Genomic DNA, 57,671 nt, shown 5'->3' with positions numbered 1-57,671 from the left:
GCCTGCTCGGCCTTGGCCGCCGAACTGACGGTCGCGATCACCTTGGCGCCACCCCATTTGGCGAGTTGCACGGCGTAGTGACCGACCGCGCCCGCGCCGCCGGTGACGAGCACCGTCTGTCCCACGATCGGCCCGTCGCAATAGAGGCAGGTCCACGCCGTCATGGCGGGGATGCCGAGGGTCGCGCCTTCCGCAAACGACAGATTATCCGGCAGCGGCGTCACCAGATGTTCGGCGAGCGCAATGTATTCAGCCGCCGTGCCGAAGGCGCGGCCGTTGCGCTGGCCGTTGAACAGCCAGACGCGCTGACCGGCCCTGAGGCGCGTGACGCCGTCGCCGACCTGGTCGATAATGCCAGCACCGTCGCTGTTGGGAATGACGCGCGGATATTCCATCGGCCGGTAGCCGCCACCACGGCGGCCGACATCGGCGGGATTGACGCCGGATGCCTCCAGCCGCACGCGCACCTCGCCTGGGCCGGCCACCGGCGTCGGCATCTCGCCATAGGTCAGCACCTCGGGCGCGGGGCCCGTTCGCTCGTACCAGACCGCCTTCATAGCGTGCCCGGAAACGCGCCGCCGTCGAGCAGGAGGTTCTGCCCGGTGATGAAGCCGGCCTTGGCACCGCACAGGAACGCGCAGGCATAGCCGAATTCTTCGGGGTCGCCGAACCGTCCCGCCGGATTGAGCTTGGCGCGCTCGGCGAGCAACTGATCCACGGTAATGCCGCGCTTCTCGGCGTCGACCTTCGCCACCGGTCCGCGCAGGCGGTCGGTATCGAACGGGCCCGGCAGCAACGCATTGATGGTGACGTTGTTGATGACGGTCTTGCGCGCAATCCCGGCGACGAATCCGGTGAGGCCGGCGCGCGCGCCGTTGGACAGGCCCAGCACCTCGATCGGCGCCTTTACCGCGGCCGAGGTGATGTTGACGATACGGCCGAATTTCCGGGCCATCATCCCGTCCACCGTCGCCTTGATCAGCTCGATCGGCGTCAGCATGTTGGCGTCGATCGCCTTGATCCAGTCGTCGCGGGTCCAGTTCCGGAAATCGCCGGGGGGCGGGCCGCCGGCATTGTTGACGAGAATATCCGGTTCGGGGCAGGCTTTCAGCGCGGCCTCGCGCCCGGCCGGCGTGGTGATGTCACCGGCGACTTCCGTGACGGTGACGCCGGGATTGGCTTTGCGGATTTCATCGGCGGTTTTTTTCAACGCTTCCGCGCCGCGTGCGGTCAGCGTGACATGTACGCCTTCATTGGCCAGCGCCATGGCGCAGGCGCGGCCCAGGCCCTTGCTCGATGCGCAGACGATAGCGCGGCGGCCTTTGATCCCAAGATCCACTGTTTCTCTCCCGTTGTGTCAGGTGATGTTCTTGTAGTCCGATGCGGCCACTCTAGCCAAGTCGAGCGGTCCTGATAAGCCGCCGAGGCCCGCCGATAATGCATATTGCGATCCCGGAAACCGGCTGTGTCAAGCCGTGGGGATGCGTGCTCCGCTCCCTCCACGTCATTGCGAGCCAACGGGTCGCGCGAATGCGCGCCCGATGACAGGCTCCGCGAAGCAATCCATCTCACGGCATAACGGATGGATTGCTTCGTCGCTGCGCACCTCGCAATGACGGCGCAACTGTCGCCGGCTCAACCCGCCCGCATCTCCGCCTTGATCATGTCGGCGGCCTTCTCGCCGATCATGATGGTCGGCGCATTGGTGTTGCCGCCGATCAGCGTCGGCATGATCGAGGCATCGACCACCCGCAATCCTTCGACGCCGTACACTTTCAGCTTCGGATCGACCACGGCCATGGGATCGTTGATGCCCATCTTGGCGGTGCCGACCGGGTGATAGACGGTGTCGACGCGGGCACGCAAGAGGTTGCGGATGTCATCATCGCTATGCACGCCTTCCGTGAACATCTCCTTCTTCTGCAACGCGCGCAACGCCGGCGTCTCCATCAGCCGCCGCGTGGTCTTGAAGCCCGCAACCATGGTTTCCAGATCGTCAGGATCGCCGAAGAAGTTCGGGTCGATCACCGGTGCGGCGAAGGGATCGGCGCTGCCGATCGTGACCTCGCCGCGGCTCTTCGGCCGCAGCAGGCAGACGTGGCAGGTAAAGCCGGTGCCGCGATGGCGCTTGCGGCCGTGATCGTCGGCCAGCGCCATGCCGAAATGGAGCTGGATATCGGGGATGTCGAGATCGGGCCTTGTTTTCAGGAAGCCGCCGCATTCGGCGAAATTGGACGTCATCGGCCCGGTGCGGTCGCGGCGATACTGGCGAATCGCCCGCAACAGCCGCGGCAGCGCCTTGAGCGAAATGCCGTTGAAATTGGGATTGTCGGACATGTAGCCGAACACGAAGTCCGGATGATCCTGCAGGTTCTGTCCGACGCCGGGCAAATGATGCACGGTGGCGATGCCGTGCTTGCCAAGCACGGCGCTGTCGCCGATGCCCGACAGCATCAGCAGCTGCGGGGTCTGGAACGCGCCGGAGGACACGATCACCTCGCGCCGGGCGCGGATCTGCTTTACTTCCTTGCCCTGGCGGTATTCGACGCCGACCGCGCGTTTGCCTTCGAACAGGATGCGGGTGGCATGGGCATGGGTCTCGACGCGCAGATTGGCGCGGCTTCCCATATGCGGGTGGATGTAGGCGCGCGCGGCGCTGCAGCGCTCACCGTTCTTCTGCGTCAGTTGATAGATGCCGAGGCCTTCGTGCTCGTCGGCATTAAAATCCTCGCGCAGGCGGAACTGCGCTTCCTGTGCGGCCTGCAGGAAGATCTGCTGTACCGGATTGCCGGTACGCGACTTGTTGACGGCGAGCGGGCCGCCCTTGCCGTGATATTCGCCGTCGAAATCGGAATTGTCTTCGGCGCGCTTGAAGTAGGGCAGCACGTCGGCGAACGACCAGCCGGCATTGCCGAGCGAGGCCCATTGATCGTAGTCGGCGCGGTGGCCGCGGATATAGACCATCGCGTTAATCGCCGATGAGCCGCCGAGCCCCTTGCCGCGCGGCTGATAGCCGATGCGGCCGTTGAGGCCTTTCTGCGGCACGGTGTTGAAGGCCCAGTTGTTGACGTTGCCGGCGACCATCAGCACGAGTGCGAACGGTGTCGTGACCACCCAATTGTCGTTCCTGCCGCCGGCGTCCAGCACCGCCACCGAAATGTTCGGATCCTCCGACAGCCGCCCCGCCACCGTGCAGCCGCCCGAGCCGCCGCCCACCACCACGAAGTCGAATATGTCTGTCACGTATGTTTCCCCTCATCTTGTTTGTTATTTCGTCATTGCCTGCGACAAACGCGAAGCGTTTGTGCAAGGGAGCGAAGCGACGAAGCAATCCATCGTTCCGCCGTGGCGCTATGGATTGCTTCCGCCTTCGCTCTTCGAGCTACGGCGGACAAGCCGCTTCGCTCGCAATGACGGCCCTACGACAGAAATCGCATCAATTTCTCCAGCCGCGCGATCTTGCTGCCATAGGGCGGATAGAGATCGGCGAGCCGGTTGAACGGCGAGCGATAGAACACCGGCTTCAGCTTGGTCATCGTCCGAAACCCCCATTCGCCGTGGTAGGCGCCGGAGCCGGACGCGCCGACGCCGCCCATCGGCTGATTGATCTGCGCGAAATGAAACAGGCAATCGTTGACCGTGACTCCGCCTGACACGGTACGCGAAAGCACCTCGTCGCGCGCGGCATTGTCGGTGCCAAACCAGTACAGCGCCAGTGGCCGGTCATGTGCGTTGATGTAGCGATCGACTCGGCGGCATTCCGGTAGCCCATGACCGGCAACAGCGGCCCGAAAATTTCCTCCTGCATGACCGCCATGTCGGAGGTCGCGCCGACGATGATCGTCGGCGGGAATTTGCGTTTTTGTTTCCACAGGGGATCACCTGATGCCGCCGCCTGCATGATCCGCGCGCCTTTTGCGCGGGCATCCGCTAGCAGCCCCTCCAGCCGCGCATAATGCCGGTCCGAGACGATCGAAGTGTAGTCGGTATTGTCGGGGTCGGTACCGAACATGCGCTGCATGTGTCCCTGCAGGCGTTCGGCGAAATCCTTCAGCGAGGCTTCCGGCACCAATGCATAATCCGGCGCGATGCAGGTCTGGCCGGCGTTGAGCAGCTTTCCGTAGGCGATGCGCTGGGCGGCCTGGTCGATGTCGGCGGAGTGGTCGACGATGGCGGGCGACTTGCCGCCGAGCTCCAGTGTGACCGGCGTCAGGTTGCGGCCGGCGGCTTCCGCGACCAGCCGGCCGACGCGGGTCGATCCCGTGAACACGAGGTGATCGAACGGCAGCGCGGCAAAAGCCTTGGCGATTTCCTCCTCGATGCCGGTCACGATCAACTCGGTCGCGGCGAACTTGCCGGCGATGACCTCCTGCAGCAGCGCGGAGAAGCGCGGCACCAGTTCGCTCGGCTTGATCATGACGCGGTTGCCCGCGGCGAGCGCGGCTACCGCCGGCGCCAGCGTCAGCTGCAGCGGGTAATTCCACGGCGCAATGATGCCGACAACACCGAGCGGCTGCGGGATAAGGCGATTCCTGGCCGGCGCAAATTGCAGCGTGGTCGAAATGCGCTGCGGCGCCATCCATTTCTTCAGATGCCGGGCAGCGTGCCTGATTTCGCCGAGCACCAGCATGGTTTCGGCGATCACGGTCTCGGTGGTGCTGCGATGGCCGAAATCCGCCGAGATCGCCGCCTCGAACCTGGTCTCGTTTTCGGTTATCGCCGCCCGCAACCGCTTCAGCCGGTCGAGACGCAGCTCAAGCGCAGGCGCTGGCTCAGCGCGCGACAGCTCGAACAGGCGGTGAAAGGCGTCCTCCAAGGCTTGCTGCCTCGGGCTCTTCAGGGACTGGTCCATGGCGTTTCCGGTCGGTCTTTGCCTCAAAACTCCGCTTTTGCGGCGTTTATGGCAAGAGCGGTTCCGAAAAGGGTTTTTCGCGGCTCAAACCCTCGTTTTTGCTGTCATAAAATCCTCAAAAGCAGCGCCTTGCCCCTTTCCAAAGCAGGGCGACGTTGATACATACCCCTCGCACCCGATGGCTTTGCCCGGGTTGCCTTCTCAGGAAGCCTCCGGACGGGATCGATCGGCGCCGAATACGCGTTGGCCGGTTTACTTCCGGTCCGGTTTTCGAAGGCAGTGCAACGGTTTAACGCGGGGTGGAGCAGCCCGGTAGCTCGTCAGGCTCATAACCTGAAGGTCATAGGTTCAAATCCTATCCCCGCAACCAAATCGGGCCTCTGATATCAGAGGCGCTCGAAAGCCGCCCTCGGAAGGGCGGCTTTCTTTTTTTGAGCAGATGTCAGGCTTCGTCGTGCCGTAGCAGGTCTGTCGTTTCAGGCGGACGCCGCCCCGGCCTTGGGTGCCCCAGGTCCCGGGTGGGTGTGCACCTGCTTGGCTTCGAGAGGTTCGCCGCACTCCGAACAGATCATCACCGGATCGAACAGCTTCCCGCAATTCTTGTGTTCGTGCAGCAGCGGGCGGCCGCGCTCGTCCACCATGTGCATATCGCCCCAGTGCACGATCGACATTACCACCGGATACAGATCAAGGCCGCGCTGCGTCAGGATGTATTCGTAGCGCGCCGGGCTTTCCTGGTAACGGGCGCGCCGCAGCACGCCGTAGCGGACGAATTTCTTCAGCCGGTCCGCCAGCAAGTGCCGGGTAATGCCGAGCTTCGATTGAAATTCCTCGAAGCGGCGTACCCGAAGAAAGCACTCGCGGAGAATCAAGAGGCTCCACCGGTCGCCGATGACCGCAACCGTCCGCGCCAGCGAGCATGGCTCCTCTTCAAGCGTGTCCCAGCGCATCCCGTTCTCCGGCATTGATCAATCGATTCAGGAACATAACACGTAAATTCCAAATCAGAATGCATAAAATAGGCGGTTTTCTCCGCTTTTGAAAGGATGAACAAATCGCAATCGGCTTGACAGTTCCTTTTTAGAACTGTAACGATCCGGGCCAGATCGAAACCCGGCCAGGCGACCGGGGCCGGCAAGAAATAGGGTGAATGGGAGGATCGAATGGGCGATGAAGGCGCGCTGAAGATTCAGTTCCTGTTCGATTTCGGCAGCCCGAACGCCTATCTGGCGGCGCGCGTGGTTCCGGACATCGAGCGACGGACCGGGACCAGGTTCGATTATGTGCCGGTGCTGCTCGGCGGCATCTACAAGCTCACCGGCAACAGCTCACCCGCCGATTACCTCAGGGGCATCAGGAACAAGCCCGAATACATGGCGCTGGAGACCGAGCGCTTCATCAGGCGCCACGGCATCGCCGCCTTCCGCCGCAACCCGTTCTTCCCGGTGAACACGCTGCAATTGATGCGCGGCGCCGTCGCGGCCGAGGCTGAAGGTGTTTTCTGGCCGTATTTCCAGGCGGTCTATCACCATATGTGGGAAGAGCCCAAGAAGATGGACGATCTCGAGGTGATGCTCGATGCGCTGACTTCGTCGGGAATCGATGCCAACAAAATCGTCGCCCGATCGCAGGATCCTGCCGTCAAGAACCGGTTGATGGCGTTGACGCAGGACGCGGTCGATCGCGGCGCCTTCGGCTCACCGACATTTTTCGTCAACGACGAGATGTTCTTCGGCAAGGATCAGCTTCGCGACGTCGAGGAGGAGATCGTTGCGCAGCAGCGCGCGGTGGCGGCCTCCGACCCGCCAAGGAACTGCCGCGCGTCCTGAAACGCCTAAATCAGGTGGCTACAGCGGGGCCAGAAAAAGGCCCGTCATCGAAGGAGGGTGCGGTGGAGATGGTTATCGAGAAGATCACCGTGCAGGACCTGATCGAAGGTCTCCCTTCGCGCGTGCACGAAGTCTACGCGACGTTCGCTCGCGAAACGCCTGAACATCCGGCGTTCATTGAAGCCGGACGTTCGTGGAGTTACAGGCAATTCTCCGACGCGGTCGAGGCGGCGGCCCGCGATCTGCGCGAGCTGCAGGTCAGGCCCGGCGACCGGGTGATGGTTGCCAGCGAGAACAGCGTTGCCCTTGGGGCGATCCTGTTCGCCATCGGCAAGCTCGATGCTTGGGCCATTGCGGTAAATCCGCGCCTGAGCGCGCGCGAACTCGAACAGATCCGATCCCATAGCGGCGCCCGCCGGGTGTTGTTCAACTCGGCGCTTTCCAAGGAGGCGGCCGATCACGCCTTGCGCGCCGGCGCGGCCACACGCTCGATCGGGCCGTTCGGTGGTATCGGCGTTGGGCCGTTGAACGAAGAGACACGGGCCGAGCCCGTCGCGGTAGACGCCGCGCGCCAGGTCGCGGCGCTGATGTATACTTCGGGCACGACAGGCGCGCCGAAGGGCGTGATGCTCAGCCACCGTAACCTGCTGGTCGCAGCGAAAACGTCCGGTATCCTGCGCAACAGCGGTCCCGCCGACCGGATCTACGGCGTGCTGCCGATGTCGCACATTGTCGGCTATTCGATCCTGCTGATCGCGACCCTGATGCATGGCGCGACGCTGCACGTTGTCGCAAAGGCCGATCCTGCCGCCCTGGCCGAAGCGATCGCGAAGGAAGGGATCACCACGCTTTACGGGGTGCCCGCTACCTATCAGCGTCTGCTCGAATACAAGGCGGTGAAGGGGATATCGCGCCTCGCGCGTGGCCGCTTGCGGATGATGTGCGTGGCGGGCGCGCCGCTCGATCTGACGTTGAAGCGCCGCATGGAGGATGAGTTCGGCATTCCGCTGCTCAACGGCTACGGGATCACCGAGTGTTCGCCGGGCCTTTCCGGCGTGCGGGAGAGCCGGCCCGCCAGGGACGAAACCGTGGGGCCGTTCCTCCCGGGCGTCGAACATCGGATCGTCGACCGCGATGGAAAGGAAATCGCCGACGGCGCCGTCGGCGAGCTGCATGTCCGCGGTCCCAACGTGATGCTGGGCTATTATCGGGCACCGGACCAGACCGCCGCCGCGATCGACCGTGACGGCTGGTTCAACACCGGCGATCTGGCGCGGATGAACCACGAGGGCGATCTCTATATCGAGGGCCGTACCAAGGAGCTCATCATCCGCTCCGGCTTCAACGTCTATCCGGCCGAGGTTGAGGCCGTGCTCAACGCGCACGAATTCGTGGTGCAATCGGCCGTCGTCGGACGGAACGTCAAGGGTAACGAGGAGGTGGTCGCATTCGTCCAGCTTCTGCCCGGCGCTAGAATCGGAGCGGACGAACTCAAGTCGTATTCGGCAGGGCTCCTGACCTCCTACAAGCGGCCGAGCGAAATCGTCTTTCTCGACGCGCTGCCCGCAGCGTCGACCGGAAAGATCCTGAAACACAAGCTGCGGGAAATGGCGAACGAGAGCAGAATTGGCCCGGCGACGGCCGCCGGCTGACATCGTCAGCCGCCGCAAAAGTCCGGCAGCAGCGAACAGGAGAGAATCAATGCCTGAGAGAAACGCGACCGCGGCGATCATCGGTGCCGGAGACTTTATCGGCGCCGAGATTGCCAAGAAATTCGCCGCCGAGGGTTTTACGATCTTCGCCGGGCGCCGCAACGGCGACAAGCTCGCTCCGCTGGTGAACGAAATTCAAGCCAGCGGCGGCAAGATTTTTGCGCGTTCGCTCGATGCCCGCAAGGAAGAGGAAGTCACGGCGTTCCTCAAAGATGCCGACAAGGAAGCGCCGTTGGAGGTCTGCATCTTTAATGTCGGCGCCAACGTCAATTTCCCGATCCTCGATACTACCGAGCGGGTGTTCCGCAAGGTCTGGGAGATGGCCTGCTATTCGGGCTTCCTGGCCGGCCGTGAAGCCGCGCGCCTGATGCTGCCGCGCGGTCAGGGAAACATCTTCTTCACCGGCGCCACCGCCAGCCTGCGGGGCGGACGCGGCTATGCGGCCTTTGCCAGCGCCAAGTTCGGGCTGCGTGCGGTGGCGCAGGCCATGGCGCGCGAACTTGGGCCGCAGAACATCCATGTCGCCCACCTGGTCATCGATTCCGGCGTCGACACCGAATGGGTTCGCCAAAGGCGGATCGAGGCGCTTGGCCCGGACGCGTTGAAAGATCCCGACGCGCTCATGCCGCCGGCATCGGTGGCGGACGCCTATTGGCGGCTCTACGAGCAGCCGCGCAGCGCATGGACGTTCGAAATGGAGATCCGGCCTTTCAAGGAGACGTGGTGATCCGCGGCCGCTTCAGGCCGCGCATGTGAGGGAACAAAGGGGGGAAGCCATCATGAAGAAAGTCGCTATTGCGGTTGCGTTGACGCTTGCGTTCGCGGGCGCACCGCTGCGAGCCGAAACCGTCGGCGTCACCGGGACCGAGATCAAGATCGGCGGAACGTTTCCGTTCAGCGGTCCGGCGTCATCGCTCAGCAATACCGCCAAGGGGCTGATCGCCTACATCACCTCGATCAACGAGCGCGGCGGCATCAACGGCCGCAAGATCAATTACATCAGCTACGACGACGCCTACAGCTCGCCGAAGACGGTCGAGCAAACCAGAAAGCTGGTCGAGAGTGACGAAGTCGCGTTCCTGCTCGGTCCGCTGGGCACGCCCGGCATCAGCGCGACGATCAAATACGTCAACGCCAAGAAAGTCCCGCATCTCTTTGTCGTCAGCGGCGTCACGAAGTTCGCGAACTTCGTCGAATATCCGATGACCACCACCGGCCTGCCCAGCTACCGGACGGAGGGCTCCATCTACGTGCGATACATCTCGCGGACCGCGCCCAACGCGAAGATCGCCATCCTCTATCAGAACGATGATCTGGGTAAGGATTTCGTCGCCGCCTTCAAGGAGCATCTGAAGGGTGACTTCGATAAGAAGGTGGTCGCCTCATCATATGAGGTGACCGAACCCACCATCGATTCCCACGTCGTCACGCTCAAATCGTCCGGGGCGGAAGCATTCCTGCTCGCGGGCACGCCGAAGTTTGCCGCGCAGGCCATCAAGAAGGCCGATGAAATCGGCTGGAAGCCTCTCTTCCTCATCAATCTTGTTTCCACGTCGGTATCGTCCACCATCGTGCCGGCCGGCCCGGAAAAGGCCATTGGCATCGTCGCCGCCACCATGCTGAAGGATGCGAACGACAAGAGGTGGGCAAATGATCCCGGCATGAAATGGTATCGCGCCCATTTCGAAAAGTACCTGCCGGGGGCTGACATCGGCGACGCCAACTATCTGTTCGGAACGCAGCAGGGCCAGATCCTCGAACAGGTACTGAAGCAGTGCGGCGACGATCTTTCGCGCGAGAACATTTTGAAGCAGGCGCGCAGCATTCGCGGATTGTCGCTTCCGACGCTGATTCCGGGAATTGCCGTCAACACCGGGCCCGAGAACAGCATGGCCTACACGCAACTGCAGCTTCAGCGCTGGACTGGAACTTCATGGGAGCAGTTTGGCGACGTCCTGAGCGCAGATTGAGCGGCGAAGTTCCTGCGCCGGAACCCGTGAGGCAATTTTTCAGCGCGTGAATGCGCGCAGAAAAAAATCGTCGGCCACCACGTACAAACCGAAGCGATCTTAAGCTGAACGTTAATCCCTCGCGCTATCCGTCGCACAAAGACGGAGCGCGGTGGTGGCAGATATCTTCGACATTCAGGGTTTTGGCGTGTTGTCCGAATGGAACGGGCAGTTCTCAAGCGCCTCGGCCAAGCAGGCATTTCAAAAGATGGCGTCGCTCGGATCGAACTCGATCGAGCTCACGGCCCGGATCTGGACGCAAACCGGAACCGCCAATTCCGTCTTCGCCGACCCGGCCAAGACCGAAAGCGACGCCAGCCTGCTGACGGGCTTCCAGGCCGCGCATGACGCCGGCCTGTCGGTACTTTTCAAGGCCGCGCTTTCGACGTTGAATGGAACCAGGGTGTCCAGCCTCGCGCCGGCGGACGTCGCTGATTTCTTCGCTTCCTACAAGGCCGAGATCGTCCACCTCGCCACCGTCGCGCAGGCCGGCGGCGTCGAGACGTTCGCCATCGGCAACGAGATGAGCAGCCTGTCCGGCGCGCCATATCGCGGCTATTGGACCGATCTCATTGCGGCGGTCCGCGAGGTCTATCATGGCGAACTGACCTATGCGGCGGCGACCGACGAGGCCGCCCATGTCAGCTTTTGGGACCAGCTCGACACGATCGGCGTCAATACCTATCCGCCATTGACGGCCAGCCACGCGCCGACCGTGCAGGAGCTGGTCGACGCCTGGACCTCCGTTCCGGTCAATCCCTATTTCGCAGCCGCCTTCGACTACAAATCGCCGGTCGACTTTCTCCATTCGCTTGCGACGAAATACGACAAGCCGCTGCTGATGACGGAGGTCGGCTATCGCAGCATCGATGGCACCGCCATTGCGCCGGGATCGTGGACCAGCAATGGCACGCCTGACGTGATGGAGCAGGCGGACGCCTATAACGCCTTCTTCCAGGTCTGGACGTCGCATAGCGGCAGCTGGTTCAAGGGCGCCGAACTCTGGCAATGGGATCTCAACAACCAGTATTCGAGCACGGGCTATTCCGTCATGGGAAAGCCGGCCGAGACAATCGTCTCGCAGTACTTTCACGGCAACGGTTTCGTGCCCGGCCTCACGGCGTCGGGATCGCCGGTCGCCGACATCATCGATCTTGGCCGCGGTAACGACGTCATCAGCGCCGGCTTGGGCGATGACCTCATTCGCGGCAGCGCCGGAGATGACATCATTATCGGCGGGCCCGGCGGCGCCGGTAGATTGGCTGTCACGACCGTTACCTTGGTGGGCTACGGTTCGGTGGTCGAGGGTGTCGGTGCCCAGGCCCAGATCTTGCTCAACGGCAAGCCGGTATCCGGACTGCTGGAATTCAAGCCGGCGGTGGATCCTGCGGGTTACCAGACCTTCACGGTCAGCTTCGAGAACCCCGAGGCGATCGCCAGCATCGACATCTCGCTGGCGAACGCCACGCCGGGACGCGCGCTGCACATCAAGGATTTTCTGATCAACGGCGTTGCCGTCACGCCTGCCAACGCCACCAACGCCAGTTCGCCCGGCACGTTCGACCTTTACGTCCGCAACATCCATGTCGACGCGTCCAGTCACCAGGACTGGTTCCTTGGCGCATCGACCGACAACGACGTGATCGATGGCGGGGCAGGCGACGATCTCATCGCAGGCGGCGCCGGCAACGACGACATCGACGGCGGAGATGGAAGCGATACGGCGGTATTCGCCGGCAGTGCCCGTGACTACGACATCACTATCGTCGGCGGACAGCTCGTGGTGCGCGACCGGAGCGCGGACCGCGACGGCCAAGACCATCTCGTGAACGTCGAATTTCTGCAATTCGCCGACGGCATCGTCGATGCCGGCCATCTGCTGGCGAGACTGTCGGGTCTTTCCGGCGATGCGCTTCAGGTGCTGGCGACCGACGGCGCCGGAAACATCACCAGCCAGACGGTTCGCCATGCCGACGGTTCGCGCGACGTCTATCTATCCGAAATCACCGGCAAGGATTATGCATCCGAGCATGACGTCATCAGCGCGACCGGCCGTACGGTTCTTGCCGAGCGCTTCTTTTCCGACGGCGATCTTGCCTTTCGGCAAACGGTCAACGGCGATGGCTCGGTCGACAGCGCCTCCTATGATGCAGAGGGTCATCTTCTCAATTTCCTGAAGCGTTTTGCCGACGGCTCCTTCGGTCAGTTCACCTACGATGCGTCGGGATCGCAGACCGGCGAAACGATCCGGCATGCCGACGGCTCGCGCGACGTCTATAGCTATGGCATCACCGGCATGGAGTACGCTTCACAGCACGTGATCAGCGATTCTTCCGGCCACAGCGTGCTGATCGAGCAGTTCCATGCCGACGGCACGCTGGCCCTGAAGCAGACGGTCGACGCCAACGGCGTCCGCACACTCGTTCAATATGATCAATCCGGGCCCATCGCCCAGCAGACGGTCACGCAGACGGATGGCTCCTACGTCCAGTCCAGTTACGCGGCGGACGGCGTCTTGAACGGCGAAACAGCGCGGCACGCCGACGGGTCCCGCGACATCTACAGCTACGGCATTGTTGGCAAGGACTATTCTTCGCAACATCTGGTCAACGACCCCGCCGGACATAGCGTGCTGATCGAACGTTTTCATTCCGACGGAACGTTGGCGCTGAAGCAGACCGTCGACGCCACCGGGGCCAGGACGCTCGACAAATATGACCAGGCCGGTCACCTCGTGCAGGAGACGGTGACACAAGGGAACGGGTCCTATCTTCAATCCAACTACGCGCCGGATGGCGCCCTGATCTCCCAAACGACCCGGCATGCCGACGGTGGCCGGGACGTCGATACCTATGGCATCGCGGGCCTGGCCTATTCGGCGCGCCACGATGTTTTCGATGCGGCAGGGCACAGGCTTGCGACCACCTTCGACAACCATGACGGCTCGCACACCATGACGGCCTATGCGTCCGGCGTCACGCTGACGTCTACGGCCGCGAGCGACATCATGAACAGCGCGGGCGGCGACACGTTTGTCTTCAAGGAGGCGGCCGGACACGACGTGATCCACGGTTTCAAGGCCGGAGATTCCGCAGGTCACGACGTCGTCCAGATCGACTCGACGATCGCCGCCGACATCGCGCATCTTTCCATCCACGTCGTCGGACACGACACGGTCATCGATCTCGGCCATGACGCATCCATCACGCTCACCGGCGTGACGTCCCTGACCGCGGGTCATCTGCTCTTCATCTGACGGCGGGGACGCGGCGGTTCAGTCCTGTTCGGGGCCGACGGTTATGACCATGACACCGTCGATCTTGATCAGGAACGTCATGGTGGGCTGGTCGGACCCCGGAGCCCGTTCGACCGCATGCCGGAACGCCGCGATCTCCTCTGGCGCGGCTATCCGCAGGCCGAGCGTTGAATCTGGCCCGCAGACCGGGACGCCGTCCGATGTGAGCGCGGCCAGATCGGTCTGCAGGTCGGCATCGCGACAGATTTCCTGCGCGGCTGCAAGGCCGTTTGCCTCAAAGGCGAGCGTCGGCTTCCGGTCGATGTCGAGGACAAAAACCTGAAGCGAGCCTGGTACGTCCGCTCGCTGCGATGGTTCGTGGGCTGACACGCCAAACAACTCCTCGATCACTCAAGCCGGGCCGACGGGTCAAGATTTGCTCAGGGTCGGGAATTGTCAAATTCACAATCGTTGCGTCGCGAATGCCGGGTTATTCCGGCTGAAGCCGATGTCTTCCGGTTGGCGGCGCCTGGCCGGGTTGGAAGGCGTTTCGAGGAATCCCAATATTTGGTGCGAAACAACGGAGCGGGTTTGTGCGTTGCGTTCCAGCAAGCCCTCCCGGTAGCGTCGGGCTGCAGCTTCCTGCGACATCCAAACGACATCCAGATTGCGACCATCCGAATAGTTCCCCGGTCCCGCATTGTTGCGCTGTCAGTGCATTCGAAATAGCATCGATTGCGAACAGGCGTGGGCAGGGCAGAAGAAATGACATGTGAGGCCCTTCTTTGCAGCTTTCTGCCGTCGACCGCTCGGTAGCGAATACGGAACCCACGCACTGGAAAAAACGCCTTCGCTGCCCCCGCTGTTCGTCGGCGCTGCGGAACGCGTGGTCACAGCCGTCCTGTTCGAACCGTGCCTGCGATTATAGCAGGGCCGGGTTTCCCATGGTCGGCGCGCAACCGGTGCTGATCGATTTTGCGGCCAGCATTTTTGAGCGCCGAATATACGACGCCGAGAACGGCTCGGTGCTGCTGCGGGACGTCAGCCGCCGTTCCATCGGGTCGCGGCTGCATCGCCTGACCTTCGGGGGTAATCCGGTGGCGGTCTCCAACAGCGCGAAATTCATCGATCTGCTGAAGCAGGAGGTGCGGCGGCCGGTCGTGCTTGTGGTCGGCGGCGGCACGATCGGTTCGGGCGCAGAGGAGCTCTACCGGGATGATTCCATCGAATTGGTCGGCACCGACGTTTATGCCTCGCCGCATACCGTGCTGGTGGCCGACGCCCACAGACTGCCGTTCGAAGACGGCGTGTTCGACGGGGTCTGGGTGCAGGCGGTGCTGGAACACGTGCTGGAACCTACAACGGTCGTTGCCGAGTTGCATCGCGTGTTGCGGCAGGAGGGCCTGGTCTATGCAGAGACGCCGTTCATGCAGCAGGTGCATGAGCGGGCCTATGACTTCTCGCGTTTCACGCAGAGCGGTCATCGCTGGCTGTTCAGGCGATTTTCCGAGATCAGCGCAGGACCTGTGGGCGGCGCCGGCGTGGCGCTGGCGTGGTCGATCCGCTATTTCTCGCGCGCGCTCGGCGCGGGCAACAAGCTGTCGCGCCTGATTGTGCTGCCGTTCTTCTGGATCAGATATCTCGATGCATTCGGCCGCGGCCGGGCCGCAGCCGACGCCGCCAGCGGTTTCTTCTTTCTCGGGCGCAGGGCCGAACAGGCGATGGATCCGCACGCCATGCCGGAATACTACAACCGGCAAAAGTGAGGTTCGGCGCGAGCGGGCCTTACGAAAGGCCCTTAATCTTCTTGCATGGCGTCGACGCGGTCGACGACATCCGCGCGACGTCGGTTACGGAGCGGATCGAAAGCTTTTCCTTAGCCGTGATGAAGCGCAGCACGCCGTGCGGATGAGCGTCGCAGAACTGCGCCAGCGTGGCGGCCGTTGCCGAAATACTGTCCTGCTTGGGGATCACGGCGATGCCGCCGTCCCTCAGCATGTATGCATCCTTCACGTTGGCCATGGCTGATGTCGCGATGCAGACCTTGAACAGGTCGTTGTAGGCTTGCGGCGTCAGGGCCTGGTCACCGCCGGGCGTGCCCAGCAGATACTCGCGGCTCTTGCGGCAGTTCTCGCTATCCGCCCGCGCCGCACCGGCCGCGAGCACGAGCAGCATCGCGGTCGCGACCACGAGCTTCATGCCACGGTTCCGATGGCGCGGCCCGGAGATATCCGCTTGCCGGCATAGGCCAGGCCGTAGGTTGTCGCCGCGCAGCGTTCCCATGAAAGGGCGCGGGCATGGGCGGATGCGCCCGCCGCGAGAATGGCACGCAGGCCTCGATCCGCGGCCAGCTCCGCGATCGCCTGCGATATGCTCTCCACCGACGGCGGCACGAGAATTCCGGTCTCGTCGGCGAGCACGGCGTCAGGGACGCCACCGACCTCGGTCGCGACGCTCGGCAGGCCGGCGGCGCCGGCCTCGAGATAGACCAGTCCAAATCCCTCCACCCGGCCGGTTGTGTCGGGCAATCCCGTCAGGCAAAAGAAATCCGAAGCGGCGTAGAGATCGCGGATCGCCTCGTTCGGCTGCGGGCCGAGGAAACGAATGTCGCAGGCCGCCGCGTCGGCGTCGCGCCGCAGGGCATCGACATAATCGGCTTCGCCGTCCGGCCCGATCACGAGCCAAGTGATGCGATGGCGCAGATGGTCCGGAAGCTGCGACAAGGCGGCGAGCGTCAGGTGATGTCCCTTGCGGCGCGTGATCCGCGCGACCGTGATCATCACCAGCCGGTCTTCCGGCAGCCGATAGGCCAGGCGAATCTCGCGGCGTTTCCTTGGCGCGCCGAACCAGAATTCCGATACGCCCAGATTGATCGCGCTGATCCTGCGCGGGTCGACGGCAAACCGCTCGCGGAACAGCGTCTCGGTAAACCGGCTATTGGCGACGACCTCCGTGCGCGGTCCGAACACGCCGGCGCCGCGGATCGCCATGCGCTTCAGCGGCGTCTGCGTCTCGTTGATCTCGGTGCCATGCACCGTCATCAAGACCCGCGCCGGCGTTCGCCATCTGGAAAGCGCGAGTGGGATGAAGAACGGCCAGTCGGCGGCATGGACCACATCGTATCGATCGCCGCGGACGCCGCGGCGCGCCAGCATGATCTTGGCCGGCAGATCGCGCATGGAATGGAGACCGCCGCGAAATCGAATGACCTCGAAGGGCAGGGACCGGTCGTCGTCGTTGGTCTGTTGCGCGTAATCGGGCGCCACCACGGTGACCTTTGCGCCGAGCCGGCTGGCGGCCGCCGCGATTTCGCGGGCATAGGTGCCAATGCCTCCCATCGCGGGAGCGAACTCGCTGGTCAACAGAAGGATGTTCAATCCGGTGCCCTCAATAGGTCGGCGCCGCGGCGGCAAGTCCGCGCGCATCCTGAATTTCCTGATGATAGCGGAACACCCGCGCGAGCTGGGTGCCCGGGGTGAACGACCTGATGTTGTCGGCGATTTGCACCGGATTCATCGCGCCCGCCTCGATGGCCGTCCTGATATCGACGAACCGCTGGACGAGCGTATCCACCATGTCGTCGCGACTGCCGTCCCGAGCCACCAGATAGCCGCTGACGCCAGGGCGGATCACGGGTTCGAGCTGCGGCAGGTGCATGGCAACGACGGGACGGCCCACCGCCAGGGTCTCAAGCACGCAACGCGGCATGCCTTCGAACTCGGAGGTCAGTATGCCGGCATGTGCACTCGCCAGCGTCTCCGCCATGCCGGCGGCATCCTTGAAGCCGTGGCGCACGGTGATGTCCTCGATATCTGCGAATTCCTCGAAGCGGTGCGGATCGCTGGTGCCGATGTAGTGAAACCTGACATCGCCATTCAATCGCCGCCGCAGGCGTTCGATGGCGCGAAACATCAACGGCGGATCCTTGAACTCATCGAGCCGGCCCGCGAACACGATCTGGAACGGCGAAGAGCTCAACGGCCAGAGTTGCGGCTTGAAGATATCCGTGTTGACCCATGTCCAGAGTGTGTCGATCTTGTCCTTGCGGCGCGGATAGGTCTGCTGCAGCCGCTCGGTGATGAATGGATTGACGCAAAGGAATTTCTCGCTCATGGCGACGGCGAACCGCTCGCCGGTGTTGTGAACGAAGGCGTATTTCCGCAGCAGCGAATCCATCTGCAATTTCGGCGCGCCCTCGCCGTGAAGCATCTGCACGAATGGCAGCCGCAGGATTGCCGGCAGCCAGGAGAATTCAACGCGCCGCAGATCGACCGAGCATCGCCTGGCGCGGATCAGCCTTGCGATCGGGCCGAAGTGGCGGAGCAGCGCCATGAAGAACTGCCCGGTTAGCGAGGTGCGGATCGTGCGGGCCGCCTCGCGCGCCTGCTGGTCCGAATAATGCAGGATGGGCAGGAAGTCGAAGCCGCGGCCACGGAACGTCAGCCGGTGAAGCTTTCCCAGCTCCAGCTCGCCCGTCGAGTCGACGCCGATAAAGAGGATATCGGTGTCAACAGGATGGAAGGTAATGAAGTCGCGGATGTAGGTTTCGAGGCCGCCGACCTTCTGGCCGCGCGGGTCGAACGGATGGATCAGGCAGATCTGATAGCGCGGCTTGATACGGCTGGTGTTTCGCGCCCGCAGCGCCAGGGTCAATGTTGAAGTCATGCGGCTTTCCTCATGCGTGCCTGGATGATTTGCGGAATGGTTCGCGCAACGAGACGCGGAACCGCGCTCATGCATCTGACGTAACGGGGACCGAGCCGCCGCGGCTCGCGCAGCATGCGCCACGCCCACTCCAGTCCGGTTCTGCGCGCGATAGACGGTGCGCGGTTCTGCGTGCCGGCAATGAAATCGAGCGCCGCCCCGATGCATAACACGCCGGTTCCGTTCAGCTCGTCGAGGCATCTCGCCGCGAACAATTCCTGCCGTGGCGCGCCCAGCGCAACGAAGCAGAGCCGGGCGCCTGAGGCACGAATGCTTTCGATCGCAGCATCGGCTTCGCTGGAATAGGGATCGAACCCCGGTCCCGGTGCAAGGCATCCCGCGATCTGCAATCCCCTGAATCGTTCCGACAAACGCCGCGCCGTTACCTTCAGCGTGAGATCGTTCGCGCCTAACAGAAAGACCGAAAGACCTTTCCTCCGCGCTTCCGCGCAGACCGGTTCGACGAGATCGGCGCCGGTCGTCCGCTCGATTCGCGTGCCCATGAGACGGCTCAGCACGACGATCGGGAACCCGTCCGCTGTGACAAATCGGGCACGGCGATAGGCGGCGCGAAAGTTCGCGTGTTGCTGCAATTGAACAACGTGATCGAGATTGAGCGTGCAGACGCTGAAGTTGTCGCCACGTTGCGCAGCCGACACGATCGACGAGACCGCCTCGGGGAGCGATGGAACATTGATGGCGATGCCGTCGACCGTGAGGCTGGGCTGCAACGATATTGGCGGTTCCGCCATGTCGACCTCCTGACGATGATTTGATTGAGAGATGCGTTCACGCTGGACGATCGACATGCCCGTGCTTCGCGGCGGGAACTGTCAGCCGAAAAATTCTCGATCGGCATCGTCACGAAATCGAACTAATGCGACGCAACGATGGCGATGTCGCAGCGCGAACGACAACACGTTGCGACGAATCATTCACATGATGGAGATCAGCTATGCAGCAGTGGTCGAGGCGAAATGCGCTCGCTCTCATCGCAGGTGCAAGTGTTGCGTCGTACGGGAAGAAAGCATTCGCCGCGCAGCCTGCGCAGAGTCTCGGCGCCATCGCAGCGCGCAACGGAATCGTGTTCGGCGCGGCTGCAGGTCCTGTCATCGACAAGGACCGTGCCTATCGCGAGCTCTATCAGACGCAGACGCGTATCGTTACGACTGACATTGCGATGAAGATGGGAACCATCGCACCGCAACCAGGACCAAAGCGATTCGAGAGCGCGGACCGGCTGCTGCAATTCTGTGCAAGCAACAACATTCCGATGCGCGGCCATTGCCTGATCTGGAACGAATGGGTTCCGCAATGGGTCAGGAACATGAGCGGCGCCGAGCGCGAAAAATTCTTCGATTCCTATATCGAGGAAGTGGCTGCCCGTTACGTCGGCAAGCTGCACTCCTGGGATGTCGTCAACGAACCGTTCTGGCCCGGGCACAAGGCGCCCGGCGGTTACAGGCTCGGTCCATGGTACGATACGTTCGGCACGGGATATGTTCGCCGCGCCTTCGAACGTGTGGCGACGGTCGACCGGAAGACCAGACTGGTTCTCAACGAGGCGCAGAGCGAGCGCGACGATGAGGTCGGTCTCACGGTGCGCAAGGGATTGCTGCAACTGGTCGACGAATTGAAGCATGCCGGCGTGCCGTTGCATGCGGTCGGATTGCAAAGCCACCTGCAACCACGGTACCCGCACGACCCCGGACGTTTTGCCGAATTCCTTCATGCGCTCGCCGATCGTGGCGTCGATATCTATCTGACCGAATTCGACGTGCGCGACGACACGTTTCCGGACGACATCGCGGCACGCGATGCCATGATCGCCGAGACGGCCGAAAGATTCCTGAACAACGCGCTACGCGTTCCGGCGGTCAAGGTGGTCATCGCGTGGGAACTTGCCGATAACTACTCGTTCTATACCGACGCGGCGAAGAAGAAGGATCCCCTCGCGCAGCGGCTGCCCCGGCCTCTCCCGTTCGATTCGTCGATGCAAAAGAAGCCGCTCTGGTTCGCGATGGCGCGCGCGTTCGAGAATACCAGGAAGTCGTGAGCGCCGATCGACGCTCATGCCCCCGAATGCTGGGGGCGTGGGCGGAGTATCCGCAGCAGCGACGGCGCGTAGAGCAGGGCGAGCGCGCTGAAATAGACGGCGGCGCCTGCCGTGACATGCGCCGCCAACACAGCGAGGGTGCGGGCTTCCGGGAAGATCCGCAGCAGCGCCGCCATCGCGATCGTGGCGAAAGCGATGCGCACCAGATGGCCGACCGGAAGGCGCAGGCCAAACCGGGTAATCCCGATCGAGAAGCTGACGCTTGCCGCGGCCAGCGCCGCCAGCACGGTGGCGCCGGCGACGCCGGGCAGCCCCCAGCGCGGCAGCAACAGGGCGCTCAACACCACGGTCATCAACGCGTCGATTGCCGCAATGGCCATCATCCAGCGCGTGCGGTTCTGCAGCAGAAACACCTGGTCGGCGAAATGGGCGCGCAGGTTGCGGATCGCGCCGGCAAGGGTGGAGAGCGGCAGGACGGCGAGCGTCACCGCTTGAAACGGCGCCGCGATCAATAGATGCACGATCTCCGTTCTCAGCATGAAGATGCCGGCGAGGCTCGGCGCCAGGATCGCGACCAGCAGCGCGCTATTGGCGGCAAGCTGGCGCATGCCGGCCTGACTGCCTTCCTGTTCCATGCTCTTTACCGCCAGCGGGAACGCGGCGGCCGTCACCAGCATGGCCGCGACCGCCGCCGCCCGCTGGCCGAGGCCGTAACCGACCGCGAACAGCCCGGCTGCGGCAACGCCGGACATGTCGTTGACGATGAAGCGCGACGCATTGAGGCCGACCCAGCCGAGCGCGCCGCCTATGATCAGCGGAATGCCGTAGCGCAGCGCGTGCACGACAATCTCCCGGTCGATGGGCCAAAGGCGGTAGCCACAGCGGAGTGTCGGTATCACGATCAGCGCTGCGATCAGTTGCGCCGCGGCGTATCCCGCAAGCGGCCACTCCGCCGATTGGCCGAACAATCTGATCAACGCCAGGCCGGCGACAAATCCGACCGACGGCCCGAACACCTGCTGGATCGTGTATACCCGGATCTGCTGCTGCGCGCGGGCGCGCTCGCCGATATAGACGTTGAGGGATCGGGTTATCACGTAGGCCGCGGCGGCAAGGAGAAGGCCCGTTCTGGCGCCGGGCGCAATGACCAGAAGCAGAATTCCGATGACGGCTGCGCTTTGCAGCACCACGGACGCCAACAGGACCGCATTTTCGGTGCGGTAGAAGCGCGGCGCATCGTTGACGTCCTGGTAGCGTCCGAGGAAACGCAGCGCATATTGCGACCACCAGGCGAGAAAGCCGATCTGCAGCAATTCGTGCGTGGCGGTGATCAGCGTGATGACACCGAGCGTGTGTTCGTCGACGACATGCGTCCATACGATCATCGCCAGCAGCTGGAACAGCGGTCCGACGAACTGCGCCGGCAGATAGAGCAGGGTGTGTTTCAGGAGCATCGCTCAGGCCCCCAGCCAGCGGCAGAGTCGGCGGGAAGCGAACTGCCGGAGGGCCAGCAGCGCGGCGGTAGAGACGAGGACGGTCAAGGTGCAGCAAACGGCAAAGCTGGCGACGCCGTCGAGCTGGCGCAGCCCAAAGTGATCGCGCAGCGCCATGACGATGAAGATGTGCCAGAGATAGATGAAGTAGCTGCCCGAGCCGAACCATCCAAGCAGCGGCGCGCCCGGCTGGATGGCGAACAGTGCGATGCAGAACAGGGCTGCATAGACGAGGAACGCGGTCGAATCGTAGGTGGCGGCGTCGCCAAGGCCGAGAATGCGCACGGCGGCGTAGACGATGTAGGCGGCCAGCATGGCGCCAAGCAACGCGCGGCGCATGCCCTGGTCGCTCAGGTCCGCGAACATCGCGGTCAGCGCGCCGATCGCGACAAACGAGAACCAAAACGGAATGTCGCGCATGCGGACTTCGTCGAGCAAGGCGTCCGAGGCGCCGAGCCTGGACATGGCCGGGTCGAGATAGCTGCCGGCAAGCAGACCGCAGCCGATCGCGAGGATCAGCAGCGCCGCGATCCGCTTTCTTGAATCCGACTGTCCCGTCTCGCCAACCGCAAGGACGAGCCACAGGCCGAGCGTGCAGCAGACATAGACGAAGACGTAGTAGTAGACGAATACGTATCCCAGTCCGAACCGCGCGAGCGTCGTGCCGATGCGATGGTCCATCGCCGGATTATGCAGCGCCATGTAGACATAGGCGGCGGCGAACGCGATCGCGTAGGGAATCAAGGCCGCCTTCAATCGCCTCGCAAGCGGCACGCGGCCGGAAAGCGCCGTCAGATATCCTGATACGAACAGGAAGACCGGCACGCAGGGCCGCAGCGCCGCGTCGAGCGATTTTTCCCAGATAGCATCAAGCGGCTGCGGCAGCGAATGGATTCCGATCACCATCAGGATGGCGATGCCGCGCATGGCGTCGATGACGCCATCGCGGCTTTTGGCCGGCGCATGGGTCACGCTCAGAGATCGCGGGTTTGCCGCTATGCGCTCTACGACCGTCATCATGTGCCCTCCTGCCGTGAGATCGCAGGAGACGGCGCGGGCCTGATAGCGCGGCGGTCGTAGGCCTCGGTCAGATATCGCCGCAGCGGCGTTTCGAACGTACGCAGCGAGACGACACTTGCGAATGCAAGAACGACGATCGCTACCGGTGCAAGAATCAGCCGCTCCTGCGGCGACAGGGACAGAAGCCGCGATCCGAAGGTGATGATGACGGTCGCAACTGGAATATGCAGCATGTAGCAGGAATAGGTCAGCGGCGACCAGCGATCGAAGCGGAGCCGCGACAGCAGCGTCTCGCGCCCTGCGCAATCGGCCTGAACGGCAAGCATCGCGATAGCGTAGATCGCGACCAGGGCGGTCATCGTCGGCAGCCACGAGCCGAGCACGATAAATGCGGCTAGCGATGCGGCCAGCGCGCCGGGAATCACAGGCCAACGCGCGATCCGGTCGCGAAACAGATAGCAGGCCATGCCGAGGTTGAAGGCCGGCAGCGCCCTGAAGGCGCCGCCCTGGTTGATCCAGTCGGCCCACGGCGTCGTTCCTGCCGCCCACACCCAAAGGGAGTTGGCGAGCGCGGTGAGGGCCACGAGCGCAATGATCGCCTCCTTGCGGCGTTGCGCGATCAGCGCGACGAGCGGAAAAAGCAGATAGCAGAACATCTCCGCCGACAGCGACCAACTCGGGAAGTTGAACGTCAGGCGCTCGCCGATGAAGGCGTGAAGCAGCAGGAACTGCGCGGGCAGGTCGGAAAGCGGGTAGCGGGCGGGGTTGTCCGTCCGGGCGGCGCCGAAATGAAGCGCTCCGGCAAGCGCCACATAGAAGGCTAGCGTGACGAGATGCAGCGGATAGATGCGGGCGAGGCGACGCCAGAGAAAGCGGCCGATCGATCCGGCATCATTGACGCGGCCGAAATATTGCCGGGCGATGACAAAGCCGGAGACGACAAAGAACAGATCGACGAACAGATTGAAATGCCAGGTGCGCGCGACCATGAAACGGCCGATCGTCACGTCCTTGAAGTAATCGGAATAGTGCAGGACCACAACGGCGCCGGCCGCAATGATCCGCAACCCATCCTGATGCCTTGTGCTGGTCTCATGCAACGCTACGATACTCCGGGCTCGCATTTCCTCGACGGTGAGCAAGGCGTGCGATCAGGCTGATGACATTTTCGCGGTCGCCGCGCGCCAGATCGTTCCAGCGCGCCAGATTGCGCACGGCCAGTGTCACGTACCGGACGCGCCAGTCTTCGTTCGACAGGGCAGCCGCGATCTGCGCGGCTGCAGCAGCGGGGTCGGCGGTATCGACGTAGATGCCGGACTCGCCAAGCACCTCGCGGAAAATGGCGGCATCGGGGGCGATGATCGGTAGGCCGGCGTGCTGCGCCTCCAGCAGCGGCAACCCCAGGCCTTCGTCATGGGAGGTGCAGATGAACAGGTCGGCGGCGTCAAGCAACTGATTGACCCGCTCAGTGGATTGATATCCGTGCAGCGTAACGCCGGGTTGGCTCACCAGCGCTTGCCAGTCGTCGCCCCATCCCGATCTGCCGACGATGTCCAACGTCGCTTCCGGAAATCCCTGCATGCGCAACGCGTCGAGGATTTGTGCCGCCGCCCTGAAATTCTTGCGCGGCTCGACCGTGCCCAGCGCGATCAGCCGAAGAGGTTTGGGCTGCGCGCTGCGTTCGCCGCGTTGCCCGGGGTCGAGGCCAAACACGTTGCGGACCGAAGGCCGATAGAGCGTCACTTCCGCGTCGGGCCGGCAATGCGCGGCAAGTTTGCGCTTCGTATCGCCGGAATTGGCAAGAAAGCGCGGGTAGTGCCGCAGCGCGAGCTTGAAGGGCCCGGCCATATAGAGTCGGGCCCGCATGTTGAGCTCGGCGCGCCGCGTGATCAGGAAGTCATCGTGGATATAGGGCAGCACCCGCGATGCGAACGGCCGCAGCAGCGGGCTCGGGGGAAAGCCGGGACACAGCAGGATCGAGGACGAGGCGGCGAGTCGCATCGGCAAACCCAGGGTCTGCGTTGTCAGCATCTGGCGAAGACCTTGCGCCTTCACCGGTACGACATCGAGCGGCGCAAGCGCGGCCTCGGAGAACAGCTCCAGCGTGATGCGCTCAAGGCCGGTGACGTGACGTCCGAGATGGGTGTTGTCGACATAGATGGTCATGCGAAAGAGAATCCCGAGTTAAGCCGGAACGGACCGGTAGCTGACAGGCGGGCGGACTGGCGCGGGCGCGGTGACGCGCCGCGGCTCGCGCGGCAGCAGGACCGAGATGAGGATCACGAACTGCGCGAGCTGAATGTTCTTCGACGAGAAGCTCACCGAACTGGCAGCGATGACGATGATCAGCAGCATGATGGCCCATGCCGCCGGGTTTGAGCGGCGCAGCAATTCGACGAAGAAGCAGATCAGTCCGATCGTCAGCAGGACGGTGTGGACGAGGCCGAACTGAACGATGGAGGCGATCCAGAAGTTCTCGATGCCGTAGTTGAGGCCGAGCTGCGACTGCAGCGCATTCACCCGAACCGGGTTGGGGCCGAGGATCAGTTCATGCCAATCGAAATGCGAGAGCAGGCTGAAGGTGGCGAAGCGCGCCAGCGTGCTGCCCTTGTCGGACGAGAAGCGCAGCAGCATCTTGTCGAAAATGCCGAGGTCCAGCGCGGCGAATACGATGGCGCCTGCGGCAAACAACACGCAGATAGCGAGAATTGCCGCGGGAAGCGGCATTCGCCGTCCCTGCATCAGGCGGAACGCCTCGAATAGTCCGACCAGTCCGATCATCGCCAGCACGGTGACCAGCGACGTTCGGCCGCCAAAGGCCATCAGCGATCCCAGGCAGAATGCGATCAGCGGCAGCCGGACCAGCAGTGGTGGACAGATCGCCGGACGAAACACCAGCGCCAGCACATAGGCGCCGACGATGCCGGATGCCGTGAGCGGATGGCCCAGCAGCGCGGCGGAGCGCCATTCTCCCATCACCACGACGTCACCGAGCGTCAACGGGATCAGCCGATGGCCGGAGAAATACTCATAGTATCCGAGCACGACGTTCAGGAGGATGGTGAAATGAATGGCCCAGGCCAGCGGGCGTTTTTGCGCCGGTGACAGCTGCCACATCACCATCGCGATCAGGATCGGCAGCAGAAACGTGTCGATGATGACCGTGAATGGGCGTTCGAGCACGATCACCTGGATCAAGAGAAACAGCCAGCAGAGCAGATAGGCCAGCAGCAGCTTCGATTCGGAAAGCATCCAGTTGAGCTCGCCGACCGGGCCGCGGCTGCGGATCAGCAGGAGCGAGAATGCGAACAATGTGAAGTAGGTTGCTGGATGCAGCTTTTCGTAAAAATTTCCGCCCGCCGTCAAATAGTGAATTTTCCAGTTGGTCAGTACGGACGACGAAAGCGTGAACGTTGCCATCACAGCCAGCAGCATCAGGCCGGCCGCGATCCGTTCGATGAAGGCGTCGGCATTCGCAGTGCGCCCATGCGCATAGGAAGCCGGCCTCCGCGCCGGTGATGCAAGGGGAAGACGATACACCCGCGCCACGCCAGTCGGTCCGCTCAACGGTCCGCGCATTCTCACCGCGCGGCTCCGGCATGGAGGCTCGCGGCGCCGTATGGCTTGAGATAGGCCGAGCTGCGGTAATAGTCGTAGAATTGCAAGCGGCTGAGATCGACGCGGGTCAACACCGTGCCCATGACCCGGTCGCGGACGGGGGACAGCAAGTCCATGGCATGGGACAGTACCTCGCCCGGGGTCTGGTCCCAGGCCAGCGCCAGGATGATACGATCGGCCAATTCGGCGAGCGCGCGGCCATCGACCAGGGGCACCAGCGGCGGCGAGTCGATCACGATCAACTCGTAGCGGTGGCGGAAGTAATCGAGAACGTCGACGATCCGGTCGGAAAACATCAATTCCGTGATGAACTCAACCTCCTTGATGGGGGTGGACGGCAGAATCGAAAGTCCGGTGCTGGGATCCACCAGAATGGCGCGCTCCGGCGCGGTCTGGCCGATCGCGACTTCCAGAAGCCCGGCATCGGCGCGCGGACAGAGTGCGCGGGTCACTTGCGGGTTGCGGAGGTCGCCATCGATGAGCAGCGTTCGGATGCCGAGCATGGCCAGCGACTGCGCCAGGTTGATCGCAAGCGTCGTCTTGCCCTCGCTGTCGAGCGCGGAGGTGACCTGTACGACCTTCACCGGCTGCGATCGCATCGTTCGTTGCAGCGCCAGGCGAACAGCGCGGATCGCTTCCGCGAAGAACGTGCCGGGTTCGTCGATCGCATAGCGCGTCAGGGGCGGCTGCAGCGCCGGCGGCAATAGCCCCGTCGCCTTCGGATCGTAGCGGCCGAGTTCGCGGCGTCCGCGCCGGGCAAGACCGGCTAGCTCGCGCGCGCCGATCAACGGAACCGCGGCAAGGGCCGGCACGCCCGCAATGGCTTCGGCCTGTTCGAGCGTCTTGACGCGGCCGTCGAGATAGTCGGCGAGGAACGCCAGCACGCTGCCGGCGCCGAGGCCGAGCATCGCCGCGAGGCCCAGAATCAGCATGGTCTTGGGCGATGACGGCCTGATCGGAATGCTGGCCTTGGTCACGATCCGGGAATCCGGCATCTCCAGGCTCTCTTGCGCGGTCGTTTCCTTGGAGCGCGCCAGATAGGATTCATACTGCGTCCGGTTGGCCTCGGCCTCGCGCTGCAGCTCGCGCAAGCGCACTTGCGCTTGCCCTGAGGACGTGGACACGCCCTGAAGCTGGTCGAGGCTTTGCTGCAGCGATGCCTCGCGCGAACGCGCCACGTCGTAATCGTGCTTCGTGCTCTCCAGGATTCGCCGGATTTCCTCGTTGATCAGCCGCTGGGTGTCGCGCCGCTGCGCCCGCACGTTGGCGACGAGGGGATGGCGCGCGCCATATTTGCTCGACAGGTCGGCTTCGTTCTTGGCGATGTCGGCATATTGGGTGCGCAGTTTCGTGATCATTTCCGAGGAAATGGCTGCGTTGAAGCCGCCGGGGTCGCCGCCGGATTTCGCGATGTCTTGGACCTGCTCATACTTGGCCCGCGCCTCCGCCGTTTGCACGCGCGCGGCGATCAGCTTGTTGTTGAGGTCGGTGAGCTGCTGGTCGTTGAGCGTGACGCCCTGCGACACCATCAGATTATTGGCCGAGCGATAATCCTCGACCGCCTTTTCGGAGGCGACGACCTTCGACTTCAACTCGTCGATCTGGCCGTTGAGCCAGTTCGCGGCAATGCGCGTGGCGTCGTACTTGGCGCGAACCTGCTCGTCGAAATAGGCGTCGGCGATCGCGTTGGCGATGGTGGCGGCTTTCTGCGGCGATTCCGAGCTGACGGCGATATCGACGAGGAAGGTGGTGCCTTGCCTTGTTACCTTCATCCGCTTCTGCAGGATCTCCACCGACCGCGCTCTCGCCGCGTCTTCGGGGCTCGCGCCGTTGCTTGGCCCGCTGCTGCTGAACAGCCGCTTGATCGGATCGAGCAGGCCGGGCTTTGGCCGGAATTCCGCATCTTCCGTCAGCTTCAGCTTGCCGACCACGCGCACCAGGATCGCAACCGACTGGATCAGCAGCGTCTGGCTCTCGATGGTCGCATCGTCGGTGCCGAAGTTCGACAGCACGGACTGGTTGCTTTCGACCACATTGGCGCGGCGCGGGTCGACCAGCACGGTCGATGTCGCCGTATAGAGAGTGGTGGCGAACAACAGATAGATCACCGCCAGCCCGAGCAGGGCCAAGGCCGGCAGCACCGCCATCTTGTAGCGACGGCGCAGGATGCGGCCCATCTCGCGCAAATCGACGCTCGGATACTGCCAGCCTTCGGCCGGGCGGCTCTGAGGCTCATCGGGGATCACATAGGGCAGGTCAGAATTGCGCTGTAACATTCATGCCTACCAGGTGCTTGTCGAAGCTGAAGACGGGGAGGTCGCTGTCGCGCTTGGTGTAGCGGTAGTAGGCGGACACGGCCGCGAAGCGGTTGACGAGATATTTGACGCGCGTGTCTGATGTCAGCACGTTGTCCTTGCGGAACTGACCGAAGAACTTGTCGTTCTCGTAACCGCCCGCGAGCGACACGATGACGTTGCGCCGCAGTTCGTAGTCGAGGCCGAGTTGAACCGCGTTGGCGAGCACGCCGGTGGCGCTGGTGTCGGATGTCTGCGTGACGATCTGCTCGGCATTGAAATGCACGTCGAGCAGGCGCGTCGGCCGCCATGTCAGCCGCGCGCGGTAGGAGGGGCCCTCGATGGTGCCGATCGAGGGATCGTCGAAACGCTGCTGGACATAGCCGGCGCCGAATTCGCCGGTCACCAGATTGTTCAGCCCGACCGTGATGCCGGTCAGCGCGCGATACCCTTGCGAGTCCAGGGTGTGACCCGGCGTTCCCTTGATGTCGCGCTGATTGCCTTCGACGCCGCCGAACCAGCCAAGGGTGGAAGAGATCGCATAGTCGATCCGGCTGTGCAGTGCGTAGATCTGCCCGTCGCGGGCGTCCTGGTTGATGACGCTGCCGTCCTGCGCGCGCGTCGATCCGAAGTCGTATGAATCGGTGCGGAAGCCAACCGATGTCGTCAGCCGGTTGAATTCCTTGCGCAGCGTGACGTCGCCGGACATCAGATTGTATGGCGTCGGCGATATGGCGTTGCCGGGTGAACTCAGCGTGCCGACACCTTCGTTCAGATGCGCGATCTGAAAGCTGCCGAGCAGCATCGTGTCTTTCGTGATGTCCAGCCAGCCATTGCCCTTCAGGCTGGCATTGTTCTGGTTGAGGCTCGAAAACTGGTTATAGACCGTCGACTGCGCATCCAGCTTCAGATCGACGCCATGCCGCCCCCACAACGAGTGCGCGCGCAGCGTCGGCTCGATCACCGCCGCGATATCGGAACGCTGCGCGGTGCCCGATGAAAAGACGTTGCTGTCGTAAAAGCTGCCGGCGGTCAGCGACGGGTTGAACATCCAGGAACCGGAGCGAATGCCGACGGGCTCATATCCGGGCTGTTGTCGCTTCTTCACCGGCATGTCCTCGGGCGGAATCTCTTCGCGGTTGTCCGGGTCGGTCCGGTCGGGCGGCGATGACGGTTCAAAGATTTTTTGTGCGTTCCAGGGTGACGCGAATTCTCCGTTGACCCACGGGATGGCCTGTGCATTCGCCGACGATCCAAGACCGAGCAGGATGGCGGCGGCCGGCACCGGCAAGAGGTTGAAGCGGCGCCGGCCGAATACGCGTATCGAACGGAGCCGTTCTTCGCTTCCTTCGAATGCATCCAGCTCTGCCATTTCAAACTCGAATCCCATCACCCATCCCTTGCGGGAACTCGAAGGCGGCGAACACTTCAGGGGCGAAGCCCATCGCTCAGAAAATGATCGTCGACTGCGCATAAGAAAGGCATGCCTCATACTCGGTACGCGGGCGCAAGGTTTTTGAGTTGTGAGATTGAAGTGATGCGCTCGCCTGCAACGCGCCTTGCCGGAAAAAGTTTTCCTCGCGTCGCAAAATTTTTCGCATTGCAAAAGGATGTGACGACAGCGCAACACACACGCCGTCATCCGCTCGCGAGCGGCATTCACCTCATCTTAAGATTCCGCGACGCTAGAAGTAGCGCTCCGGAATCCGAATGTTGTCGCCCGGGAAAACCGGAACAGGCGCATCGAGAGGCAAGATCTCTTCTGTACCGGTGCCTGCCCGGCGCAGATAGACCTTGTTTTCGTTGGCGCGATACGTGAATCCGCCGGCGCTTGCGACCGCGTCCATCACCGTCAGCCCATTGCGATAGGGGTATTCGCCGCTCTTCTTGACTTCGCCAAGAATGTAATACGGACGATACTGCGCGATCTCGACATTCACGCGCGGATCACGCACGATTCCCTTGGCAAGCGCGGATGCGATCGATTTTTCGAGCTGCCGCGTCGTGGCTCCCGCGGCCTTGATATGGCCCGCGAGTGGAATCGAAACCTGACCGCCATTGTCGATTTCATACTCGCCGGTGATGTCGGATTCGCCGTAGACCTTCAGCCTGATTCGGTCGTTCGGGCCAAGGATGTAACTTTCCGCAGACGATGCGGAGGGACGTGTTTGTGCTGAAGCGTGAACTGAAAGACCGGCGCTGATGCCGGCGATCGCAAGGACGAAAACAAGAAAGTGAAGCGTCAGGCCGGCGCTGGACGACCGTTGCTGCATGGCTGCATCTCCATGAATGCACGTACAGCCGTCGATCATAGAAAGGAAAACAAGGCGAAAGAATGTGATGCGGGAGTTCCATCGAATTCGAAATCGTGCGCGCGCATCACAAAGCGCGTATGCGCACATCACAAGAAGAGGATCGTTGATCCTTCGATCGCGATGCAGGTCAGGGTTCCCGTTCGCCACGCGCCAGTGTCGATGTTGATTCGGTTGTGCCTGATATCCGGATGCGGCACCGGCGTGTGACCATGCACGATGAATCTTTCGTGATCATGCGTGGACTCGAGGAACTCGTTCCGAATCCAGATCAGATCGTTAACGTCCTGTTGTTCGATCGGAATGTCCGGCCGAATGCCGGCGTGCACGAACAGAAAATCGCCGCAACTGAACTGGTTGCGCAAACACTGCATGAACAATTCGTGTGCACGCGGAAACGCGTCGAGAAAGCGGCGGTGCAAGTCAAAGGCGGTCTCGGCCTCGTCGTGCAGCTCAATGCCGTAGGATGCAAGCGTCTGCATGCCGCCCAACGGCAGCCAGTACTCCAGAATTGTCGGATCCTGGCGGAACCCTTCCATCACAGCTTCGTGGTTGCCACGCAGACACACGGCGCGATTGGCAACCAGACGGACTGCGAGCAAATCGATCACCGTCCTGGAGTGCGGCCCGCGATCGATGTAGTCGCCGAGATAGACCTCGACGGTATGCGCGATCGGCCGGCGCCGGATGTCGTCGTCGATCCGTGCCGTGATCTCGCTCAACAGGTCGGCCCGGCCGTGGATGTCGCCGACCGCATAGATGCGTGTATCGGCTGGCGCTGAAGCGTTGACGGAGCGCGAAGGTGCCGCGGACATCTGGTGCATGGTGTGCGATGTCGATCATGGAACCGGGTGGCGGTCAATCCATCATGCAAATGCGCCAAGGTGAGGTGTCTAGAAAAGGAGCAGACGGATCAGGATAACGATCGCCACCCACGCGATCGCATTTCCAACGATGATTCGATTCCTGAGCCTGCGGTCAGGCAATCTGTCGTATTGCACCAGTGCGCGGCTGTGCAGACGTTCGGCCATCATGGGCGCCTCCCCGGAATTGTTCCGCGAAGTGGACGGCTCGCGAATCGCTGCCGTCTCTATTTTCTTCCGAAGCCTTGCGACGACAGCACCAACTCGTGCGCGTTAACCACTGTGATCACGCTGTGGCACGTCGCTTGGCGTTCGACGAACAATCTCGTTCAAAATAACGCGGTGACAGGCCTTTGTTGCCCGTGCAGTGGCGCTGTATTTGTTCGATTGAACGTCGAGAAACGAACGTCGGATTTTGTTCCGCGATTTTCGAATATGCATGGCAGCGTCGAGTCACACGCAGCCCGTTAACCGGGCAAATCCAAACTAAGCGTCTCCGAACAAACCAAAATATCGCGTCGCACAATCGCGTGCGCGATTCAGTTCCGGCGTTGCGCGTGACCTATTTCACTTTCGCGCCAAATTTCGCTCAAGATTTTGGAAAGTCTTTGCGACCTCGAACGTGCTGACATTCGCTGCTGCGAAATCGTCACGCGCGGTGCCGCGCAAATCCACGTGCTCGGTCACAGTCCGGTTCCAGCAGAGAGGAGAGTCATGGCCTCGATCGTGACAGCCAACTTCGATCGGAACAACGTCACGCCGATTCGGAGAGAGCGGACAGAGATATCGGTCCGTCCTGTCGAGTTTGCCGGCGGCGGTACGCGTGGTGCGTATCGAGGCCGCCGGCGTTCGCGCCGTGCCGCGCGGACCGAGCCGTCGTCATCGATCGCCAAGCGCATCTTCGACATCACTGCGGCAAGCGGAGCATTGCTGTTTTTCGCTCCTCTCCTGATTGCGATTGCAGTGGCGATAAAGGCGACGTCGCCGGGCCCGGTGCTGTTCTTTCAATACCGCTATGGCTATCGAAACCGCCGCTTCAAGATCTACAAGTTCCGAACGATGCGTAACGATGCCGGTGATGTGCGCGGCGTAAGGCAGACGGTCCAGGGCGACGCGCGCGTGACGCCGGTCGGGCGAATTCTGCGCAAGACCAGCCTCGACGAAATTCCGCAGCTGTTCAATGTGATCAAGGGCGACATGTCGCTGGTCGGTCCCCGGCCGCATGTCCCGGGAATGCTGGCGGCGGATCTGCCCTACGAGGACCTCGTGCCATATTATTTTCAGCGGCATACGGCGCGGCCGGGCATTACCGGGCTCGCGCAGGTCAGCGGCTGCAGGGGAAGCACGGCCCAGTCCGGGCCGGCGATTTCGCGGATCGATTACGATCTCGATTACATCGAGCGATGGTCGCTGCGCATGGACGTCATGATCATCATTCGCACGATCCGCAAGGAATTCCTTTCGGGAAGCGGATTCTGACCAACGTCATCAAGACATCGAAGGACCATGCCATGGCGATGATCGAAGCGCGCGGCCGTATCGTGCCCGTTCTCTTGTCCGGCGGCGCCGGCTCGCGGCTGTGGCCGCTGTCGCGCGAGACCTTCCCCAAGCAGCTGCTCTCGTTGCTCGGCGAAAACACGCTGCTGCAACAGACGGCGCTGCGCGTTGACGACCGTTCGCTGTTTACTGACCCGATGGTGGTCGCAAATGCCGAGCACCGGTTCGCGATCGGCGAGCAGTTGCGCGCGGTCGGCGTCGATCGTCCGACCATCGTGCTCGAACCGTTCGGAAGGAATACCGCGCCTGCGGTCGCGATTGCAGCGTTGCTCGCCAGCGAGGCCGATCCCGACGCCGTGATCCTGGCGATGCCGGTCGATCACTGGGTGCGCGATCACGCCGCGTTTCGCGCGGCCATATCGACCGGCGTGACGGCGGCGCGGTACGGCCGCTTCGTCCTGTTCGGCGTTCGGCCGTCGTCGGCGGCGACCGGGTTCGGCTATATCCGGATGGGCGACGAACTGGACGCCGCGTCCCCCATTCGCAACGTGGCCGGCTTTGTCGAGAAGCCGGATCTGGTGACGGTCGAGCGCCTGCTGGCCTGCGACGAGCACGTCTGGAACAGCGGGATATTTCTGCTGCCGGCGCGCCAGTTCATCGACGAACTGACGCAGCGCGCGCCGGAGGTTCTCGCCGCCTGCCGCGAGGCGCTGACCGGCGCCACCCGCGATCTGGATTTTCTTCGCCTCGAGGAACGCACCTTCGAAGCATGTCCGTCGATCTCGATGGACTACGCGATCATGGAAAAGACCGACAATGCCGTGGTCGTGCCCGCCACGTTCGACTGGAGCGATGTCGGAAGCTGGTCGGCTTTGTGGTCGATGGCGGAAAAGGACCCGTCGGGCAATGTGGTGATCGGTGATGCGGTGATGGAGGACGCCTCCGGTTGCTATGTCCGCGGCGACGGGCAACTGGTTGCGGCGCTCGGCGTCGAGGATCTCGTCATCGCCACTTCGCCTGACGTGGTGCTGGTGACCAGCCGGAAGCGCGACCAGGATGTCGGAAAGCTGGTCGAGCGTCTGAAGGCCAACGGCCATCGCTCGGCGACCCAGACCCACAGCGTCCATCGCCCGTGGGGCTACTATCAGTCGATCCATGCCGGCGAGCGGTTTCAGGTCAAGCGCATTACCGTCAATCCCGGCGCCAAGCTGTCTCTGCAGAAACATTATCACCGCGCCGAACACTGGGTCGTGGTGAACGGCACCGCGATCGTCACGCGCGACGACGAAGAAATCCTGCTGCGCGAAAATGAGTCGATCTTCGTTCCCCTGGGATGCATGCATCGTTTGGAGAATCCCGGAAAGGTTCCGCTCAATTTGATCGAGGTCCAGTCGGGCTCCTATCTCGGGGAGGACGACATCGTTCGCGTGCAGGACATCTATGACCGCGTCTGAGGCGCGGCCGGGTGGGAGGCGGCATCCGCATCGAGGACGACGCAGCGACACTTGCGCGCGACACCAAGGGAGGCGGCGATGAACGCAAAGCAACAGGTCAAGGAAATGGTGAAGGATGCATTTCCCTCGGTATGGCTGCGTTGGCATTTCATGAAGCGTCCCAAATCGGCGGAGCGGGAACTGTCCTATCTCGACAAGGTGATTCCCGATGACGCGGTGACGGTCGATGTCGGCGCCAACTGCGGTCTTTACACGCGGCGGCTGGCGCGCCTGTCCCGGCAAGTCCATGCCTTCGAGCCTTCGCAGCAGATGGCGAAGCTGCTGCGCCGGACCTCGGCGCGGAATGTGAGCGTCCATGAGATTGCGCTGTCGGATCACGACGGCGATGCCGAGTTGTTCATCCCGCAGGGCGATGACGGCCTGGTCTATGGCCTGGCGTCGCTGGAGGCACGAACCGATCCGTCGGCCAGGCTCGTCTCGGCCCATGTGCCGATCGCGCGGCTCGACGCGGTCATCGACAAGGACGTGGCGTTCGTGAAGATCGACGTCGAAGGCCACGAACTGAATGTCCTGAACGGCGCCGTCGAACTTCTGGAGCGTTGCCAGCCAGTGTTTCTGGTGGAAGCGGAAGACCGCCATCGCGCCGAGGCGACGCGCCTGGTGTTCGAATTCTTCCGGAACAAGTCCTATCGGGGCTTCTTCCTGAAGGACAATGACGTGATCGCGGTGGAACAGTTCGATTCCCGCCGGCTCCAGGATGCCGATGCCCTGCGGCCGGACGGCGGCCGCAAGGACGGCCAACTCTACGTCAACAACTTCTTTTTCTTCCCCCGTCATCTCGACGGTGAATCGATATTGAGCAGCTAGCGCGTCGTTTCACCTTCCATCGCCGTCGGCGCGGCCACGGCCGCGCGCGGCTTTTCAGACAGGAACCGTAATGCATATAGCGATGATTGGCGCCGGCTATGTCGGGCTGGTGTCAGGGGCGTGTTTTTCCGATTTCGGGCATCAGGTCGTCTGTATCGACAGCAATGCGGAGAAGGTTGAAAGCCTCAACAACGGAGAGATGCCGATTCACGAGCCCGGATTGGCCGAACTGGTGGCGCGAAATGTCGGCCAGGGCCGCCTGTCATTTGCGAGCGATCTGAAGTCGGCGGTCAGCGAAGCGGAAGTGGTGTTCATCGCGGTCGGCACGCCGTCGCGCCGCGGCGACGGCCATGCCGACCTTTCCTATGTTTACGCTGCGGCACGCGAGATCGCGACCGTGCTTCCCGACCGGGCGGTGGTGGTCACCAAGTCGACGGTTCCGGTCGGCACCGGCGACGAGGTCGAGCGCATCATCCGCGACGAGAATCCGACCGCCGCGGCTGCCGTCGTCTCGAATCCCGAGTTCCTGCGCGAAGGCGCGGCGATCCGCGACTTCAAGCATCCAGACCGGATCGTGATCGGAACGGATGACGCGCGCGCCCGCGGCGTGATGGCCGAGGTGTACCGGCCGCTTCACCTCAACGCGTCGCCGATCCTCTATACCGACCGTCGCACCGCGGAGCTGACGAAATATGCCGCCAACTCCTTCCTTGCCACCAAGATCGCTTTCATCAACGAGATCGCGGACCTTGCGGAAAAGGTTGGCGCCAATGTGCAGGAGGTCGCGCGCGGGATCGGTCTCGACAACCGGATCGGTCAGAAATTCCTGCACGCGGGCCCGGGCTTCGGCGGATCCTGTTTTCCAAAGGATGCGATGGCGCTGATCAAGACCGGCCAGGACCATGAATCGCCGGTGCGAATCGTGGAAACGGTGGTTGCCGTCAACGATCAGCGCAAGCGGGCGATGGCGCGCAAGGTCGCGAACGCGTTCGGCGGCAATCTGCGGGGGAAGTCGATTGCGATCCTCGGCGTGACCTTCAAGCCTGATACCGACGATATGCGCGACGCGCCGTCGATTCCGCTGATCACGGCGCTGCAGGACATGGGCGCCGAGGTTCGCGTTTTCGATCCGGTCGGCATGGAGCAGGCGAAGAAAGTGTTCGAGAACGTCACCTTCTGCGAGAACGCCTACCGTTGCGCCAAAGGGTGCCACGCGCTCGTCATCGTCACGGAATGGGAGCAGTTCCGGGCGCTGGATCTGAAGGAGTTGTCCGCCATCATGGCCTGCCCCGTCATCGTCGATCTGCGCAACATCTACTCCCCGGAGGAGGTGGAGCGGAACGGCTTTCTGTATTGCGGCGTTGGTCGGCCGAAATCGGTGGCGTACTGACAGGCATGCGCCGCCATGACATTGGCTGGTTAAGGATGCACTTATGACAATGCCGGATCAGGCAATTCTGGTAACGGGGGCCGCGGGCTTCATCGGATTCCACGTGGCGCAACGGCTGCTGCAGTCCGGCCATCGCGTCGTCGGGATCGATAACCTCAATGGCTACTATGATCCGCGGCTGAAGGCGGCTCGCCTCGATATCCTTCGCAACGACCCGCGCTTTCAGTTCGAAAAATTGGATGTGGCGGACCGCGTGGCGATGCCGGCGCTGTTCGCGCGGTATCGGTTTCCCGTCGTCATCCATCTGGCCGCGCAGGCGGGCGTGCGATATTCGCTTCAAGATCCGCACGCCTATGTCGACGCCAATCTGGTCGGGTTCACCAATATTCTGGAGGGATGCCGGCACAATGGCTGCCGTCATCTGTTGTTCGCATCCTCGTCGTCCGTCTACGGGGCCAACCGGAAGCTGCCGTTCTCGGTGCATGACAACGTCGATCATCCGATCAGCCTCTATGCCGCAAGCAAGAAGGCCAACGAATTGATGGCGCATTCGTATAGCCATCTTTACGGGATCCCGTGCACCGGCTTGCGGTTCTTCACGGTGTACGGCCCGTGGTATCGCCCCGACATGGCGCTGTTCGTGTTTGCGGACGCGATCGTCCGCGGCAATCCGGTCAAGCTTTTCAACGGCGGGAGGATGCTTCGCGACTTCACCTATGTTGACGATGTGACGGAAGCGCTGGTCCGCCTGATCGATCGCGCGCCGCAGGGCGGGCAACACGCGCTGGGCGGAGCGCCAGACCCGGGATCGAGCACCGCCCCCTGGCGGATCTACAATGTCGGCAACAACAAGCCGCAGGAATTGCTGCGCGTGCTCGATATTCTCGAGCAGGAACTCGGGCGCAAGGCCAACAAGGAAATGCTGCCGATGCAGCCGGGCGACGTGCCGACGACCTATGCCGATGTCGATGACCTCGTGCGCGACGTGGATTTCCGCCCGGCGACCCCGATCGAGGACGGCGTCCACAGGTTCGCGAGCTGGTACCGCAGCTATTGCGAGGCTTAATCCGAGGCGGTTCGCTGCTCCGGCGCCACCGGCAGGCTGGCGCGAAAGTCCCGTGGCGTGGCGCCAAATCGGTCCTTGAAGGTGCGCGTGGCATGGGCGGCATCGGCGAAGCCGCACTGATGCGCAAGTCTCGCGATCGGAATATTTGCCAGCGAAGGCTGACGCAGCAGGTCCCGGAACAACTCGACCCGCAGATGAAGGACGTGGCGTTCGAACGTGGTCGCGCGGTCGGCGAAGATACGATGAAAAGTCCGTTCCGAAATGCCGAACTCGGCGGCAAGCGCCGGCGCCGGCCGGATCGTGGCGATGTTTGCCCTCAGGTAAGTATCGATCAGCCTGAACAGGCTCGGGCGGCTGAGCTCATGGCTAGCGCCAGCGGCAAGGCGCAGTATTGCCGACAGATAAGCGACGATGTCAGTCTCGCTTTGTCTTGCCGGTGCGTCCAGCACGGAGATCGCGTCGCGTACCAGCGCGCCAATCGCGCGCGCAACCGTCCCGGACAAGGGGATAGGCTTCGCGCATAGTCGCTCCGCTTCGGGGACGGATCGCAACAGCGAGGAGGCGGGGACGGTGGCGATCAGCAATTCCACACGCTGCTCGGGGCCGAACAGCCGATCCTCGAACGGCCGCCGCGCGTCATACAGCACGCCGCATCCCGGATTGATCGTGGCTTCATTGCCTGCCTGCACCATGACGCTGTGCCCGCGACGCTGAAAATCGAACATGAATTCGTCGGAGCCGGCCCGGCTCACGAGCCTGGCGTCGCGGGTGTAGCATTGCGGGCTGCTGTCGAAGCGGACGAGCTTGGCGTCACCGATCTCGACAAACTCGAAATGGCCGCTGACGACGGTGGAGCCGAGCGGCTTGGTCTCAATATTGGTGAATGACCGGCAGATCGCCTCGGTCCAGAAGGCCTGGCGCTCGGTCGGGCGGATCGGGTCAGTGGAGACGCTGATCGGCATCGTGCGAACAAGATCCGGTTGGTGGTTCCCCAGCGTCGCCCGGGACCGGTGGCCCTGGCAAGGGCGAACCGGCCGGATGTGGCAGGTTCATTCAAGACGTGGAGCCGCTGGCCGCCGTAGCCTGCGGCCAAATTCTGGAGAATTCGGTCCGATATGGTGCGCACAAACCAGTCTGCCGGCAGGAATGCCGGTCATCCGCTCGACCCGCTCAGCGAGACCGAAGTCGCGCTGGCGTCCGAAATATTGCGGAACGAAAAGCGGCTCGGCCCGCACGCGCGATTTACGCACGTGCAACTCGAAGAGCCGGCCAAGCCCGATGTCCTCGGATGGAAGCCGGCCGCCGCTCTTCCAAGGCGGGCGGCCGTCACCCTGTTCGACAGCAAGACCGGCGCGACGCATGTCGCGACGGTAGATCTCGATTCGAAACGCGTCACGGCGTGGCGCGAGTATTCGACCAAGGCCCATCCCTACGGCCAGCCGCCGATCACGATCGAGGAGGTGTTCAAGGTCGGCGACATCGTCAAGGCCGACGCGGACTGGCGGCGCGCCATGAAGCGGCGCGGCCTTTATGACAAGGATATCGAACTGGTTCAGGTCGACCCGTTTTCGGCCGGATATTTCGACCGCGAGGTGGAGAAGGGCCGCAGGCTGGTCAGTGCGGTGTCCTACTGGCGCAAGGACCTCAAGGACAATGGCTACGCGCACCCGATCGAAGGCGTGGTCGCGCTGGTCGACCTGATCGAGAACAGGATCGTGCATCTGGTCGACGAGCCCGACATCATTCCGATTCCGAAGAAATCGCGCAACTACGACCGGGCATCGATCCCGCGGACGCGCAACGACGTGAAGCCGCTCGATGTCGTGCAGAAGGACGGCCCGAGCTTTACGGTCGATGGATGGAAGGTTGATTGGCAGAACTGGTCGTTCCGCGTCGGCTGGACCGCGCGCGAGGGCCTCGTGCTGCACCAGATCGCCTTCCGTGATGGCGGGCGCGAGCGGCCGATCATCTACCGGGCCAGCGTCACCGACATGATCGTTCCCTATGCCGATCCGACCGCCAACCATTTCTGGAAATGCGCGTTCGATGCCGGCGAGTACGGGCTCGGCAAGCTCGCCAACGCCCTCGAACTGGGCTGCGACTGTCTCGGTCACATTCATTACTTCGACGTGGAGGTCGCCGACGATTACGGCAAGCCGGCCGTCATGAAGAACGCGATCTGCCTGCACGAAGAGGACTACGGCATCCTCTGGAAGCACTACGAATTCCGCAACGAGACCTTTGAGGTGCGGCGGTCACGGCGCTTGGTGATTTCTTTCTTTACCACCGTCGGAAACTACGACTACGGCTTCTTCTGGTACTTCTACCAGGACGGCACGATCCAGCTCGAAGTCAAGCTCACCGGCATCATCCAGACCGCGGCGATCGCGCCGGGCAAGCCGTATCCGTGGGGCGGCATGGTTGCCGAAGATCTCGGCGGTCCGACCCACCAGCATTTCTTCAATGCCCGCCTGCACATGATGCTGGACGGCGAGGGCAATACGGTGACGGAGCACGAATTCCGGCCACGGCCGTGGGGAACAGACAATCCGTACGGCAACGTGTTCGACACCACGTCGCGGGTGCTCTCGCGCGAGCGCGACGCGGTCCGCGAGGCCGACGGGCGGACCGGGCGGTACTGGAAGATCACCAATCCCAATCAAAAGAACAGCGTCGGCGGCGCGACGGCCTACAAACTCCTGGCACACGCTTCGCCCGTGATGCTTGCGCAGCGGGGTTGCTACATGACCGAGCGCGGCGGTTTTGCGACCAAGCACATCTGGGTGACGCGCTACGCCCCCGACGAACGCTATGCCAGCGGCGAGTTTCCAAACCAGCATGCCGGCGGCGACGGTTTGCCGAAATATGTCGCGAAAAACCGGTCGATCGAAAACCAGGATATCGTAGTCTGGCACAGTTTCGGGGCGACGCATGTCTGCCGTCCGGAAGACTTCCCGGTGATGCCGGTCGAATATGTCGGCTTCACGCTGAAGCCGAACGGCTTCTTTGCCGAGAATCCGGCGATGGACCTGCCGCCCGGCCGAAACAGTGCGAGCCGGGACAACCGCGACAAGGATTCATGCTGCGGCTGACGGTTCGCGGGTTCGCCTTTCATTTCACCAAGCAAGGAGACTGACCATGAATCGCAGGAAGCTCCTCAAGGCAGCCGGTGCTGCTGTCGCCTCGACCGCCGTCGCCGCCCCCGCAATCGCGCAATCCGCGCCGGCCTTGCGCTGGCGTCTCACCACATCCTTCCCCAAGAGCCTCGATACGCTGTACGGCGCCTGCGAGATGTTCGCGAAGGCGATCGCCGACCTGTCGGACCAGAAATTCCAGATCGGCGTGTTCGGTCCGGGCGAGATCGTGCCGGCGTTCCAGGTCTTCGATGCGGTGGCGAACAACACCGTGGAGATGGGCAACAGCGCCTCCTATTACTACATCGGCAAGGACCTTGCCTTCGCGTTCGGCACCGCCGTTCCGTTCGGCCTCAATACGCGACAGATGAACGCCTGGCTCGCCTATGGCGGCGGCCTCGACATGCTCAACGAGCTCTACGGCACGTTCGGCATTGTAGGCATCCCGTTCGGCAACACGACCGCGCAGATGGGCGGATGGTTCCGCAAGGAGATCAAGACGCTCGACGACATGAAGGGTCTCAAATTCCGGGTCGGCGGCGTGGCGGGGCAGGTGTTGAGCCGGCTCGGCGTCGTGCCGCAGCAGATTCCACCGGGCGACATCTATCCCGCGCTCGAAAAGGGCACGATCGACGCCGCCGAGTGGATCGGTCCCTATGATGACGAGAAGCTCGGCTTCCTCAAGGTCGCGCCCTATTACTACTATCCTGGCTGGTGGGAAGGCTGCGCCAACGGCTTCCTCTACATCAACAGCGCGAAATGGGCCGAGCTGCCAAAACTCTATCAGAGCATGGTGACGATTGCGGCAGGCCAGGTCGCGGCCGACCTGACGGCCAAATATGATGCCCGCAACGCGTCGGCCATCAAGCGGCTGGTTGCGGCCGGCGCCCAATTGAGGCCGTTCTCGACCGACATCCTCGATGCATCGTTCAGGGCGACCAACGAGCTGTTTGCCGAGGTCTCGGCAAAGAACGCAAAATTCAAGGCGCTGTACGAATCGACGATCGCATTCCGGAACGAACAGTACCAGTGGCATCAGGTCTGCGAGGCCACATACGACAATTACATGATCAGGCGAATCCGCGCCTGAGCAGATTCGGGAGGTTGAATTGGACATTCGTACCGGCCGGCCGGTCACGCTGGCCTCAAACGGCATGGTAACGTCGCCGCATTCGCTCGCCTCCGCGGCCGGCGTAGATGCGCTTCGGGCCGGGGGCTCTGCCATCGATGCGGCGATCGCGACCAGCGCGGTGCTCGCGGTGGTCTATCCGCACATGACCGGTCTCGGCGGCGATGCGTTCTGGCTCATTCACGACGGCGCGAGCGGCGAGATCCGCTACCTCAATGGCGGCGGCAAGGCGGCGGAGGGCGCCACGCTGCCCGCGCTCGAAGCGCGCGGGCTGAATGAGATCCCGCTTCGGGGCATCGTGCCGGCGACGCTGACGGTGCCGGGCGCGGTGGCGAGCTGGATCGAGGCGCATGGCGTCCATGGGCGGCTGCCGCTGCGGCGTGTGCTGGAAAGCGCCATCGGCTACGCGCGCGACGGCTTTCCGGTCACCGGCCGCATTGCTAGCTTCATCGAGATCATGCGCGATGATCTCCTGCGGGATCGCGAAGCCGCCGCGCTATTTTTTCCGGGAAGCGCGCCCGCACCGCCCGGCGAAAGGCTCACCAACGCCAACCTGGCGCGCACGCTGCAATCGATCGCGGATGACGGGTGGCGCGGCTTTTACCAGGGGCCGGTCGCCGCCGAGATGGCGCGCTTCTCGGAGGAAAACGCCGGCCTGTTTCGGCTCGCCGACTTCAGCCGGCAAAAGGCCGTCTGGGGCGAGCCGCTTGTCGGCCGCTACCGCGACGTCACGGTCTTCAATACGCCCCCGCCGACGCAGGGCTTTGCCGTGCTCGAAATGCTCAACCTCGTCGAGCCGCATGAACTGCACCGTAAGGACTTTCTTGGGCCCGATCATGTGCATCTCCTGGTACAGGCCAAGCAGATCGCCTATCACGACCGCGACCAGGTGCTGGCCGATCCCTCGTTTGCCGATGTGCCGGTCGGGCGGCTGATATCGAAGCAATATGCGGCCGAGCGCGGCCGGCTGATCGATGCCAGGTCGGCGCTGAAATGGGACATGGTGCCGTCTTTCGGCAGCCTGTCCGGCGATACGGTCTATGTCGCCGCCGTCGATCGCGACGGCAATGCGGCGTCGCTGATTCAAAGCCTGTATGGCGCATTCGGCTCCTGCGTGGTTGCGGGAAACACCGGCGTCATCCTGCAAAATCGCGGCGCCTATTTCTCGCTGGATCGCAACCATCCCAATCGCCTCGAGCCGGGCAAGATCCCGCTGCATACGCTGATTGCCTCGATGGCCAAACGCGACGGCAAGCTCTGGAGCGTGCTCGGCTGCATGGGCGCGGATGGCCAGCCGCAAATCCAGCTGCAGCTCTATTCGGCGATGATCGATTTCGGTCTCGACATCCAGGAGGCGATCGAAATGCCGCGGTTCCTTTCCGGCCGCTTCGCGCTCGGCGAGGGACGCGACACGCTGCACATCGAGAGCCGCTTTGCCGAAGCTACGATCGATGCGCTCGCACGACGCGGCCACAGCATCAATCGTTGGGACGCCTGGAACGAAATGGCCGGTCACGCGCACGGCATCACGATCGACCGGCGGAACGGCACGTTGAGCGGCGGTTCCGACCCGCGCAGCGATGGCGCGGCGATCGGGTATTAGCAGCTCGTCATCCCGGCATTGGCTCGCCTTTCCATTTTGCGCTACCAATCCTTTGGATGGGAGTGACGCCGATGCCGCTATGGACCTGCGAACAATGTGGGGCCCAGTTTCCCGAAAATGCCGAGCCGCCGCAGGCGTGCCCCGTCTGCGAGGATGAGCGGCAATATGTGAACTGGAAGGGCCAGGTGTGGCTGACGCGCGAGGAACTGGCGAAGCGTCACAAGCTCGTCTGGCGCGACGATCTCGGCATTCCCGGCATCGCCGTCGAGCCGGGTTTTGCGATCGGGCAGCGCGCGCTTCTGGTGCCCGAGGCCGATGGCTGCGTGATGTGGGACTGTGTGCCGTTGGCCACCGGCGAAGCCATCGACTACGTCCGCTCGCTCGGCGGCCTGAAGGCGATCGCCGTCTCGCACCCGCATTACTATGGCGCGGTCGCCGACTGGAGCGAGGCGTTCGGCGGCGTGCCGGTCTATCTGCACGGCGACGACCGCGCCTTTGTCACACGGCCGCATCCGGCGATCGTGTCATGGACCGGCGACAGCCATCGGATATCGGACGATATCCTTCTGGTGCGGACCGGCGGACATTTTGCCGGCGGCACGATCCTGCATTGGCGCGCGGGCGCGGAGGGCAGGGGCGCATTGCTGACCGGCGATGTCGCGATGGTGGCGATGGACCGCCGCTCTCTCAGCTTCATGTACAGTTTTCCGAACTACATTCCACTCAACGCCGCGGCGGTGCGCCATATCTGGGCTGCGGTCGAGCCGCTGGCCTTCGACCGCATCTACGGCGCATGGTGGGGCCGCAACGTCGCCGACAATGCAAAGGCGGCGTTCGAGATGTCCGTCCGGCGGTACATCGCGGCGATCTCCGGCTGAAACGGCCGGCTAGCGGTTGCCGGCGCCAACCGCGGCTACGCCTCGCGGCATCGGCGCCGTCTTTCGCGCCGGCTGCGGCGAGATGGTCCCGCTTTTCGGCTCGTTGAGCCAGCCGGTGAGACGCGACATCAGGCCGGATTGTTCGACAGTCCGCGGCTCCTGCACGAAGGGGTCGGTGTAGCACCGGGCGCCCGCGGCCTTTGCAACCCGCGCCACCGCATCGGTCATGACAGGCGCGCCCGCGGTATAGACCACGTCGTCCGGCGACAGCTTCGGCAGATGATCGGTCGGCCTGCCACTCTGAATGGCGTGCGAGATTTGCTGCGGCTCCGACACCATCGGGATCAGCGTAACGTTGGGAAACAGCGCCAGCCGGCACAGCGCAGCGTGCATGTAGAGCGACCGGATGCTGCGGGCCTGCACGATGAAGACCATTTCGCGCTGCGGCTGCTCCATGATCGCGGCGACCGCGACCGACCACATCGGGGCGAAACCGGTGCCGCTGGCAACGAGCACGATGCGTCCGGCATGGCCTTGCCTGAAAAAGGCGCGGCCGTACGGTCCCGTCAGCTTGACGCGGTGCCCGGGGCGGATTTCGCGGCCGAGCGCCGAGGATACCAGCCCGTCCGTGACCTTCCGGATGTGAAAGTGCAGCAGGTGATCGTGAGGCGCGCCTTCCAGCGGAAAGGTCGGGCTGTAGGACCTTGCCGGGAATCCCTGAAACTGCAGCTTGCAATATTGGCCGGGAAGGTAGTCGAGCGGCTTCGGCAGTTCGATGTCGACGCCCACCACATCGGGCGCGAGCTGAACGGTCTGCGCCACTTCCGCCGACAACGCCACCGGCTCGGGAGCGGCCTCGATCGCAATCTCCAGATCGGAGACGATTCGGGCCTGGCAGGCATGGATCATGTCGTCGCCGCGGCTGTGGCCGCCGAACACCGTGCCGTCAACGAGGCGCACGCGGCAGGCGCCGCAGATTCCCGAGCGGCAATCGTGCGGCAGATCGACGCCGTTCATCAACGCCCAATCGAGCAGAAGCTCGCCGCGATTCGCCAGAAACGGCTCGTCGTTGATCGTGACTTTGCAAATCCTGGACATTTATTCCACCTCGATACGAATGGGCCGAACGTGCCGTGTATGTCTGATCTGGCTGTGGTCGAAAGCGGCGACCCGCATGAAGACGCCGCTTCTGATCGGCACGTCAAACTGGCTTGTTGTGTCGAGCCGGCGTCTCACCTCGAGCGCCCAAAGGCCGGAGGCCCAGCGGGCTGCACATCGAACGTCGGCGCGATCGCCTGAAAATTCGCCGCCCAGGACGACGCCCGGGATCACGGTCCCCGTCGGGATGCGGGCGTCGACACTGGTCGAATAGGGCACCGAATCCTGTTCGGTCATGAACCAGCGCGCGCCGTCGCTTTCGCCGTGGGTGGGATCGAGGTCGATATCCCCCAGCGCGTCGGTCGTGGTGGCGACGACTTTGGGCAGGCGCAGCGGGGCGACCAGGCGGCTGCGGCGCGGACCGCCTGACGTGTCGGCCTCGACGGCGAAATTGTCCCGGTAGTTTGCCGTTCCGGGATCCGGCGCGAAGCCGCCTTTGTACGGAACGACGTTGGCCGCCTGCATCGGGGTCGGATCGAGCGGCGGCCCGAAATGGGCGTCGTCCATCCATCCGGCTGCACTGCTCGTCGCCTTCCACTGCCAGACATCGGCATAGCCGGCTGCCGTGTAATGCAGTCCGCGGCCGCTCATGGTGGCCGGCGCGCCGGCCACCGGCTGCGGTCCGGGATGAAAGGTTCGGCCGCCGGCCAGCGTGACATCCATCGTGGTCAGGAGCACCGAAAACTTGTCTTCGTTGTATTGATGCTCGTCGCCGAGCTGAAAGCCGGAATGAAGCAGGTGCCATCCATCGGCCTCCTTGACGAGCGGCAGGTGCTTCAGTGAGCGCGTCGAATCCTCCCAGGTGAAGAGGAAATACGCGTAGGTGCCGTCGTGAACCGCGCGGATCTCGATCCTGGCTTCTCCCTTGCCGTCGAAATTTCCGCCTTCTCCGGTCAAGAGCGAGAACGGCTTGACGCCGCGCCAGGCCCGATCGGACGTGTCGCCGTCGAGGATCGGTGCATCGGCGGCGTTGATGCGGCGAATGTGCACACTATCGACCGTCAGCCGATCGGTAGCTACGATCAGCGAAGCGCCGGTGATCGCTGCGGCGGCCGCCACGACGAACGCATTGGCCTGCAGGGTCGGGTTTCGCGATCTCGCGGGGCCGGTCTTGGATCGCGGCGCCGGATCCGGCTCACGCGTTCGGTCGTGGCGCGTGTCCGTGCGCGGCTGCAGCGGATGGGACGAGACCTCGGGCGGCGCGTCGAAACTTTCGGATTCCGGCAAGCGTGCTGACTGCTCAGCCAGCAGGCCCAGTAGCTCGATCGCATCGAGCCGCGGCGGCGGCGCCGGCAACGGCGCGGGACGAAAGATGCGCAGCAATTGCGAAGCACCGCCGCTCTTGAACTGCGTCAAGACATGCAGGACGACAAAGGCGAGGATCACCCAGGTCCCCACCCAGTGCAGCATCGCCACGTCGTAGCCGGAGTAGAAGCCGAAATAGAGCAGCCCGCCGCTGACCAACAGCCCCGACATCGTAACAAAGAAAATCCAGTACATCAGGGCGATCACGGCGCTCAGCCTGGCCTTCCCGCGGCGGAACAACCCGCGCAGGCGAACCTTGTCGAGCTGGACGCGGCGGCCGAGGCCGGAGCGGAGCATATAGACGATGTAGCCGATCGCCACGGCGACCAGGACGATCGCGGCCTGCATATGGGCGATCCATACGCTGTCGCGCGGCAGCACGGCGTCGAACCAGTTGATCCAGGTTCGGTCGGGCGTTTCGGTCGCAATGCGTAAACCGGTAACGAGCGCAACGGCGAATGCCGCGACGAACGTCCAGTGTAGAATGATGGTCCCATAGTCCGTCTTACGCTGCCTCACGCATACGCCCCGCTACTTCACTTCCGCAGCAGCAACCGCGCCGATTCCACCAACCGCCGATGTCGCTGCCGTACCGATGATGGTCCCCAAAGCCGTTGCTGAGGCCATCGTCCAAAGATCGTCCTTTGCGGGCCCAGGCCGGCGAAAAGCCCTCCGGTGCGCCCGCTGCGTGAGCCGGACCGGCGAACGCGTGCTTGACTCGATATATCGGCCTCCAGCCTCCCCGGAACATCGGGGACGGCTGGAGGCCGCGCCGCGCCGCTATCCCCACGTGTGATGTAAATGATGTGCCAATTCGGGCATGCCGGAATGGGCATGGTCCACGCCGTCGCCGCCGACGTCAGCAGTCGCAAGCGCTGTCTGCTCGACACTGACGGTAGGGGCCGCGACGGGTTGCACGTCCGGGGCAGCCGCTGCGGCCGTGACAGCCGGCGTTTCGGCCACAGGCGCTGCTGCGACCGCTGTCCCAAGCACCTCGGCGACCGTCAAGCCGTCGGGGTTGTAGGTGCCGCCGGTGACCGGGATATTGTTGCCGCCAACATCGGCCGAATTGGCGTGCATCTGATCCGCAGCAGCGGCAACCAGGGCCGCGTTGCCGGTCTGCAAGCCCTTGATCATCGCGTCGACCTCGGCGCCGAGCGTACTGGTCGCGCCAAGCAATTCGTTGTCGAACCGCGCCTCGAAGATGCCGCCCTGGGCGGCGTCGAAGTCGGTGACGTTCTTCTCGAATGTCCTGAGATCAGCAATCAGCGTGGCAATGGCCTGGGTGTCGCCGCTGCCCACGAGGTCCATGGCCTGCTTCCCAAGCGAATTGGACTGGGCGATGAAATTGGCCCAGAAATTCGTCTGCGCCTCGTTGTCGATGTACTTCGGTGTCGGGTTGAGGGCATCCGGAAACGGCGAGAAACCGTTGATACCGCCCTGCGACGCCATGTTCGCCAGATTGGTATCGCCCTGAACGATGTCGATAATGTCCAAGATGTTGTCGTTGCTGGCGCGTCCTGCATCGGGACTCACACCAGCCTGGTTGACATAGGTCAGTTCGAGCTCGAGCTGACGCACGATGGCGTCGGCATGGACGCCGGTCAGCCCGCCGAACAACAGCGGATTGTCGGTGATCAACGCCTCCATGTCGGTGATGACGGCATTGATGTCATCGGTGATCTGCGTCTTGTTGTCGGCATTGACGCCTCCAAGGATCAGGCTGGCTGCGTCGTTGAAAATCGCGCCGATCTCCGCAAGATTGGCGTGGGGTGCGTTGGCGGCGGTGGTCCCGTCGGCCAGCGGCGCAGGCGTCGCCGCAAATCCGTTTGCGTCGTTCTGCGTCGCCAGGTTGCTCAGTGCAGGATCGGTCTTGACGATATTGATGATGTCGAGATGGCTGGCGCGGAGCGCTTGTTCCGCGTTGGCCACGCTGCCGAACGTGCCGCCGCCGTTCACCGAGGCATTGGCCGCCGAAATCGCGGTGGTGATGTCGGACAGGATCGCCTGAACATGGCCGAGCGTGGCGCCGGAAAACTGCCCCGCGTTGACCTCCGCCAGCAGGCCGTTCTGCACCGCGGTGAGATCGTTCGTATAGCGGCCGACGCTGCCAAGCCCCTGACCGCCTTCCTCAACCGCGTTTTGCCATAGGCCGCCGACCAGCGCCCGGGTGGCGTCGTTGAAGGTGGCGCCGAGCTCGGAGAAGGTCGGAGCGGTGGACGGTGAGGGTGTCTCAGTGGGCGGAGGCGTTTCTTCCGGTGGTGTCGTGGACGGAGGAGTCGGGACGACCGGCGGGCTCGGGGTCTCGTCGACTGGCGGATCGAGAACAACGTGGTGGTGATGTCCCTTGTGCGTGAAACGAGCCATTGTTCGTCCCCTGTTATCTGGTGAAGTTTATGATGTGTGGGCGCACGCATCCGCCGGGGAGCAGGATGGGCGCATGGTGAAGGATCAGTTAGCTTCGTGGCGTCATTCGGCCGACACAGCGACCATTGAGCGCCGAAGCAAGGTGATAGACGGACGAATCCGTGACGCGCGCCGCGCCAAAAAACGGCGAATGGAACGCGCTCGAAGGAGGGATATTGCAGCCGCTGTCGGCGCCCATCGCGCGAATCCGAGAGGCCGGCCCTCCCATGCCGGAATTTTACTCGGGCGCGTGCACACGGGATCGGCGACATAGCGGCCTTTGCCATCGTTCTACCCACGAGCGAACTTGAACAATCGGCATTCGTCGCATTCTTGCCGAAAAATGGTCTGCATCGCGCGTCAAGGAGACTTGCAGGGAGACCCGGTCGACGGGTCGAAGGGCAGTTCAATGGGTATCGCTCAGGGGCAGGCACAGAACCGGGCGCGGGCGGCGCCGACGCCCCGCGCAATTTCGGGTCTGCTTTCGACGCTGGCTGCCGACGATCCCGTCGCGAACGCGATGCGCGCGAGCGCACGCCGCATGATCGGCGTCGCCGTCTTCAGCGGCGTCATCAACATCCTGATGCTGTCGGGCTCCCTTTATATGTTGCAGGTGTACGATCGGGTGATTCCGAGCCGTAACCTCGCGACCCTGTTCGGCCTGTCCTTGATGGTGCTGATCGCCTACCTGGTGCAGGGATATTTCGATGCGATGCGCTCGCGGATGCTTTGCCGGATCGCAACGCTGTTCGATGGCGCGTTGCAGGGGTCGATCCATTCGGCGCTCGCCACCCTGCCGCTGCGCGGGGTGAAGCCGGTCCTGATGCAGCAGCCGCTGCGCGATCTCGATCAGGTGCGCACCTTCATGTCGGGCCTGGGGCCGACGGCGTTCCTGGACATGCCGTGGATCCCGGTCTTTCTGATCGGGCTGTTTCTGTTTCACCCGCTGATCGGCTTCACGGCGCTGCTCGGCACCGCGGCGATCATTGCCATGACATTGGTGACCGAGCGGATTTCGCGCGGCGCGACCAAGGCGGCGATGGACTTGAACGCGCAGCGGCAGGTGCTGGCGGATGCGACGCAGCGCAACGCGGAAATCGTTCGGGCGCTCGGCATGACCGATCGGCTGACGGCGCGCTGGTCGGAAGCCAACGAGCGGTACCTGCAGGAAAACATCCGCGCGACCGACGTCTATGCCAATCTCGGCTCGAGCGCGAAGGTGCTGCGCTACATCCTGCAATCGGGAATGCTGGGCATGGGCGCCTATCTCGTCGTCGCCGACAAGGCGTCGGGCGGCATCATGATCGCGTCCTCGATCCTGATGGGGCGCGCGCTCGCGCCGGTTGAAATCGCGCTCGGCACCTGGAAGCAACTGGCCGCCGCCCGTCAGGGCCTCACGCGCCTGCGTGACATCTGCAAGGCGACCGCGCAGCCTCCGGCGCCGCCGGTGATGCTGCCGCGCCCGTGCCGCGAATTGTCCGTACAGAATCTCGCGGTGGCCGCACCAGGCTTCGACATGCCGATCGTGTCCGGTGTCACGTTTTCGCTCAAGGCCGGCTCAGGGCTGGCGCTATTGGGCGCGAGTGCGTCGGGCAAGACCTCGCTCTCGAAGGCGCTGGTGGGGATCTGGCCGGCGCATCGGGGCGCCGTGCGGCTCGACGGCGCGGCGCTCGATCAATGGCGCAACGCGGATCTCGGCCGGCACATCGGCTATCTCCCGCAGGATGTCGGCCTGTTCGATGGCACCGTGGCGGAGAACATCTGTCGCTTCGACGAAGACGCGAGCTCGGACGCCATCCTGAAGGCTGCGCAGATCGCCGGTGTCCACGACATCATCCTGCGCCTGCCGGAGGGCTATGCGACGCGAATAGGGCAGGGCGGCATGTCGCTGTCGGCCGGACAGAAGCAGCGGGTTGGCCTGGCGCGGGCGGTGTTCGGCGATCCCTTCCTGTTGGTGCTCGATGAGCCCAACGCCAATCTGGATGCCGACGGCGAGAACGCCTTGACGCGCGCCATCGGAATCATGCGCCAGAACAAATCCATCGTCGTCGTCATCTCGCATCGCCCGAGCGCGCTCTCCGCGCTGGATATGACGATGGTGCTCTACGAAGGCAAGGCGATCGCGTTCGGCCCGAGCGCAGAAGTATTCGCGCGCGTCCGCAACGCCGGCGGCAAGGGGGTGCCGGGATCGCCGCAGTCCCCGCCGCAGGCCAAGGCGGAACAGCGCGCATCACTTGCCGAAAGTGTTTCATCATGAAGGGTTTTGATCACGTGCATGCCGATGAAAGAGCTGCGCGACGCCGGATCGGGGGAACGGATGACGAGATCGCGGCGCCGCAGGGCCAGGCGCTGATCCTCGAACTGCAGCGATTGCGGCAGGCCTTCGAGCAGGACAATCTGCAGGACCAGCGGCCGCCGCTTCGCCGCCCGGCGAATGACGAACCACGTCAGGGCGCGCGGCGTTCGCGCCAGGTCCGGCCGAAGCGGTCGAAAAAGAAAGGCAAGATGGGACGGGTGCTGGATTGGCTTGGCCCCTTTGGATCCCAGTCCGAGGTTCTCGATCCCGAGCCTCCGGCGCCACGTGGCGGACGCATCACGCGTGAGCCGCAGTTCATGCCGCCGCCGCCGGCGGGCAGCGCGCGCGGCCCGGCAGGCAATGCTTCGGCAAACAATTCTTGGCAGAATGAACGGCAGGCGCGCGGTCCGATCATCGCGCCCGACGATCCGTCGCTCATGAACATGCCGAGGTCGCGGCCGGAGGTTCTGCCGATCGACGATACACGGCTGTCGCCTCGCATCGAGGCTCCCCAATTGGCGCCGCCGAGCCCGGCGGGCCCGGTGCCGCGCGATCGTTCCGTGACGGCGGTCGTCCGCAATGGCCTGACCGCTGGCGTCGCATTCCTTGCCAATCGCAATGGATCGGCGGATGTGGCGGGCGCGCCGGGCGAAAGCATCGTGCTGCGGGCGGCGCGCGCCTTTGAGGGTGAATTACGCACCGGCCTGCGGGCGCTGCTCGTTGTCGGCGGGGTGGCAGGCGGCTGGATGACGCTGGTGCCGTTGTCGGGCGCCGTCGTGGTGCCGGGCAATCTGGTGGTGCAGTCCAACGTCAAGACCATCCAGCATCCGACCGGCGGCGTGGTCGCGCAGATCCCGGTCCATAACGGCATGCGGGTCAACGCCGGCGATCTGCTGCTGCGGCTGGACTCGACGCAGGCGCAAGCCAGCCTTCAGGTGGTCAGCAAGCAGCTCGACGAAGTGCGGGCGAAGATCGCGCGGCTGGTCGCCGAGCGCGACGGTCTGCCGCGGCCGGCGATTCCGCCGGAAATGTCGGCCCGGCTGGATGACAACAATGTCAAGACGTTGCTTGCATCGGAGGCGTCGCTGTTCAGGGCGCGGGTGACGGCCCGCGAGAGTCAGAAGGAGCTGCTCAAGAGCAAGGTATCGCAACTCGGCGAGGAGATCGTCGGCCTTGAGGCCCAGGTCGCGGCCAAGGCCAAGCAACTGGACCTGATCACGGGCGAGCTCACGGGCGTGCAGGAGCTGTTCGACAAGCGTCTGGTGCCGCTGGCGCGGCTCACGGCCTTGCAGCGCGAGAGCGCCAGAATCGAAGGCGAACGCGGCCAGTTGATCTCCACGATCGCCGAGACCAGAACCAAGGTCGACGAGGCGAAGCTTCAGACAGTCAGGCTCGACCAGGACGTGCGGACGGAAGTTGTCAAGGAACTCGGCGAGGCGCAGGGCAAGGAAGCCGAACTCAGCGAACGAAGCGTCTCAGCGCGCGACATCCTCGAGCGCATCGAGATGCGCGCGCCGACGTCGGGTGTGATCCATCAGCTGAACGCGCACACCATCGGCGGCGTCATTCGCGCCGGCGACGCCATCATGGAAGTGGTGCCGGATTCCGATGATCTGCAGATCGAGGCGCGGTTGCAGCCGAATGACATCGACCAGGTGCGCAAAGGCCAGCAGGCTTTTGTCCGCTTCTCGGCCTTCAACCAGCGGGTGACGCCGCAGTTGATCGGTCAGGTGTCGTATGTCTCGCCCGACACGACCCGCGACCAGCAGACCAGCACGTCCTATTTCACGGTCCGGATCATGCTGCCGGAAGAAGAGCGCCGGCGGCTGGCCGGGCTGCAGCTCTCCTCGGGCATGCCCGCGGAAGTGTTCATGCAGACCGGCAGCCGGACCATGCTGAGCTATCTGTTCAAACCGATCCTGGATCAGTTCCAGCGCGCCTTCGTCGAGCGGTGAGGGGGACGATACGGGGTTGCAGCGCGGCTAAATCTTGCCACCCCGGATGGTATCGCTATATCAGGGCTTTGCTTTTGCCCTGTTCCCTGCGAGCCCCGCATGACCACCACCACTGCCCCCGAATCCCAGCCGTTCCAGGCCGAGGTCGCCGAACTTCTGAACCTGATGGTGCACTCGGTCTATTCAGAGACCGACATCTTCCTGCGCGAGCTGATTTCGAACGCATCGGATGCCTGCGACAAGCTGCGCTATGAGGCGATATCGGCGCCGGATCTGATCGCCGACGGTGCGCCGCCCAAAATCCGCATCGTGCCGAACAAGAAGGCCAATACGCTTTCCGTCGTCGACAGCGGCCTCGGCATGGACCGGCAGGAGCTGATCGATAATCTCGGCACCATCGCACGATCCGGCACAAAGTCCTTTCTCTCCCGCCTCACCGAGGCCAAGGACGGCACCAATCTGATCGGCCAGTTCGGGGTCGGCTTCTATGCGGCGTTCATGGTTGCCGAGCGCATCGTGGTCACCAGCCGCCGCGCCGGCTCCGATCAGGTTTTTGTCTGGTCGTCCTCGGGCGGCAGCGGGTTTGAAATTGCGCCGGCCAGCGAGGAGGACGCCGCCCGCATCACGCGCGGCACCGAGATCGTCCTGCATCTGAAGGAGAGTGCGGCGAAGTATCTGGAGACGCACGAGATCGAGCGGATCGTCCGCGCCTGGTCCGACAACATCCAGTTTCCGATCGAGCTCGTGCCAGAGGAGGGCGAGCCGCGCCAGATCAATTCGGCGAGCGCGCTGTGGCAGCGGCCAAAATCGGAACTCTCGCCGGAGGACTACAAGCAGGCCTATCAACAGATCGCCGGCGCCTTCGACGAGCCGGCGATGACGCTGCATTATCGGGCCGAGGGCCGGCAGTCCTATGCGGTGCTGCTGTTCGCGCCGTCGACGAAACCTTTCGACCTGTTCGACCAGGCACGCAAGGGCAAGGTCAAGCTCTATGTCCGCCGCGTCTTCATTGCCGACGACGCCGATATCTTGCCGGTCTACTTGCGCTTCGTCCGCGGCGTGATCGACAGCGAGGATCTGCCGCTCAACATCTCCAGAGAGATGCTGCAGAACAACCCGCAACTCACGCAGATCCGCAAAGCCGTCACCGGCCGCGTGATATCGGAGCTGGAAAGCCTCGGCGAGAAGGAGCCGGAGGCGTTCGCCAAAATCTGGGACGCGTTCGGTCCCGTGATCAAGGAAGGCATCTGGGAGGATTTTGAGCGCCGCGAGAAATTGTTAGGCTTGTCGCGCTTCACCACGACGACGGGCGAGAAGCGCTCGCTCAAGCAATATGTCGAGGACCTCAAGCCGAACCAGACCGACATCTATTATCTCACCGGTGACAGCATCGAACGGTTGAAGGCGAACCCGAAGCTGGAATCCGCGACCGCCCGCGGCATCGAGGTGCTGCTGCTGACCGATCCGGTCGACGCCTTCTGGACCTCGGCGTCGCTCGATTTCGGCGGCAAGCCGCTGAAGTCGCTGAGCCAGGGCGATATCGATTTCGCCCTGATCCCGCTGCTGGATGACAAGGCCGAGGACAAGAAGGACGAGGCCGGCGCAGATGAGGCCACGACGATTGCGCTGATCAAGGACGCGCTCGGCGAGCGCGTCTCCGACGTGCGCGCCTCGCAGCGGCTGACCTCGAGCGCGTCATGCCTGGTCGCCGGCGGCGACGCGCATGACCGCATGCTCGAACGCCTCTTGGCGATGCAGAACAGGGCGCCCACCACCAAGCCGATCCTGGAGATCAACATGCGCCATCCCCTGGTCGCGGCGATCACCGGCGACAAGGATGCGGCCAAGGACCTGTCGTTCCTGCTGTTGGAGCAGGCGCAGATCCTCGATGGCGAGTTGCCGGAAGATCCGGCGGCGTTTGCCAACCGGCTGAACCAGCTCGTGCTGCGCGGGATCGCGAAGGGGTAGGACGTTCAGCCGCACGCCTGAACCGGATTCCAAAATCGGCCGTATCTGCTAGGACAGATTTGAGAACCGGGGGCCCTCATCGCCATGACGACGCCTGACGGCACCGACATTTTCTACGGCTCGATCCCGGTCTTTCGCGGCTTTGGCAGCCTGATGGACCCGGCGATGTATTCGCCGCTGCCGGACGACTGGACCGTCGGCGTCGCCGACATCGTGGAATCGACCAAAGCGATCGCGAACCAGCGCTACAAGGCGGTCAACATGGCCGGCGCCGCCGTGATCGCGGCCATCACCAACGCGCTGGACGGGCGCGAATTTCCGTTCGTGTTCGGCGGCGATGGCGCGAGCTTCGCGGTGTCGCCCTCAGACCTCGCGCGCGCCCGCGACGCGCTGGCGGCGACGGCTTCATGGGTCCGCGAAGATCTCGATCTGGCGATGCGGGTGGCGCTGGTGCCGGTCAGGGATATCCGCGCGCAGGGCCTCGATATCAGGGTCGCCCGTTTCGGCCCGTCGGCCAATCTGTCCTATGCGATGTTTTCGGGCGGCGGTTTGGGGTGGGCGGATGCCGCGATGAAGCGCGGCGAGTTTGCGGTGCCGGCGGCTGCACCTGGTACGCAACCCGACCTGTCCGGCCTGTCGTGCCGGTTCGAGGAAATTCCCTCCACGCGCGGGCTCATCCTGTCGGTGCTGGTGGTGCCGGCCAGGGACGCCGATCCGCATCGTTTCCGCAAGGTGATTGAGGACATCATCAGGCTGGTCGAGCAGTCTCCGGATGCCGGGCGGCCGGTGCCGCCGGGCGGGCCGCCGCTGCGCTGGCCGCCGGCCGGCGTCGAGTATGAAGCGCGCGCCGCGCGCGGCGGGCCGCTGTTGAAGCGGCGCACCGTCGTGCTCGCGGTCACGCTATGGGCCTATGTCGTGATGCGCTTCGGCATCAGGATAGGCAATTTCGTGCCGAAGAACTACGTGCAGCAGGTGGTGGAGAATTCCGACTTCCGCAAATATGACGACGGCCTGCGCATGATCCTCGATTGCACGGAGGAGCTGGAGCGCGCGCTGGCGGAGCTTCTGGCGAAGGCGGCTTCAGCGAGGATCGTGCGCTACGGCCTGCACCGGCAGGACGCGGCGATGATGACCTGCTTCACGCCGTCGGTGATGCGCAGCGATCACGTCCACTTCATCGACGGCGCCCGCGGCGGCTACGCCTCGGCTGCGACCGCGCTCAAGGCGATGGCGGCGTAATTCGTAGTAATTCGGGTGGGCAAAGCGATGCGTGCCCACCATCTCTCCAGATCGTTGCTTGAAATGGTGGGCACGCTGCGCTTTGCCCCCCTACGCAGTCCCGCGCTACCGCCCCACCCGCGTCCAGGTCTCGCCGCCGCAGAGCGCGCCGACGCAGCCTTCGACCTTGAGCGTATCCGGGCCCGCCACCGAGACACTGCTGGCGTAGCTGGAGCCGTCATCGGCGTTATAGATCTGGCCCGACCATTTATTGGGCGCGGTGGACTGCATGCTGCTGAACAGCGGCAGGCCGATCATCGGCCGCTTCTTCAGCGTCGGATTGGGATTCT

General features: G+C 63.5%; 45 protein-coding genes, 1 tRNA gene and 1 pseudogene (2 of these 47 cut by a window edge). 21 read left to right on the top strand and 26 right to left on the bottom strand.

The genetic code is table 11. The features are described 5' to 3' along the window. The 4 genes and pseudogenes from JQ624_RS06840 to JQ624_RS06825 all read right to left on the bottom strand — a co-directional run. Positions 1-557, bottom strand: the 5' portion of a protein-coding gene (locus JQ624_RS06840) for an NADPH:quinone reductase (protein ID WP_212418081.1). Its footprint begins 433 nt before the window's first position; only the first 557 of its 990 coding nucleotides appear in the window; it begins with the start codon at positions 555-557; its stop codon lies beyond the left edge, outside the window. Continuing rightward, positions 554-1,339, bottom strand: coding sequence for an SDR family oxidoreductase (locus tag JQ624_RS06835; protein WP_212418080.1), 786 nt, complete (start codon positions 1,337-1,339; stop codon positions 554-556). Before JQ624_RS06835 ends, JQ624_RS06840 begins: the two co-directional genes overlap by 4 nt. Before the next feature lie 296 nt (positions 1,340-1,635). After that, positions 1,636-3,243 (bottom strand): GMC family oxidoreductase, encoded by a 1,608-nt coding sequence (locus tag JQ624_RS06830; RefSeq protein WP_212418079.1) that lies wholly within the window; start codon positions 3,241-3,243, stop codon positions 1,636-1,638. Between the two features lie 176 nt (positions 3,244-3,419). Further along, a pseudogene (locus tag JQ624_RS06825) lies at positions 3,420-4,852 on the bottom strand (aldehyde dehydrogenase family protein). A gap of 293 nt (positions 4,853-5,145) precedes the next feature. Between JQ624_RS06825 and JQ624_RS06820 the strand changes: the two are divergent. Beyond that, positions 5,146-5,222 (top strand) — tRNA-Met (locus JQ624_RS06820). Positions 5,223-5,328: 106 nt separating this feature from the next. Here JQ624_RS06820 and JQ624_RS06815 read toward each other — a convergent pair. Beyond that, complete coding sequence (locus JQ624_RS06815; protein WP_212418078.1) at positions 5,329-5,802, bottom strand: helix-turn-helix domain-containing protein; 474 nt, start codon at positions 5,800-5,802, stop codon at positions 5,329-5,331. Positions 5,803-6,015: 213 nt separating this feature from the next. Between JQ624_RS06815 and JQ624_RS06810 the strand changes: the two genes are divergently transcribed. From JQ624_RS06810 to JQ624_RS06790, 5 genes are all read left to right on the top strand, one after another. Beyond that, a complete protein-coding gene (locus tag JQ624_RS06810) occupies positions 6,016-6,681 on the top strand; it encodes a 2-hydroxychromene-2-carboxylate isomerase (RefSeq protein ID WP_212418077.1) in 666 nt (221 codons plus the stop codon). Positions 6,682-6,749: 68 nt separating this feature from the next. Further along, a complete protein-coding gene (locus tag JQ624_RS06805) occupies positions 6,750-8,333 on the top strand; it encodes a class I adenylate-forming enzyme family protein (RefSeq protein ID WP_212418205.1) in 1,584 nt (527 codons plus the stop codon). A gap of 49 nt (positions 8,334-8,382) precedes the next feature. Continuing rightward, positions 8,383-9,120, top strand: a complete 738-nt coding sequence (locus JQ624_RS06800) for an SDR family oxidoreductase (protein ID WP_212418076.1) — start codon at positions 8,383-8,385, stop codon at positions 9,118-9,120. Between the two features lie 52 nt (positions 9,121-9,172). After that, a complete protein-coding gene (locus tag JQ624_RS06795; RefSeq protein ID WP_212418075.1) occupies positions 9,173-10,363 on the top strand; it encodes an ABC transporter substrate-binding protein in 1,191 nt (396 codons plus the stop codon). A gap of 154 nt (positions 10,364-10,517) precedes the next feature. Next, entirely contained in the window at positions 10,518-13,658 is a 3,141-nt protein-coding gene (locus JQ624_RS06790) for a glycoside hydrolase family 113 (protein ID WP_212418074.1), read from the top strand. Between the two features lie 18 nt (positions 13,659-13,676). Here JQ624_RS06790 and JQ624_RS06785 read toward each other — a convergent pair whose 3' ends face one another. Both JQ624_RS06785 and JQ624_RS06780 read right to left on the bottom strand, forming a co-directional pair. Continuing rightward, positions 13,677-14,048, bottom strand: a complete 372-nt coding sequence (locus tag JQ624_RS06785) for a hypothetical protein (RefSeq protein WP_212418073.1) — start codon at positions 14,046-14,048, stop codon at positions 13,677-13,679. A gap of 51 nt (positions 14,049-14,099) precedes the next feature. Next, positions 14,100-14,288 (bottom strand): hypothetical protein, encoded by a 189-nt coding sequence (locus JQ624_RS06780; RefSeq protein ID WP_212418072.1) that lies wholly within the window; start codon positions 14,286-14,288, stop codon positions 14,100-14,102. A gap of 293 nt (positions 14,289-14,581) precedes the next feature. On the opposite strand from JQ624_RS06780, the gene JQ624_RS06775 reads away from it, so the two are divergent. Further along, positions 14,582-15,403 carry a class I SAM-dependent methyltransferase gene (locus JQ624_RS06775; RefSeq protein WP_212418071.1) on the top strand — a complete coding sequence of 274 codons (822 nt, stop codon included), beginning with the start codon at positions 14,582-14,584 and terminating at the stop codon, positions 15,401-15,403. Between the two features lie 19 nt (positions 15,404-15,422). Here the strand turns inward: JQ624_RS06775 and JQ624_RS06770 are convergent, their stop codons facing one another. Genes JQ624_RS06770 through JQ624_RS06755 form a run of 4 tightly spaced genes read right to left on the bottom strand, consistent with a single transcriptional unit; the run spans position 15,423 to position 19,093 of the window. After that, positions 15,423-15,836: a hypothetical protein gene (locus JQ624_RS06770; protein WP_249129468.1), complete on the bottom strand. Its 414-nt coding sequence runs from the start codon at positions 15,834-15,836 to the stop codon at positions 15,423-15,425. Continuing rightward, positions 15,833-17,062, bottom strand: a complete 1,230-nt coding sequence (locus JQ624_RS06765; protein WP_249129466.1) for a glycosyltransferase family 4 protein — start codon at positions 17,060-17,062, stop codon at positions 15,833-15,835. Before JQ624_RS06765 ends, JQ624_RS06770 begins: the two co-directional genes overlap by 4 nt. Next, positions 17,025-18,302, bottom strand: a complete 1,278-nt coding sequence (locus JQ624_RS06760; protein WP_212418070.1) for a glycosyltransferase — start codon at positions 18,300-18,302, stop codon at positions 17,025-17,027. Before JQ624_RS06760 ends, JQ624_RS06765 begins: the two co-directional genes overlap by 38 nt. Then, complete coding sequence (locus JQ624_RS06755; RefSeq protein ID WP_212418069.1) at positions 18,299-19,093, bottom strand: WecB/TagA/CpsF family glycosyltransferase; 795 nt, start codon at positions 19,091-19,093, stop codon at positions 18,299-18,301. Before JQ624_RS06755 ends, JQ624_RS06760 begins: the two co-directional genes overlap by 4 nt. A 203-nt stretch (positions 19,094-19,296) precedes the next feature. Between JQ624_RS06755 and JQ624_RS06750 the strand changes: the two genes are divergently transcribed. After that, on the top strand, positions 19,297-20,397 hold the full coding sequence (locus tag JQ624_RS06750) for an endo-1,4-beta-xylanase (protein WP_212418068.1): 1,101 nt from the start codon (positions 19,297-19,299) through the stop codon (positions 20,395-20,397). 14 nt (positions 20,398-20,411) lie between these two features. On the opposite strand, the gene JQ624_RS06745 is transcribed toward JQ624_RS06750, so the two are convergent. The 10 genes from JQ624_RS06745 to JQ624_RS06700 form a co-directional block, all read right to left on the bottom strand. Further along, positions 20,412-21,851 carry a lipopolysaccharide biosynthesis protein gene (locus JQ624_RS06745; RefSeq protein ID WP_212418067.1) on the bottom strand — a complete coding sequence of 480 codons (1,440 nt, stop codon included), beginning with the start codon at positions 21,849-21,851 and terminating at the stop codon, positions 20,412-20,414. 3 nt (positions 21,852-21,854) lie between these two features. Next, positions 21,855-22,910: an acyltransferase gene (locus JQ624_RS06740; RefSeq protein ID WP_249129465.1), complete on the bottom strand. Its 1,056-nt coding sequence runs from the start codon at positions 22,908-22,910 to the stop codon at positions 21,855-21,857. Continuing rightward, a complete protein-coding gene (locus JQ624_RS06735; protein WP_212418066.1) occupies positions 22,907-24,010 on the bottom strand; it encodes an acyltransferase in 1,104 nt (367 codons plus the stop codon). The genes JQ624_RS06740 and JQ624_RS06735 overlap by 4 nt, the downstream gene beginning before the upstream one ends. After that, positions 24,003-25,076: a glycosyltransferase gene (locus tag JQ624_RS06730; protein ID WP_212418065.1), complete on the bottom strand. Its 1,074-nt coding sequence runs from the start codon at positions 25,074-25,076 to the stop codon at positions 24,003-24,005. Before JQ624_RS06730 ends, JQ624_RS06735 begins: the two co-directional genes overlap by 8 nt. 18 nt (positions 25,077-25,094) lie before the next feature. Next, positions 25,095-26,477: a VpsF family polysaccharide biosynthesis protein gene (locus tag JQ624_RS06725; RefSeq protein WP_249129463.1), complete on the bottom strand. Its 1,383-nt coding sequence runs from the start codon at positions 26,475-26,477 to the stop codon at positions 25,095-25,097. A 14-nt stretch (positions 26,478-26,491) separates the two neighbouring features. Continuing rightward, entirely contained in the window at positions 26,492-28,804 is a 2,313-nt protein-coding gene (locus JQ624_RS06720; RefSeq protein WP_212418064.1) for an AAA family ATPase, read from the bottom strand. Beyond that, on the bottom strand, positions 28,785-30,194 hold the full coding sequence (locus tag JQ624_RS06715; protein WP_212418063.1) for an outer membrane beta-barrel protein: 1,410 nt from the start codon (positions 30,192-30,194) through the stop codon (positions 28,785-28,787). Before JQ624_RS06715 ends, JQ624_RS06720 begins: the two co-directional genes overlap by 20 nt. 313 nt (positions 30,195-30,507) lie before the next feature. Further along, positions 30,508-31,284 carry a polysaccharide biosynthesis/export family protein gene (locus tag JQ624_RS06710; protein WP_312014384.1) on the bottom strand — a complete coding sequence of 259 codons (777 nt, stop codon included), beginning with the start codon at positions 31,282-31,284 and terminating at the stop codon, positions 30,508-30,510. Beyond that, the gene (locus JQ624_RS06705) at positions 31,224-31,958 is read right to left on the bottom strand and encodes a metallophosphoesterase family protein (RefSeq protein ID WP_249129462.1); all 735 of its coding nucleotides are present in this window, start codon (positions 31,956-31,958) and stop codon (positions 31,224-31,226) included. Before JQ624_RS06705 ends, JQ624_RS06710 begins: the two co-directional genes overlap by 61 nt. Before the next feature lie 69 nt (positions 31,959-32,027). Then, positions 32,028-32,168, bottom strand: a complete 141-nt coding sequence (locus JQ624_RS06700) for a hypothetical protein (RefSeq protein WP_212418062.1) — start codon at positions 32,166-32,168, stop codon at positions 32,028-32,030. A gap of 543 nt (positions 32,169-32,711) precedes the next feature. Between JQ624_RS06700 and JQ624_RS06695 the strand changes: the two genes are divergently transcribed. The 5 genes from JQ624_RS06695 to JQ624_RS06675 all read left to right on the top strand — a co-directional run bounded on the left by JQ624_RS06695 (position 32,712) and on the right by JQ624_RS06675 (position 38,271). Further along, a complete protein-coding gene (locus JQ624_RS06695) occupies positions 32,712-33,476 on the top strand; it encodes a sugar transferase (RefSeq protein WP_212418061.1) in 765 nt (254 codons plus the stop codon). 38 nt (positions 33,477-33,514) lie between these two features. After that, positions 33,515-34,948, top strand: coding sequence for a mannose-1-phosphate guanylyltransferase/mannose-6-phosphate isomerase (locus JQ624_RS06690; protein WP_212418198.1), 1,434 nt, complete (start codon positions 33,515-33,517; stop codon positions 34,946-34,948). 78 nt (positions 34,949-35,026) lie between these two features. Continuing rightward, on the top strand, positions 35,027-35,815 hold the full coding sequence (locus tag JQ624_RS06685) for an FkbM family methyltransferase (RefSeq protein WP_212418060.1): 789 nt from the start codon (positions 35,027-35,029) through the stop codon (positions 35,813-35,815). Positions 35,816-35,885: 70 nt separating this feature from the next. Further along, positions 35,886-37,205 (top strand): UDP-glucose/GDP-mannose dehydrogenase family protein, encoded by a 1,320-nt coding sequence (locus JQ624_RS06680; protein WP_212418059.1) that lies wholly within the window; start codon positions 35,886-35,888, stop codon positions 37,203-37,205. Positions 37,206-37,254: 49 nt separating this feature from the next. Next, positions 37,255-38,271 carry an NAD-dependent epimerase gene (locus JQ624_RS06675; protein WP_212418197.1) on the top strand — a complete coding sequence of 339 codons (1,017 nt, stop codon included), beginning with the start codon at positions 37,255-37,257 and terminating at the stop codon, positions 38,269-38,271. On the opposite strand, the gene JQ624_RS06670 is transcribed toward JQ624_RS06675, so the two are convergent. Further along, positions 38,268-39,233 (bottom strand): helix-turn-helix domain-containing protein, encoded by a 966-nt coding sequence (locus tag JQ624_RS06670; protein ID WP_212418058.1) that lies wholly within the window; start codon positions 39,231-39,233, stop codon positions 38,268-38,270. The genes JQ624_RS06675 and JQ624_RS06670 overlap by 4 nt on opposite strands. 153 nt (positions 39,234-39,386) lie before the next feature. Between JQ624_RS06670 and JQ624_RS06665 the strand changes: the two genes are divergently transcribed. From JQ624_RS06665 to JQ624_RS06650, 4 genes are all read left to right on the top strand, one after another. Further along, positions 39,387-41,363: a primary-amine oxidase gene (locus JQ624_RS06665; protein WP_212418057.1), complete on the top strand. Its 1,977-nt coding sequence runs from the start codon at positions 39,387-39,389 to the stop codon at positions 41,361-41,363. 46 nt (positions 41,364-41,409) lie between these two features. Beyond that, the gene (locus tag JQ624_RS06660) at positions 41,410-42,495 is read left to right on the top strand and encodes a TRAP transporter substrate-binding protein (protein ID WP_212418056.1); all 1,086 of its coding nucleotides are present in this window, start codon (positions 41,410-41,412) and stop codon (positions 42,493-42,495) included. 19 nt (positions 42,496-42,514) lie between these two features. Next, entirely contained in the window at positions 42,515-44,137 is a 1,623-nt protein-coding gene (gene ggt, locus JQ624_RS06655) for a gamma-glutamyltransferase (RefSeq protein ID WP_212418055.1), read from the top strand. A 71-nt stretch (positions 44,138-44,208) separates the two neighbouring features. Further along, complete coding sequence (locus tag JQ624_RS06650; RefSeq protein ID WP_212418054.1) at positions 44,209-45,015, top strand: MBL fold metallo-hydrolase; 807 nt, start codon at positions 44,209-44,211, stop codon at positions 45,013-45,015. Between the two features lie 9 nt (positions 45,016-45,024). Here JQ624_RS06650 and JQ624_RS06645 read toward each other — a convergent pair whose 3' ends face one another. The 3 genes from JQ624_RS06645 to JQ624_RS06635 form a co-directional block, all read right to left on the bottom strand. Continuing rightward, the gene (locus JQ624_RS06645; protein WP_212418053.1) at positions 45,025-46,113 is read right to left on the bottom strand and encodes a 2Fe-2S iron-sulfur cluster-binding protein; all 1,089 of its coding nucleotides are present in this window, start codon (positions 46,111-46,113) and stop codon (positions 45,025-45,027) included. Then, positions 46,114-47,997 (bottom strand): ethylbenzene dehydrogenase-related protein, encoded by a 1,884-nt coding sequence (locus tag JQ624_RS38460; protein ID WP_212418052.1) that lies wholly within the window; start codon positions 47,995-47,997, stop codon positions 46,114-46,116. It abuts the gene before it with no gap. 261 nt (positions 47,998-48,258) lie between these two features. Next, positions 48,259-49,845: a hypothetical protein gene (locus JQ624_RS06635; protein WP_212418051.1), complete on the bottom strand. Its 1,587-nt coding sequence runs from the start codon at positions 49,843-49,845 to the stop codon at positions 48,259-48,261. Between the two features lie 580 nt (positions 49,846-50,425). Here JQ624_RS06635 and JQ624_RS06630 point away from each other — a divergent pair. The 4 genes from JQ624_RS06630 (at position 50,426) to JQ624_RS06615 (ending at position 57,342) form a co-directional block, all read left to right on the top strand. Then, on the top strand, positions 50,426-52,141 hold the full coding sequence (locus JQ624_RS06630; protein ID WP_212418196.1) for a type I secretion system permease/ATPase: 1,716 nt from the start codon (positions 50,426-50,428) through the stop codon (positions 52,139-52,141). Beyond that, complete coding sequence (locus JQ624_RS06625) at positions 52,138-54,135, top strand: HlyD family type I secretion periplasmic adaptor subunit (protein ID WP_212418050.1); 1,998 nt, start codon at positions 52,138-52,140, stop codon at positions 54,133-54,135. Before JQ624_RS06630 ends, JQ624_RS06625 begins: the two co-directional genes overlap by 4 nt. A gap of 99 nt (positions 54,136-54,234) precedes the next feature. Then, entirely contained in the window at positions 54,235-56,103 is a 1,869-nt protein-coding gene (gene htpG, locus JQ624_RS06620) for a molecular chaperone HtpG (protein WP_212418049.1), read from the top strand. An 84-nt stretch (positions 56,104-56,187) separates the two neighbouring features. Continuing rightward, positions 56,188-57,342 (top strand): DUF3095 domain-containing protein, encoded by a 1,155-nt coding sequence (locus JQ624_RS06615; protein WP_212418048.1) that lies wholly within the window; start codon positions 56,188-56,190, stop codon positions 57,340-57,342. A 105-nt stretch (positions 57,343-57,447) separates the two neighbouring features. Here JQ624_RS06615 and JQ624_RS06610 read toward each other — a convergent pair whose 3' ends face one another. Further along, on the bottom strand, positions 57,448-57,671 hold the 3' portion of the coding sequence (locus JQ624_RS06610) for a DUF2147 domain-containing protein (protein WP_212418047.1). Its footprint extends 220 nt past the window's final position; 224 of the gene's 444 nt are visible here — the last part of the coding sequence; its start codon lies beyond the right edge, outside the window; it ends in the stop codon at positions 57,448-57,450.

The sequence above is a fragment of the Bradyrhizobium sp. AUGA SZCCT0283 genome (genome assembly GCF_018130385.1).
Lineage (GTDB): Bacteria > Pseudomonadota > Alphaproteobacteria > Rhizobiales > Xanthobacteraceae > Bradyrhizobium.
Note: the sequence above shows the minus strand (reverse complement) of the source record. Positions and strands in the feature narration are given on the sequence as shown.

What these genes read in the sequence shown, in the direction of transcription:
- JQ624_RS06800 (WP_212418076.1), top strand. Translation starts at nt 8,383, where the DNA reads ATGCCTGAGAGAAACGCGACCGCGGCGATCATCGGTGCCGGAGACTTT.
- JQ624_RS06695 (WP_212418061.1), top strand. Translation starts at nt 32,712, where the DNA reads ATGGCCTCGATCGTGACAGCCAACTTCGATCGGAACAACGTCACGCCG.
- JQ624_RS06665 (WP_212418057.1), top strand. Translation starts at nt 39,387, where the DNA reads ATGGTGCGCACAAACCAGTCTGCCGGCAGGAATGCCGGTCATCCGCTC.
- JQ624_RS06680 (WP_212418059.1), top strand. Translation starts at nt 35,886, where the DNA reads ATGCATATAGCGATGATTGGCGCCGGCTATGTCGGGCTGGTGTCAGGG.
- JQ624_RS06765 (WP_249129466.1), bottom strand. Translation starts at nt 17,062, where the DNA reads ATGCGCGCGGACTTGCCGCCGCGGCGCCGACCTATTGAGGGCACCGGA.
- JQ624_RS06675 (WP_212418197.1), top strand. Translation starts at nt 37,255, where the DNA reads ATGCCGGATCAGGCAATTCTGGTAACGGGGGCCGCGGGCTTCATCGGA.
- JQ624_RS06645 (WP_212418053.1), bottom strand. Translation starts at nt 46,113, where the DNA reads ATGTCCAGGATTTGCAAAGTCACGATCAACGACGAGCCGTTTCTGGCG.
- JQ624_RS06630 (WP_212418196.1), top strand. Translation starts at nt 50,426, where the DNA reads ATGATCGGCGTCGCCGTCTTCAGCGGCGTCATCAACATCCTGATGCTG.
- JQ624_RS06775 (WP_212418071.1), top strand. Translation starts at nt 14,582, where the DNA reads ATGGTCGGCGCGCAACCGGTGCTGATCGATTTTGCGGCCAGCATTTTT.
- htpG (WP_212418049.1), top strand. Translation starts at nt 54,235, where the DNA reads ATGACCACCACCACTGCCCCCGAATCCCAGCCGTTCCAGGCCGAGGTC.
- JQ624_RS06810 (WP_212418077.1), top strand. Translation starts at nt 6,016, where the DNA reads ATGGGCGATGAAGGCGCGCTGAAGATTCAGTTCCTGTTCGATTTCGGC.
- JQ624_RS06670 (WP_212418058.1), bottom strand. Translation starts at nt 39,233, where the DNA reads ATGCCGATCAGCGTCTCCACTGACCCGATCCGCCCGACCGAGCGCCAG.
- JQ624_RS06815 (WP_212418078.1), bottom strand. Translation starts at nt 5,802, where the DNA reads ATGCGCTGGGACACGCTTGAAGAGGAGCCATGCTCGCTGGCGCGGACG.
- JQ624_RS06635 (WP_212418051.1), bottom strand. Translation starts at nt 49,845, where the DNA reads ATGGCTCGTTTCACGCACAAGGGACATCACCACCACGTTGTTCTCGAT.
- JQ624_RS06755 (WP_212418069.1), bottom strand. Translation starts at nt 19,093, where the DNA reads ATGGCGGAACCGCCAATATCGTTGCAGCCCAGCCTCACGGTCGACGGC.
- JQ624_RS06770 (WP_249129468.1), bottom strand. Translation starts at nt 15,836, where the DNA reads ATGAAGCTCGTGGTCGCGACCGCGATGCTGCTCGTGCTCGCGGCCGGT.
- JQ624_RS06760 (WP_212418070.1), bottom strand. Translation starts at nt 18,302, where the DNA reads ATGACTTCAACATTGACCCTGGCGCTGCGGGCGCGAAACACCAGCCGT.
- JQ624_RS06740 (WP_249129465.1), bottom strand. Translation starts at nt 22,910, where the DNA reads ATGATGACGGTCGTAGAGCGCATAGCGGCAAACCCGCGATCTCTGAGC.
- JQ624_RS06690 (WP_212418198.1), top strand. Translation starts at nt 33,515, where the DNA reads ATGATCGAAGCGCGCGGCCGTATCGTGCCCGTTCTCTTGTCCGGCGGC.
- JQ624_RS06805 (WP_212418205.1), top strand. Translation starts at nt 6,750, where the DNA reads ATGGTTATCGAGAAGATCACCGTGCAGGACCTGATCGAAGGTCTCCCT.
- JQ624_RS06750 (WP_212418068.1), top strand. Translation starts at nt 19,297, where the DNA reads ATGCAGCAGTGGTCGAGGCGAAATGCGCTCGCTCTCATCGCAGGTGCA.
- JQ624_RS06685 (WP_212418060.1), top strand. Translation starts at nt 35,027, where the DNA reads ATGAACGCAAAGCAACAGGTCAAGGAAATGGTGAAGGATGCATTTCCC.
- JQ624_RS06705 (WP_249129462.1), bottom strand. Translation starts at nt 31,958, where the DNA reads ATGCACCAGATGTCCGCGGCACCTTCGCGCTCCGTCAACGCTTCAGCG.
- JQ624_RS06745 (WP_212418067.1), bottom strand. Translation starts at nt 21,851, where the DNA reads ATGCTCCTGAAACACACCCTGCTCTATCTGCCGGCGCAGTTCGTCGGA.
- JQ624_RS06720 (WP_212418064.1), bottom strand. Translation starts at nt 28,804, where the DNA reads ATGTTACAGCGCAATTCTGACCTGCCCTATGTGATCCCCGATGAGCCT.
- JQ624_RS06660 (WP_212418056.1), top strand. Translation starts at nt 41,410, where the DNA reads ATGAATCGCAGGAAGCTCCTCAAGGCAGCCGGTGCTGCTGTCGCCTCG.
- JQ624_RS06650 (WP_212418054.1), top strand. Translation starts at nt 44,209, where the DNA reads ATGCCGCTATGGACCTGCGAACAATGTGGGGCCCAGTTTCCCGAAAAT.
- JQ624_RS06780 (WP_212418072.1), bottom strand. Translation starts at nt 14,288, where the DNA reads ATGTCGCAGGAAGCTGCAGCCCGACGCTACCGGGAGGGCTTGCTGGAA.
- JQ624_RS06730 (WP_212418065.1), bottom strand. Translation starts at nt 25,076, where the DNA reads ATGACCATCTATGTCGACAACACCCATCTCGGACGTCACGTCACCGGC.
- JQ624_RS06795 (WP_212418075.1), top strand. Translation starts at nt 9,173, where the DNA reads ATGAAGAAAGTCGCTATTGCGGTTGCGTTGACGCTTGCGTTCGCGGGC.
- JQ624_RS06625 (WP_212418050.1), top strand. Translation starts at nt 52,138, where the DNA reads ATGAAGGGTTTTGATCACGTGCATGCCGATGAAAGAGCTGCGCGACGC.
- JQ624_RS06700 (WP_212418062.1), bottom strand. Translation starts at nt 32,168, where the DNA reads ATGATGGCCGAACGTCTGCACAGCCGCGCACTGGTGCAATACGACAGA.
- JQ624_RS06715 (WP_212418063.1), bottom strand. Translation starts at nt 30,194, where the DNA reads ATGGCAGAGCTGGATGCATTCGAAGGAAGCGAAGAACGGCTCCGTTCG.
- JQ624_RS06615 (WP_212418048.1), top strand. Translation starts at nt 56,188, where the DNA reads ATGACGACGCCTGACGGCACCGACATTTTCTACGGCTCGATCCCGGTC.